The following is a 57671-nucleotide window of genomic DNA, read 5'->3' as shown; positions in this document are numbered from 1 at the left end:
GCCCGTGGCCGTCATCCGCGGTCCCTCATCCGTTAAAGCGGGCCGGCCTCTGCCAAGCGAGTTCGACGGCCTGATGTCCTACAGCCCCATTGGCCTGAAAATCGTCGATTACGTTTGGACCAATATCCAGACCAAGTACATGACGCCGGGAACCGAGACGATTACATTAAAAGTCAAAGACGAGGAAAATCATTGGTCGGACGTAGCGTCTAAACCACTAAACGTCATTCCTGACGAACCGCCGATCGATACGCTCGCCGTACCCGAGCAGGGCACGCGTCTTGGCATCGTTACGATCGTCAGCGGGGCCTACAGTCCGGATTACGACAATCTCGTTTCGCACAAGATCGAAATGAAATACGATGCGAATAACGACGGCTTCGCCAACGATGCTTGGCAGACCGTGGTGAACGGCAACGGCGACGCTGACAGCTTCACCTTTACGCCGAGTCGCATCGGCAAGTATCTATTCCAGGAAACGGTATGCGAAGATTATGGTCTGTGCGGCAATACGAGCGGGCAGCCGGAAGCAGCGCGCACGCTGGACGTGAAGAACATCGCCCCGATCGCAGACGTCAAAACCGAATCCGACGTTTCTGATCCGCCAGAATCATCCGCCATGCTGATGACCGACTTGTACAACAATGGCCGGTTTTACAACATCAGCAGCGGAGCTGTCGGAGACAAGTCAAACTGGAAGATCGACACAGGTGGGATCCTGACATCGAAATCCCGAACGCCGCTGACCAACAATACACGGCCTTACTATGGAACGTACAACAGTACGATATTGTCGACTTCGTTCGGGATTGACGGCGTTCCTCGCATGTCGGCATTTACAGGCATACAAAGTTCACCGACGCTTACACGGATTTATTATCCGGATAATCCGATTATCGTGCCGCTCGATGACGACAAGTACACGTATATCGGCGCGATGGGATCCATTTCGGCTTATACCAAATCGATGCAGCTCGTTTGGAAGCGAGATATCTTTAAAGGGTATCCTTTTCAATTGTTGTCGTACGGCAGCACGGTCGTAGCCGTTGGCGAGAGCGGTATTGGGCGCAGTATGGTCATCGGTTTTAATCGGGATACGGGCCAAGAGTTGTTCAGAAACGATACGCTCGCGGCCTATGTAGGCGGATATACGAATTTGCTTCAAATTCCGAATGGCTTTATGTACGGCAGTTTTAAATTCAATGCTTCGGGGGAAGACGCCGGGCAACTACATTATCCCTATGTTGACGGTGTGTCTCAGAAATACGGCGTCATGATGGCTACCGACAACAACAGCGGCACCAGCTATATGATGCGAACGTCCGACCAAGGCATTATAGGCTCACACAACCCCGGCATGTGGTCCCCGAGCTACCGATATTACTTGGGTTCCGACAATGCGAACAATTTGTATGCGTTGGTACAGGGGCAAGAGGGATGGACGAACACGGTGAAGATCGGCAAATTCAACTTGGGAAGCTCATCTTTTACGTATTCGCCGGCACTAGATTTAAATAGTATCATCAACTTTCTCGGCATGGACAATAAACAACGACTCTATGAGAACACAACAGTCGGCTATCCGGATCCCAAAGTTGCCGTCAATGTGCTCGATGCCTCTGGTAACTTCATTAAACAGTTAGTGTTGTTCCCCTGGGTTTCGCCGAAAGGCGGCGGATACCAAAATTATTTTACGCAAATGATTGTCGGCGCGGACGGCACGCTTAACTTTTTCGGCTATCACTTGGACACTGAGAACTACCTTGATAACTATGCAACCGTTTCGTATGCATCCTACGATACGGATCTAAATCTCATCACAAGCGGTTCGGTCGGACAAATTCTAGTTGGTAAAGATCGTATGGTGACCTTCTCTCCACGGGGCGACCAAAGCTTCCTTATCGTATCGAAAGGCGGCTACACTACTGATCCGTATTTCCTTTACACGCTGACTTCAAACGGTACGGCAACGAAGCCTAAAATCATCGACGTCGGCGAAGCCACGCCCGATCTCATCACAGGGCAGCAGGTTGCTGGCGATAAGACGCTTAAGACGAGTCTTAAAGAAGATGCACCCGACGGTAAGGGCGCCGGCATCGCCCACCGGATCCGGGACGATCGGAACTATTACAGCGTCGAGTTCGAAGCGAACGAGCTCCGCGTAAAGAAGACGGTTAACGGAACCGCGACCGTCGTCTGGAACAAGGGGTACCCGATGGTGGCGAACCAGGTGTACGACATCAAGATCGTGCCCCGCGTCAATGCGTTCGACGTTTACGTGAATCGGGTTTACCAAACAACGATTAGTGAATCAGCCTGGTTGGACGGCAAGTTCGGAATCGTCAATCGCGGACAGGCTAACGTTTCGTTCCTGGCTTCCTCGATCGAAACGACGCCGGCCGGGTATGGCAAGATCGAAGGCATCGCGCTCGTCGGCCAGCAGGTAAATTACACACTGTCTTACAGCGACGAGGAAAGCGATCCGCAGCTGACGGCGGGCAGTTCATGGGTTTACGCGCACAACCCGAACGCGCTGCTGCAACCGCAGGGGACCGCGGCGTTCAACGGCCAGACCTTGAGCTCGCCGGTCACGAGCTTCCCGTTCGCCGGAGATTACACGTTCACGTATAAGACGAAGGATGATCCGCATCCGTCGCATCGATATCCGGATTCCGCATTTAATGCATATCGCCAGGAATCGAATGTCGTGACGGGCAAGATCCGGGTGCATCGCCGGCCGATCGCCGACTTTACGGCAAGCTGGAATTCGAACGGCACGATCGGCTATACCGATGCTTCCTACGATCCGGATCGCTACAACCCGGCCAACGGCTCGTACTCGACGGAGAACACGGGCATCAACTACCAGGCGACGCGAGGCGTCCTGGAGTACCGCTACCGTTACCGTGCAGCCGGCAGTTCGACGTATATCGAGCTGAAGCCTGCCAGACTCTTCGGCGGCACATACATCATCGAGCTATCCGTCCGCGACGAGTACAACGCCTGGTCCGAGTGGGCCACGCAGACGATCGTGGCCGGCGGAACCACGCCGCTGCCGCCGAATCCGGGATTTACGATCGCGCCGACGACGCAGTACAGGTTTACGGCCTTGACGATCAACTCGACGGCCAGCGATCCGCAGGACGGGGCGCGGGAGAACGTGGAGCATGCTTACTATATTAAAAATCTGACGACCGGCGGTCCGGAGTCGCTGCAGAGCGACGCCCGGACGAGCTGGACGAAGGAATTCAGCTCGCTTGGCGTTTTTCAAGTACGCCAAGTCGTCATCAACAGCTTCGGTCTCTACGCGGAAATAGCGCATAACGTATCGATCGTGAACCGCAAGCCGGTCGCCGACATCACGGAACCGGCCAGCACGAGCGCAGCCGCGCCGACGATGTACGACACGCAGCGGCCGACGATGAAGTGGACGTACAGCGACGGGGATGACGATCCGCAGAAGCAATATCAGCTGCACTTCTATAAGTCCGACGGATCGTTTTACAGGGATTCGGGCGCGGTCGTCGGCTCAGACCTTGCATGGACGCCGTCGGCGGATTTCGCGGACAACACGACGTATTATGCGTACGTTCGCGTTTCGGACGGCACCGATTGGTCGAATTGGAGCGCGCCGCATTACTTTCGGATCGTGACGAACAAGCCGCCGACGGCGGATCTGGCTTGGACGCCCTCCCCCGTCTGGGAAGGCGATACGGTCAAGCTGCTGCCGACGATGTCGGATCCGGACGGCGACCGATTGGACGCCGTCTACGAGATCGAGTCGCCGGCCGGCGCGAAGCGCACCGTGAGCGAGCAGCGAATGCCGCCGTATGGCGGCGCGGGACCGACGTTCGTCGCGGATACGCCGGGCAACTGGAAGGTGCGGCTGACGGTCGGCGACGGCAAGGCGCCGGCGGTGTCCGTCGCCAAGACGATCGCGGTCGGCCCGCTCGGCGTGACCGGACGGGTGCTGCATACGGCGGCATGGGAGGACAACCGCCAGCGATACAACGCCGCGCATCGGGGCAAGGAACGACCGGCCAACTGGTTCTGGGCGGGCGAGCTGTTCGTGCTGGAAGCGGCGACGACGGACACCGGCGCTTCGGACACGAAGGCCGCGACCGTCACGGCCGAAGCGGGCCCCCGGCTGAAGGCCGCATTACAGGCCGTCCTGCCCGGCAAGCCTGCGGCATGGAAGGGCGAGCTCGGCAGCGAGCAATACGGGGGACCGTTGAAGGAGCTTCCCGAAGGCGACTATACATTCGTGTTCACGGCGGCGTACACGAACGGCGTCGTCAAGAAGTCGACGGTCGTCATCCGCGTGAGCGATACGGTGGACGGCTTCGCGAACGTGCATCGCGTTCAATAAAAAACAGTGAAAAACAGCTTCGGAAAGGGATGGCGCCTTTCCGGGGCTGTTTTCGCATGCCTCCGGACGATTGTCCCGCGAACCAGGCGACATGTCCGGGGCCGATCGCCCCGAATTGGCGCTTGCGGATGGATATGCGTCCACGTCCTGTCCGAGAAAGGCGCATATATTGTATCCGGGTGATGAACATGCCGTACAAGCGCGGACAAAGAGCAAGACGCATTCGCAGACGCATGCGGTACGGATCGAGCCGCATTCGCAGGCGTATGCGGTCCGGTCCGTACCACGCGGCCGGACGGAGGCAAGGTTGGCTGGAAGGGTGGAGGCTTGGCGCCTGCCGCCGGATCGCGGACGACACGCCGCCGCCCGCCGCGCGTCGCAGACCCTGGCGCGTCATGTACGTGCCCCAGGGCTTCGACGCGATCGACCGGGGCGTCGTCGCCGCGCTCGGCGAGACGACGCATCTCATCGTTGCGCCGCAGGCGGAGATGCTGTCGTACGCGGAGATCTACCGGCCCGACGCGGTGCTGGTCATGAACGGCCTTCATACGTTTCCCGCGAATCAACGGGAACAGGTCGAGGGAATTCGGCGGCTTGGCATCAAGACGGCGATCTGGTTCGTGGACGATCCTTACGTATCGGGCGACTCGGCCGAGATCGCGCCAAGCTACGATTATGTGTTCACGCACGAGCGGAGCTGCGTGCAGCGCTACGTTGAGCTCGGCTGCGCGCAGGCGTACCACTTGCCTCTCGCCGCCGATCAGGAGCTGTTCAGGCCGATGGCCGTCGACGAGGCGTACAGGACGGATATTTGCTTTATCGGCGTTGCCTTCCGGAACCGCGTCGAACTGTTCGACAGCATCGCGGGTTTTCTGAAAGACAAAAAGGTGCTCATCGCGGGCAGCCACTGGGATCGGATGAGTCACTACGGCCAGCTCGCGAAGTTCGTCCGCAGCGGCTGGATCGAGGTGCCGGAGACGGTCAAGTATTACAACGGCGCCAAGATCGTCATCAATATGCATCGGACGACGGAGCCGCTCAGCGACAACAAAAACACGCGCCACTGGGAAGGACACTCCGTTAACCCCCGCACGTTCGAGATCGCGTCCTGCGGCACGCTGCAGCTGACGGACCTGCGGCCCGAGCTACCCGAATACTATCGGGTAGGGCACGAGATGGCGTCTTTCTCCAATCCGCGCGAGCTGACGGAGATCATCGATTATTATTTGCGCAACGAAGAAGAGCGGCTGAAGGTGGCGGCCCGCGGTTACCGGCGGACGCGCGCCGAGCACACGTTCGTCGGCCGGGTGACGCGGCTGCTCGATACGATGGGGCTGGCGGATCCCGCGCAGCCGCCCGCAGGGGAGGGATGGACGGTTGGCTAAGATCGTCGGAGTAAGCAGAAATAAAGCGGTCGCGGCGCCAAAGAAAAGACGGCGGAACCGAGCGGCGGCCGGCGTCGACGGCTTCGGACTGGGCTGGCAGCACGGCTACTGGCACGGCCAATGCGAGTCGATCGTGCAGCGTACGATCGTGCCTTCCTACATCCGGGATTTGCACGTGCTCTTCATTACCTCGGGGAAAGGCTTCCCTTACAGCCCGCTGGACGAAGCGGTCGGGCAGACGCTCATGCAGCTCGTATCCCGGCTGTCCGTCATGTCGCCGAAGGACGACATCGTCGGCTTCGCTTCCCGCGAGATGCCGGCGCTCGCCATCGTGCTGGACGGACTGGATTTTCCCGTCTCCACGATCGACGCGCTTCGCTCCTTGGGCATCAGAACCGCGATTTGGTTCACGGACGATCCGTACTATACCGAGGTGACGGCGGATCTGGCGCCGCACTACGACTTCGTGTTCACGCTGGAGCGCAATTGCGTGCCGTTCTACGAGCAGCGAGGCTGCGCCCGCGTTCATTACCTGCCGCTCGGCGTGCATACGGCCGACTTCCGTCCGCGCAATCCGCGGCACGAGATCCGCGGCGACATCTGCTTCATCGGCAGCGCCTACTGGAACCGGATCCGGCTGTTCGAGGAGCTGCTCCCGCGCATGGCGAAACGCCGCTTCAGGCTGTCGGGGCTCTGGTGGGATCGGCTGTCCGACTTTCAGCGATGGCGGGACCGGATCGATCTGGGCAAATGGATGGGGCCGCTCGAGACCGCCGAGCAGTACAACGCGCACAAGATCGTCATCAACGTCCACCGGGCGCACGACGACAGTACTTTTAACCGCAATCTCTACAATATTCCGGCGGTCTCCCCGAACCCTCGCACCTTCGAGATCGCCGCCTGCGGCACGCTGTTGATGAGCGACAACCGCGAGGACCTGGCGCAGTTTTACACGCCGGGCGTCGAGATCGTCACCTACGACTCGGCGCAGGATATGGCCGAAAAGATGGATTATTATCTCGCGCACGAAGACGAGCGCCGGCAGATCGCGCTTAACGGGCTGTACCGGACGCTGCGGGACCACACGTACGTGTCCCGTCTGTCGCAGCTCCTGGACTTGGCCACGATACCGCTGGCGTAACACTTTACCAAAGGAGATGAGTGGCCGTGGGCGGAAGGCCGAAGCTGCTTCTATTCTCCCATCTCAGCGGCGTCGACGTGATGACCGGCGCGGAAAAGCTCTTCCTGCTCTTCATCCGGGAGCTCGCGGCGCACTTCGAGTGCAAGCTGGTCGTACCGCAGGAAGGCGTGCTGGCCGCGCAAGCGCGCGCCGCCGGGATCGGGACGCTCGCCATGGACCTGCCGCTCAGCCTCGCGCTGTTCAGCGCGCTGCCCCAAGTCGACGCCGAGGTCGGCGCGCTGCCGTCGCATCCCGCATGGGAGCCGCTCGTCTTCCTGCTGCTCCGCGAGTCGCCGGATTACGTGTGGACCAACACGACCGTGCATCCGATGCCCGCGATGGCCGCGACGTCTCTCGGCATTCCGTCGATCTGGTCGGTGATGGAGACGATGCGCGGCACGCCGAACCGGCCGCAGGCGGCGGCGATCGTGAGTCTCTACAGCCAGCTGATCGTCGGCATCTCCGACAGCGTGCTGGAGCCGTACCGCGAATCGGGCGCGGGGGGCAAGGCGGACGTGCTGCGTCCCTACGTCGATCCGGCCGCGCACGCGCCGGAGCGTTGGCCGGAGATCCGCGCGCGCCATCGCGGCCGTCTCGGCTTCCGGGACGAGGACTTCGTGGCCGGCTTCATCGCCGCTACGATCTATCCGAACAAGGGGCTGCTCGAATTCGTGCACGCGATGATCCCCCTCATGAAGCAGCATTCGGGCGTCCGCGCGATGATCGTCGGCAAGTCGGTCGACGAACCGTACGTCCATGCCTGCCGCGAGCTCATCTGGCGCCAGGATCTGAGCAGCCGTTTCGCCTGGATGGAGTTCCGCGAGCGGATCGAGGAGATTTACGCGCCGATGGACGCGGTCGTCGTCCCGAGCCTCGTGCCGGAAGGCTTCGGCATGACCGCGCTCGAGGGGATGATGTTCGGCAAGCCGGTCGTCGCCTTCGCGGCGGGCGGACTGCGCGAGATTCTGGAGCAGGCGGAGGCCGGGGCCTGGCTCGTGCCGACGGGGCATGCGCAAGGACTGACGGAGCGGCTGCACATGCTCATGTACAACCCGGCGCTGCGGCAGTCGCTGGGCGCGCACAATGCCAGGGTCGCGGCGGAGCGCTTCGGCGTCCGGCAATTCCGCGAGGCGCTCGGCGCCTGGCTGCGCCGCCTGCCGCCGCCGGCCTCGCAGCAGCCCGCGGCGCTGCCGCCCGAGATTCCGCAGCACGGGCTCGTGCGCGGCGCCGGCAACGGCACGGTGTACCTGATTCAGCACGGCCGCAGACGGCCCTTCGCTTCGCCGAAGGCGCTGCGGGATCACGGCTTCCGCTTCGAGGACGTCCGGGACGTCCCGGCGCTTGTCCTCGACTTCATTCCGGACGGCGAACCGCTGCTCGAAGCGCCTGCGGGCAGGCGCCGGCCCAGGCGGGGGCGCCGCCGGCTGAGAAAGCGCGGCCGCGCGAGGATTCGCGGGAAGCGACTCCGCGTACTTCGGCGAAGGGGACGCAGCCGCAGGCGCGTCGCCGCGCGAAGCGTCGGACGCAAGAGAAGAAGATCCGCATCAGCGAGGAAAAGGAAAGGAAGATGATGGCATGCGAGTCGTCACGATCCTGGGCACGCGGCCGGAGGTTATCCGGCTCAGCCTGCTCACGCGCCTTCTGGACGATCTCTCAGGTCGTCACGTCATCGTGCATACCGGGCAAAATTTCTCGCCGAGGCTGAACGACATTTTCTACGAGGAAATGGAGCTTCGGCAGCCCGACGTTCAAATTACCGCGCGCAAGGAAACGGTGGGCGCTCAGTTGTCCGCCACGTTCGCCGCGGTCGAAGAGGTGCTGCTGCGCGAGCGTCCGGACCGCGTGCTGCTGCTGGGCGACACGAACAGCGCGCTGTGCGCGGTGCTCGCCGAGCGGCTCGGATTTCCGGTCGTGCATATGGAAGCGGGCAACCGCTGCTTCGACCTGGCCGTGCCGGAGGAGAAGAACCGCCGCATTATCGACGCGGTATCGACCGCCAATCTCCCTTATACGGAGAACAGCAAGCAAAATCTGCTGCGCGAGGGCTTTCCCGTCGCGCGCATTTTCAAGACGGGCAATCCGATCTTCGAGGTGCTCGAGCACTACAAGCCGAAAATCGACGCGAGCGACGTGCTGGAACGGCTGAAGCTGCAGCCCGGCGGCTACCTGCTCGCCACGATCCACCGCGCGGAAAACGTCGACGATCCGGGACGGCTGCGAGAGATCGTGACCGGCCTCGGCATGGTGGCGGAGCAGCAGGGGATGCGGCTCATCTGCAGCCTGCACCCGCGGACGCGCTCGCGGCTCACGACCGACATGGCGGAGCTGATTCACCCGCTGCTCGAGTTTCACGAGCCGTTCGGCTTCTTCGACTTCGTCCAATTGGAGCGAAGCGCGCGCTGCGCGCTGACCGACAGCGGCACGGTTCAGGAGGAATGCTGCATCTTCCAGGTGCCTGCCGTCACGGTGCGGCGGACGACCGAGCGTCCGGAGACGGTCGATTGCGGGAGCAACATCGTGTCCGGCGTCGAGGCGCGCGCGATCGCGAGGTCCGCAGAGGCGATGATTCGTCTGGGTACGGGCTGGCAATTGCCCGAAGGTTATGGGGACCGTCAAGTATCTGCTAAGGTGGCCAAATACGTGCTTGGAGGGATTATGGATGTATGAGGGTAAACGCATCCTCGTAACCGGGGGCACCGGCTCGTGGGGACATGAGCTGGTTCGTCAGCTTTTGACGCTCGGACCGAAGGAGATCATCGTCTACTCGCGCAGCGAGTCCAGCCAGGTGGCGATGAGCCGCGAGTTCGAGGACGCGAGGCTGACCTTTTTCATCGGGGACGTGCGGGACCGCGAGGCGCTCTCCAAGGCTTGCCAGGGCGTGGACATTTTGTTCCATCTGGCGGCGCTGAAGCACGTGCCCGTGTGCGAGATCCAGCCGTACGAAGCGCTCAAGACCAACGTGCTCGGGACGCAAAACGTCATCGAAGCGGCGATCGAAAATAAAGTGGACCGCGTCATCAACATCTCGACCGACAAAGCGGCGAACCCGTCCAATTTCTACGGCATGACCAAGGCGATCGGCGAAAAGCTCATCGTGTACGCGAATCTGCTGAAGTCCGACACGAAGTTCGTCTGCGTCCGCGGCGGCAACGTGCTCGGCACGAACGGGAGCGTCATCCACCTGTTCATGGACCATATCAAAAACCGCGGCCAGGTCAACCTGACGCACCGGGACATGACGCGCTTCTTCCTCACGCTGCAGGATGCGATCACGCTGCTGTTCAAAGCCGTGGAGGTCAGCGTCGGGGGCGAGATTTTCGTCATGAAAATGCCGACCTGCCGGATCATCGACCTCGCCGAGGTGCTCATGGACGCGATGGGCAAGTCCGCCGAGATCGTGGAGACGGGCGTGCGCCCCGGCGAAAAGCTCGACGAGATTCTGCTCACCGAATACGAGAGCCAGAGCACCGTCGAGTACGACGATCAATATCTGGTCATCCTGCCGACGCTGGAGCTCGAAGGCCTTCAGGCGCATTACGACGCCTATCCGCGCGCGGAGCTTCATAGCTACAGCTCGGGGACGGGACTCATGGACCATGAAGAAATCCGGAGTATGCTGGTGCGTGGGGGGTTTCTCCAATGAAAATACTGGTGCTTGGCGGAAGCGGAATGGCGGGTCATGTCATAGCGGCTTATCTGCTGAAGCGCACCGGGCACGAGGTGACGGTCACGGTACGGACGGCCGGGGATATCCCGGTCGTGCGGAAAGCCTGCGGCGACGCCGAGCAGGCGGGGACCGCGGACGACGGCGGCCGGGCGGCGCTTGCCGTCCGCGTGCTGGACGTCCGGCGCTTCGAGCAGGTCGCGGATCTGGTCGCCGAGACGCGGCCGGATCTTATCGTCAATGCGGTAGGCGTGCTGAACCGGCAGGCCGAGGACCATCCGCTCGACGCTTACCTCGTGAACGGCCTGCTGCCGCATTGGCTCCGTCATCTGTGCAAACGCGGAGGCGGCAGATTGATTCATATCAGCTCCGACTGCGTGTTCCTTGGAGACAGGGGCGGCTACGCGGAACAGGAGCAGCCGGACGGCGTGACGGTATACGCGCGCAGCAAGGCGCTGGGCGAGATCACGGACCCCGCGTGCCTGACGCTGCGCACGTCCATCATCGGACCGGAGCTGCGCGCCAATGGGATTGGCCTGCTCAAGTGGTTCCTCGGCAGCACGGGCAGCGTGTCGGGCTACGTCAACGTCCATTGGAACGGGGTGACGACGCTCGAGCTCGCCAAAGCGGTGGAATGGGCGATCGCGCATCCGGACGTCGGCGGTCTCGTGCATCTGACGGCGCCCGAAACGGTCAACAAGCATGACCTCCTCGGCTTATTCGCCGATACGTTCGAACATACGGACGTCCGGATCGTGCCGGTAGCGGAGCCGTCGATCGACCGCACGCTGGCGCCGACGAAAAGCGGCTTCGCGTACCGGCCTCCCGGGTACGCGCAAATGCTATCCGAGCTGCGGCATTGGATGGAGGGCGACGCGGATTGACGCGGGTGCTGGTCACTGGCGCCGCGGGCTTCAGCGGCCGGCACGCTTGCGAACGGCTGGCACGGGAGGGCATGGAGGTGACGGCCGTCGTGTCTCCGCGCGCTCCCGCGGCCGGGGGACGCCCGCCAGTCGCCGGCGCGGCTGCCGAGCTGGCCTGCGATCTGACGGACCGCGCGTCCGTCCGGTCGCTGCTCGAGCAGGTTCGCCCGGACGCCGTGCTCCATCTGGCCGGTCGCAACGCGGTGGACGAATCGTGGCGTACCCCCGATGTCGTGCTGTCCGCCAACCTGCTGTCCACGGTTTACGTGCTGGAAGGCGCGCGCGCGCTCCCGGACTGCCGGACGCTTGTCGTCGGCTCGATGCTGAGCCCGCGGCCGGACGAAGATCTGACGCGCACGCTGCATCCGTACGGCTTCAGCAAGGCGCTGCAGGTGACGGCCGCGCTGGCCTGGCATCACTGGTACGGCCAGCAGGTGATCGTCGCGGAGCCGTGCAACCTGATCGGGCCCGGCGGCAGCGCGGGCATCTGCGGCAAGATCGCGCGCTGGGCCGCCGCCTGCGAGCGAGACGCGGAGACGGAGCGGGGGTCCGCGCCGTTCCGCTTGTCTTCGCTGGAGGAGCGGCGGGACTTCCTTGACGTGCGCGATGCCGCGGCGGCGTACGCGACGCTGCTTCGCGAGGGCGCGCCAGGCGTTCGCTACGCGCTGGAATCGGGCACGCTGCGCAGCCTCGGCGAGGTCAAGGACGCCTTCGACCGGGCGAGCCGCGTGCCGCTTCGTTGGGAGATCGGGTCGGCGGGCGGGCCATCGCCGCTGGCGCGGCGAGCGGACGCCATCCGCGAACTCGGCTGGCAGCCGTCCGTCCCGTTCGCGCGTTCGATCGCCGACACGCTTCAATCCGAGCGGGAGCGTCCGTCCGGACCGGCTTGAACGGAGCGAACTGACCGTAAGAGGAGGACTCGGGCATGAACAGCGCAGGCGAGGGCAAGGGCGGCAGTTCGGGCGGCGGCGGTCAAGGCGCGGGCCGGCCGAAGGTGACCGCCGTCATCCCTTTTTTTAACGATCCGTATATCGGGGAAGCCGTCGAGAGCGTGCTGGCTCAGCGCATCGACGGACTGGAAGTTATCGTCGTCGACGACGGTTCTACGCGCGAGGCGTGGCGGCTTCACCGGTTCCAGGGCCGCATTCACGTGCTCGGCAAAGCGAACGGCGGCACGGCGAGCGCGCTCAATCACGGCTTCCGCATGGCGCGGGGCGAGTACGTCGCCTGGCTCAGCTCGGACGACCGCTGGCTGCCGGGCAAGCTGGAGCGCCAAGTCGAGCATATGGAGCGGACCGGATCGTCGATCAGCCACACCGCGTTCCGCACGATCGACGCCGCGGGCGTGCCGAGCTCGAAGCCGGTGCGGCTCGCCTTCGAGAGCCGATACGACTTCTACCGGTCGCTGCTGCGCTCTAACGCGATCAACGGCTGCACGGTCATGATGCGCAAAGCGCTGTTCGAGCAGCTGGGCGGCTTCGACGAAGGCGCGGTTTTCACGCACGATTACGACTTGTGGGTCCGGGCGACGCTCGCCGGCTATCCGCCGACCTACCTGAACGAACCGTTGACGGAATACCGCAAGCATGCCGGGATGGGCACGATTCGCCATCAAGGGGAAGCGGAGGCGGAATTCATGGCGACGGCGGCCAAGTACAGAGGCAGCCTGGTCCGACTGCTCACAGCGCTGCGGCCGCCGTTAAGCAAAGCAGGTAAGCGATGATCGCATAGAAGAGCCGTCCGGCCGGGAACTCCGCGGCTGGGCGGCTTTTTCGTGCGAAAAGGTGGGCGACGCACGCTTGTGACAAAGGGGGGAGCGGTCGGCGAACGGGGGACTGGGAGACGAGGAGGATCGTACTCGAGCATTTATGCGTCGTATCCTGCAAATGTGCGCGATATACGGTACGCTTGAGCGATTTTGCGATGTAACCTGCAAATGTGCGTGATAGGTACCCACAAAAGTGCGACAACGAAGCTTCGAGAAGCTTCGTTGTCGCACTTTTGCGCGATAGTCCTGTCCGAACACTTAAAACGGCTACGCTTTCCTGTACGTTTGCAGGATAGGCGCGAGGTCCATGGGGGGAACCGCTGCATCGACCCAAACAACCGACCCGAAAACCTGCCCGAACAGCAAATAGACGCCCGGAATTCCGTTCCTCCGAGGCGTCTTTCATCGCGTATTCTTACACGTGCATTTATCCGCCAACGCGGGCGATCAGCCCGTTCAGGCTATGAACGTACCAGTTGTGCACCATGGCAAACTCCGCGTTGACCTGGTCCAAGTGGCGGGAGGTACCCGAATTGTCGTGCCAGCGGTAGGCGGTGAGCGGCGAATTGACGAAGTGAAAGTCGATGCCCGCCAAGATCACCCGCAGCCAATAATCGTAATCTTGCGTGTAGCGCAGTCCCTCATTGAACCATCCGACTTGGCCGACGACGCTGCGATGCATCATGACGGTGCAGCCGTTGATCGGACAGAAGGTATGGAGCGCGCGCAAAAAGCCCCCGGCGCTGTCGAATTTGACGGCCAGCTGCGGCTTCAGCAGCTCGCCGCCGGCGCCGATCAGGTCGAAATCCGTGCTGCTGATCAGCGCGCCGCGCGTCAGCATATGACCGAGCTGGCCGGCTACCTTGTGCGGATAAAAGATATCGTCGGAGCTGAGCCAAGCGATGTATTCGCCATTGGACATGCGGATGCCGTGGTTCAGCGCGCTGGCCGTCCCGCCGTTTGCCTTGCCGAGGTAGTGTATTCTGGACCGGTACGGATCCAGCAGATGCTGGTTCGCGGTCGATCCGTCGTCCACGACGATAATCTCGATATTCGGATAGGTCTGCGCCAGGGCGCTGGCGACCGCCTGATTGACGTAGCCGTCGTTATAAAAAGGGATGATGATGCTAACCAAGGGGCCCGACATCGCATGCCCTCCTTTCGCCGCCTTCTGCTGCTACTTAACAGTTTATGTCCAAGGAGGGGGGAAAGGCACGACGCTTGCCCGAGGGCAAGCGTCATGGATGCCGGACGGATCATCCTTCCGTCCAATATGGATCAGATCGCCCAGCGGAGCAGCAGTCCGGCCTGGGTGAGGCCGCTGCCGAACCCGTACAGCGCGACCGTCTGTCCCGCGGCGAGCCGGCCGTCCTTCACGGCGAGGTCGAGCGCCAGCGGGATCGAAGCCGCGGACGTATTGCCGAATTCGGCGGCGCTCGTCAGCGCGCGCTCGTACGGCATTCCGAGACGTTCGCAGATCGCCTCGATCATGCGAAGGTTCGCGCTGTGCGGCACGAGCCAGTCGAGCGCCTCCGCGGCGATGCCGCCGTCCTGCAGCAGCCTGCGAACGCCGTCAGGCACGGTGGACAGCGCCCACTTGTACACCTCGCGTCCGTTCTGCACGATGCGTCCGTCGCCGGCGAGCGGCTGGCCGTTCCAATCGCTCGACAGGCCCGAGGCGTACACGTGGATGCCGCCGCTGCCGTCCGTCGCGGCGTGCGACGCCAGGAAGCGGCCTTCCTCCGCGCGCTCGACGAGCACGGCGCCCGCGCCGTCGCCGAACAGGATGCAGGTGGACCGGTCCGCGTAGTCCGTGATCTTGCTCAGCGTCTCGGCGCCGATGACGAGGATCTTGCGGTACATGCCGGTCAGGATCAAGCCGTTCGCCGTCTGGAGCGCGGAAACGAATCCTGCGCAAGCGGCGTTCAAGTCGAACGCGAGCGCGGCCTTGAAGCCGAACGCGTCCTGCACGCGCGAGGCGACCGAAGGGAACGGATTGTCAGGCGTCGTCGTGGCGACGAGGACGCCGTCGATGTCGTCGGTCGCGGTCGGGTACCTGTCCAGCAGATCCCGCACGGCGGCGATCGCGAGGTGGCTCGTGAATTCGCCGTCGGCGGCGATGCGGCGCTCGCGGATGCCCGTCCGCCGCACGATCCACTCGTCGTTCGTGTCGACCAGGGCGGACAATTCCTCGTTGGTCAATCTGCGCTGCGGTACGTGGCTGCCGATGGCGGTAATGGCGGAGCGGGATTGGAGCGGCATCGAACATTCCTCCTGTTTTAATATCAAGTATTAGTACCAGGTTTTAATCGTATTTTACGCTTTTCGAGAGGCAGAGTCAATCAATCAGCTTCAAAGTTTCTTTTCCTCCTTCCCATTTCACAACAAGGGTCACCGGGATATTGGATTTCGCAGCGATGACCGGTTTCTCGTTTGGGGACGTTCGCTTCTGGCAGCGAAGATCCAAAATACCTTCGTTTCCGTATGGATATCCGGATATGCCGTGTGCATCAAGGAGTCTCACATCCCATTCAAGGGCAGCATGGGGAACATTGGGCTTCAGGCCAAAGACATATTCGAATAGAATGGCGATCGGCGTAATCCCGGACCACCCGACGAAATCCGGCATGGCAGGGTTACCGGGAGCGATGTTCTCCGGCGAATAGTTTTCCCAAACGGTTCCTGTGCGCTCATAAACCATCAGGACATGGTCCAGATGCTTTCTTGCAATCTCATGCGCCAAGTCATCGTAGCCGGCTGTATGAAGGCCTTTCAACACCATGTAGTTCGTCGGCGCCCATACGCCGCCTCTCCAGTAGCCGCCGTCCGGTTGATACGCGGGGTGATCGGCGGATAAAGTCGGTATCGGATGCGGACGGTTAAACTCGTTTTCGTTGCGTAAATGGGAAATGAACCTTTCCTTTTGTTTCTCCGGTACGATATCGGCGAGCAAAGCCCAGTAGGCCCCGATGGACTTCACATGGTTATGCTCCCCGCTTTTCCAAAGATCGTAATAAAACGCGCTCTCGTCATCCCATAGCTTGCGATTCACGAGATCCGATAATAAAGCGATCTCCTCCTCGAACGCCTGCATCTCCTGTCTTCTGCCAACGACGTCGCTCATCTGTAAGAGCAGTTTAGCGCTCAGAATCTGCTGGATGCAGGCATCCGCCCAGACCATATGCCCATGAGAAAAAGACTCATGGTATTTCATTTCCAATCGGGGCGTGTTATCCATACCGCAGCCCCACCCAGTCGACCAGTAGCTTCCGTCTGTCCATGTTCTGAACTCTTTGAGCCACAAATGGTAACCGACTAATACGGGGAACACCTTTTCTAAACGCTCCTTGTCATTGTAATTCAAATAATATTCCCACTCCGTAAGAGGCATGATATTCGGTCCCGTGCTGCTCACGTCAAAGCGGTGAAACTGGTCCATGCCGTCAATTTCCCTAATCTCCCGGCAGATAAAACCGTCTTCGTGCTGCTTGGCGTACAGGTTGTCCAAGGTCTTTTGAAATTCAAAGGCATGCTTTCCATATCTCGCGAAGATCAAGATAAAACTGGAGTCCCACATAAAGAGACAGTCGTTAAAAGCGGTGTCAATATAATTCGTTACGAATCCATTGTCAGACGTCGGTTTTCTCAAGTTTTTAAAAGCCAGCTGCCATGCCTTCCAGTAGCAGGAAATGGCCTGATCATGGCCCTCCCAAAAGGGTTCTGGCAATATTTCTTTGGCATCCTCGAAAGTCGGTAGAACCTTATTTTCCACGGCGGAATTCAAAAAAACATTTTCCTTTGCAAACCTATTATTGATGTACATATCCAAATAACGCATTTCGTTTAGACCTCCCGAATGATTGATCATGGATGTTATGATAATGTTAATTCTGGCATTTTTCTTGCGATATCATGGAGATTTATAACACCATTCTGGTATTGGAGGGTCGTATGAAAAATAATAACGGACTCCTATTCGAAGGGCCGTCGCAAACGCCTGATTTTCCGGTGAGGATATCCTTCAACGACTCCAGGAATGCAGTGAATGATTCGGACAGACTTGTGTACTGTCATTACCATGATGAAATTGAATTCAATTATGTGATAGAGGGAAGTATCGTGATGGAGATCGGTACCCAACGCATCCAGGTTCAAGCGGGTGAGGCCGTCATTATCAACGGTAATGAAATTCATAGCGGTTACTGCGAGAAGGAAGCGCATTGCCGCATGTTTGGCATTATTTTCAAGCTGGACATGCTAGGTAGTCAGGAACCCGATGTCTGCCAAAGCAAGTATCTTGAACCCTTTCTTTGCGGACAATATCAATTTCCTTCGTATATTCCGAACAAACCCGGATGGCAAGCGAAGGTAATAGCCGAAATGGAGCGCATCGTCGTGACGTACCAGCAACAGAACTTTGGATACGAATGGAGGATCAAGTCCAGTTTATTCTCTATTTTGGCTGAAATCATTGCGAACAAAGCATTTTTAACCCGGAACGAACAGTCCGTAATGCCCAGCGAAAGGCTAGAACGGTTCCAAAAGTCTATTTCGTATATTCAGGAACATTATATCGGCAAAATTACAGTAGAGGATCTTGCGAGGGCGGCGGGAATTAGCGTGGATCATTTCTATAAATTTTTCAAACAGATATCGGGGGAGACCCCGGTGACTTACGTTAACCGCCATCGGACGAGGATAGCCGCCAATTTGTTGAAGTATACCGATTTATCCGTTTTGGATGTTGCCCTTCAAAGCGGTTTCGATAATGTGAGCTATTTTATCAAAACTTATAAGAAGTACACAGGTTTAACGCCTAGCGCCTGGAGAAAACAAAAACATAAATAGAAGTCATTTTTTTATTTATCAATAACTCTTGAATCTATCGTTAGAGACATTCTGAAATATATTTACAAATTATTTATTTTTATGCAACGATTACCTGTTTTTGATTGTCATCTACAGTAGAGAACTGGCCAGTTTTCAATCCAAATACGAGAGGTGTGTATTTATGAAGAAGTTCGTCGTGTTGCTGTCCATCTGTGCGATGTTGGTTGGAGTGCCTTCTGCCTATGCCCAATATGGATATGGCGATACGGTTAGTACGGCGGTAAATGTCAGTCTCGGTTCAGGCTACGGAACGTTTCTGCAAGGCGGCGAGGCCGATATTTTCGTATTCAAAAATAACACTTCTCAATCGGTAACGACCACGGCAAATCTTCTATCCCCTGCTGACGTTAATTATAACTATTGGGTAGAAGTTCACAATCCGGGCGGCTCTGTCACCTATTTTAATCCGTGGGATAACGGGATCGGTGGCCTGGATTCTATTCAAATAACGGTCGGACCGGGTAGTAAAGCTTACTTTATCGTGTCCGACACCGGAACGTTATCCAGCGCAAGCTATAGCTTCTGGCTGAATTAAGCCATTTCATTAGAGGCCGCTAATTATCGGGGAACAAACTATCGACAGCACAAAGGAATTTGCGACTATAGAAAATGAATCGTAGGTTTAAGTGAAGAGGAGAATCAAGGATATTGAATGGTGATGTCTCTAAAGCCCTTCTAAAGTAAAAATAGCAAGCTGAAACGAAGCCTAAATAGCAAAACGGGACGAAGCAGAGGCATTTTCTGCTTCGTCCCATTAGCGTTTTTGGTCTATGGCTACCTTCTTGAGCAGATTATGAGTAAGGCAAAGCCATCCGACCTCTAGGCTTACCTTATTCAAGCCTTGAAGCATAAAGCGCCCGAATCCTCGGTTGTTTTTAATCTGTCCGAACACGCTCTCCGGCTCGATCATGCAACGTTCTGACCGTTTCCAGTTATGGCTTAATCACAGGCTTCGAAGACGGTTCCTTCTGTAACGAATAATCGAATGGGTCCTCCTGAGGGAGGGCCTTTCGATTTCTCGGACAGGGAGCGATAGTCGTGTTAAGTCGTTCTGCATCAGTAGGCAATACCAACACGCGTATTGATGTAATCGTTCGTTTTTATCAGGCTGAAAGTAAATTCTGCCGTATCCGACACGGATATTTCAACGCCGCCCTCAGGCAGAAAATGGCTTTCCGCACGATAGGCATCCTTTTTTTCTCCATCAGGCAAATACGTGGGACAGACGATGGTCCATTTTAAGTTTGATTGTTTAAGCAAATCGTAAACCTTATGATGTTCTATCGCTGCACGGACTGATCTGCGCTTGGATTCGCTTGATTGATAACGAAGTAAATCCGGGGTCGTTCTACTTTGCAGGATACCTGCTGTCCCTATCGTAATAAATCGTTGTATGCCTTGGCGTTCCATGGCTTCGATAATAAGCGGCATACTATCCGTTAGCGTAGTTGTCCCGTCCGTATTTAGTGCGCTTATTACGATATCAATCCCTTGCATGGCACGTACGATATCTTGTTTTTCTAAAACATTCCCTTGAAGGATAGATAGATTTTCATCACTCATTTGAATCTTTTCCGGCGTACGGACGAACGCAGTAACACGATGTTTGTCCTGAAGCGCATAACGAACGATTTTACTGCCTACCCGTCCAGTCGCGCCTAAAATTAAAATATTCATCAGAAAAAAACTCCTTTTGCGAATAATCAACCTTTGGGCACGCTGCGGTAGTCGGAGGGGGAGACGCCCATCAGCTTTTTGAACATGCGGGAAAAATAGTAGGGATCGCCGAAGCCGACTTCCGCGGCGACCTCTTTTATCGCCATGCCGGTCAGGCTCAGAAGCTGACCGGCTCTTTGCATCTTCAGGCGAAGGAAATAATCGATCGGCGAAAAACTCGTCTCCTGCTTAAACAGGTAGATTAAGTGCTGCTTAGACAGGCCCGTATGAAAGGCGAGCTCAGGCAGCGCAATAGAAGACTGCAGATGATCGTTCATATAACGGATCGCATGCTCGATATCTTCTTCGCGCTTGCGATGGCGGGACGTGCCGCCTGTGCCAAGACCGATCGCGCCTAGCAGCTGGGCAAGCGTCTGCGATACTTGAACCTGCGCCGGAAGCGAATAGGGCTTGTCCATGAGCAAGCTGTAGCATCGTTCGAAGCTCTCCAGGAAGTGGGTTTGCAAGCCGATCGGTACCTGGACGGGACGCCCATGTAATCCGTAGAGACGGAGATGGGCAGCGACATGATCGCCTTTTAGATGAAACCAGTAAATGCTCCATGGCGATTCGGCCGATGCGCCATAACGATGCGGGACGCCTGCCGGAATGACTGCCAGATGCCGCTCCGCGATCGGCTGGGTTTTCCCTTCCTGCTCCACCCACCCGGCGCCGTCCGTGCAATAGATAACGATATGCGAGTCGCAGCCTTCGGGACGATCGCGGTAGTGATGGCGCGCGCGGGGGAAGTAGCCGATATCGCTCGCGTAAAAATTTTTGGTCAGCTCGAATTCGGCCAACTCGACGGCAAAGTAGTCGGGCAGCACGAACAGTTTTTCTTGCGGGAAGCCTTCCGGTTTTTGAATGTCGTCCACGATGTGCCTCTCCTGTCGCGTTATCAATTGGCAATCAGAATATCCTCCATCATAAACCGAATTCAGTCAATTGGCGAGTAGGGTTAACTATCGTAAAGTGAAGGTATCTATTTGGAGGAGGGATTCATCTTGGCACAACAAGCAGCGGCAGCTCAGGCGCAGACCGTGCGGATTTGGGAAGAGGATGTTTCTATTCCGACTTACGGCATCGGCGTACCTGACCGCAACCCGATGTTTCTGGAGAAGCGCGTGTATCAGGGCAGTTCCGGACGCGTCTATCCGCATCCGGTCGTCGATAAGATCGAGGACGATAAGAAGCCGCAAAATTACCGGCTCGTCATATTAGAAAACGAATTCGTACGGATCGAAATCATGCCCGAGCTTGGCGGCCGCGTTTACCGCGCGCTGGATAAGACCAACGACTACGACTTCGTCTACTACAATCGCGTGATCAAGCCGGCGCTCGTCGGACTGGCCGGTCCTTGGATCTCCGGCGGCATTGAGTTCAACTGGCCGCAGCACCACCGTCCGAACACGTACGGGCCGGTCGAATACAAGCTCGAAGCGCGCGAGGATGGCTCCGCGACCATGTGGGTGAGCGAGATCGACCGTATGTACGGTACGAAGGTAACGGCTGGCTTTACGCTGCGTCCGGGCAAAGCGTATTTAGAAATTTCCGCCCAGTTGTACAACCGCACGCCCGAACCGCAAACGTTCCTGTGGTGGGCGAACCCGGCGGTGGCCGTCAACGACCACACGCAGTCGGTGTTTCCGCCGGACGTGACCGCTGTATTCGACCATGGCAAACGCGATGTTTCCCGGTTCCCGATCGCCACGGGCACTTACTACAAAATGGATTACTCCGCAGGCGTGGACATTTCCCGTTATAAGAACATCCCCGTTCCGACATCCTATATGGCCTACAAGTCGGACTACAACTTCGTCGGCGGTTATGACCATGGCGTCCAAGCCGGTCTGCTCCATGTCGCCAATCATCACGTATCGCCGGGGAAAAAGCAGTGGACATGGGGAAATGGACAATTCGGGCAGGCGTGGGACCGCAACCTCACGGACGAAGATGGACCGTACATTGAGCTGATGACCGGCGTTTATACGGACAACCAGCCGGATTTTACGTGGCTTGCGCCTTACGAGGAGAAGTCGTTTACCCAGTACTTCATGCCTTACAAGGACATCGGCGTCGTTAAGAATGCATCCATCGACGCGGCCGTTAATCTCGAGGTCGATGAGGTCGCGCGTCAAGCGACGGTGCTGGCGTACGCGACTTCCGTGTTCGTTGGCGCGGTCATCGAGCTGAAAGGCAGGCAACGCGCCTACTTGAAGGAGAGCGTCGTCCTCTCGCCGGTATCCACGTTCAAATCCGTCGTTACGCTGGACGAGGGAGACCGGCCGCATGACTTGACCGTAACGATCAAGAGCGCCGAGGGGCGCCTACTCATCGCGTACCGGCCTGCCGAGCCGTCCTTCGAGGATGTGCCGGAGGCCGCCAAGCCGTTGCCGGAGCCGCAGGCGTTAAGGACGAACGAGCAGCTGTACCTGGCAGGACTGCATCTGGAGCAGTACCGCCATGCCACGTTCGAGCCTGAGTCCTATTACCTTGAAGGCTTGAAGCGCGATCCGTCCGACATTCGCATCAATGTTGCCTACGGCACGCTTCTGCTGAGGCGCGGGCTATTCGCTGAAGCGGAGGGGCATTTCCGTTCGGCGGTCAAGTCGCTGACCTGGCGCAATCCGAACCCGTACGACAGCGAGGCGCTGTATCAGCTGGGCTTCGCGCTGAAGCTGCAGGGCAAGGACAAGGAAGCGTTCGCGGCGTTGTACAAGTCGACGTGGTCGGCCGCCTGGCAGGACGCCGGTTACTTCACGCTCGCTCAGATCGCGGCGTCGAAGGGGATATTCGACGAGGCGCTGGAGCTGGTCGAACGCTCGATTGTCCGCAACGCCCGCAATTACAAGGCGCGTCATTTGAAGGCCGCGCTGCTGCGCAGGCTGAGACGCATCGCGGAAGCCTTGGACTATGCGGAGGAGACACTAGCAATCGACGTGGCGGACTTCGGCGCCGCCAATGAGCGCATCCTTGCGCTCGCAGAGGCTGGCGATGCAGCTAGATCCGCTGAAGCGCGCGAAGAACTGCTGCGCCTCATGCGAGGCGACGCTCATAATTATCTAAACTTGGCCGCCGACTATGCTTCGGCTGGGCTTAACGAAGAAGCGATCGACGTGCTGCGCCGCATCGCGCCGGAGGCTTCGGCAGATGCCTATCCGATGGTCCACTATACGCTCGGCTATCTGTATGAAGCATCTGGCGACTCGGCGCAGGCTGACGCGTTCCGTGAAGCGGGACGCGCGTCGAATCCCGAATATTGCTTCCCGAACAGCCTGTTCGACTTGCTCGTTCTTGAGAGCGCGGTACGCGCGAACGGCGCGGACGATAAGGCGAATTACTACTTGGGCAACTGGCTGTACGACAAACGACGTCACCAGGACGCTATTAAGGCCTGGGAGGCTTCGCAGGACGCAAATGGCAACTTCGCGACGGTACATCGCAATCTCGCGCTCGCGTATTTCAACAAGCTTGGCGATGCGGACCGCGCGCTTGCTTCGCTCGAACGGGCGTATGCCCTTCGCGAGGACGACGCCCGGGTGCTCTACGAGCTCGACCAATTATACAAGAAGCTCGGCTACGCGCCCGAACGGCGCTTAGAGGTATTGGCCGCCCGCAAGCCGCTCGTCGACAAGCGCGACGACCTGTACCTCGAGTACGTAACCCTGCTGAACGCAATGGGCCGCCATGCGGACGCGCTGCTCGCGCTGGCCGAACGCCAGTTCCATCCGTGGGAGGGCGGCGAAGGCAAGGCGACCGGCCAGCATGTGTTGGCGCATGTCGAGTCGGCGAAGCTGGATCTCGCGGATCGCCGATACGAGGAAGCTGTAGCCCACCTGCAGGCGGCGCTCGTCTACCCGGACAATCTTGGCGAAGGCAAGCTCGAGGGCGCTCAGGAGAACAACGTTTACTACTACTTGGGTCTCGCCTACGAAGGCCTGGGTCGTGCGGATCAAGCGGAGGACAGCTTCCGGCGGGCTTCGCAAGGACTGGAGGAGCCGGCGAGCGCGATGTACTACAACGACCAACCGCCGGATATGATTTTCTACCAAGGGCTGGCCTGGCACAAGCTTGGCGTCGACAAGGAAGCGAAACGCCGCTTCAACAAACTGATCGACTATGCCGAACGGCATCTGAACGACGACGTGAAGTTCGATTACTTTGCCGTGTCGCTGCCGGATTTCCTCGTCTTCGAGGACGATTTAAACAAGCGCAACCGGACGCATTGCCGTTACATGAGAGGCCTCGGCCTACTCGGTCTCGGCCGGAAGAGAGAAGCGAAGGAAGAGTTCCGGACGGTTCTCGAGATGGAGGCGAACCATGCCGGAGCGAAGGTTCACTTGGCTTTAGCCGGCGTCTGATGTTTTGAGTTGAAATGGGATGAGTCGGGATGGGAAAAGAGCGGGAATCCGCTCTTTTTTTGTTTTTAAGTCGACGATTTTGCCGGAGAGTCGGAAGGTTCGTCGCATGAAATGCCGAATTAATAGGCAAGAACAGGGAAAGGGAGGGAATTGATTGAAACGCACGGCTATGCCGCAGCAGCGCCGGCAAGAGGCGTCGCGTCCGGCTCAAGCCTTAGAAGCCTCTCGGGACAGGGTAGCTTCGCAGACCGCCGCGTCGTCCGCGCCGCCCGGGGCCGCCTCCTTAGGATCGCAGGCGCAAGCCCTGCTGAAGCTCCAGCGAAGCGGCGGCAATCGGGCCGTCATGCAGATGCTTCGCACCCGGGGCGCGATCCCGGCGGCGTCGGATCCCCCGATTCAGCGAATGCGCATCGTCAAGGACTCGGTTTATCGAGAAGCGCAGGAGACGGATGCGGCGGGAGACGTGGTCGATACCGAGAACCTGAGCGCGCTCGAGCGTCATTCCCTGACTTTGGAGATGACCCTCGAAGGCAACGCCGAGCTTCTCCGGCGCATTCAGCAGGAATGGGGCGAGGACGAGCTTGAAGGCGAGGGCAATCTGGAGGAACTGTTCGAGCTGGGAGGCCGGATCGCCGAGCTGCAGAAGAAGAAGCCCGAGGAGCTTGTAGAGTCCGACCGCGAAACGATGAAGGAGATTGGCGCCAAGCTGGCGTCCGCGCGGAAGTTCGTCGAACAAAATACGGCGCATCCGTCCGTGCAGGCGTACAAGGATGTCGTCATCACGCTTTCGCGGGAGCTTGCTAAAGCCGAAGGCCGGAGCCCCGGTTCGAGATCCGAATCGGACGCCGGCTCGGATTTCGGATCGGCGCCGCAGCAGGCGCCCGACCATCTGGACCTGAACGTCGGTCCCGACGAACGCAGCAATTATCGCGAAGACATGAAAAAGATGGGCACCTGGGCGGGAGAAGCGGAAGCCGAAGTGCTCGCCGACCATCTTAAGGTCAGGGCGCAGGTGTACGTCGTTGTCCAGGGGCGATTCCACCGCGTCAATCAGGTCGGATCCAATCACGCTCCCGTCGGCGAACTGGCGTTGGTGCATCTGGGCAACCACTATGAGGTGGTAGACGGCGTTACGGACGGGATGGAGGTCGGCCGACAGCGCAGGTGGCTGAAGACGAGCAAGACGGGCGACTGCTTGTTCGAATCGATGCTGCTGATCCGGCACAACGGCAAACCGATCGACGAGGACAAGAAGAAGCAGGCGATCCTGAAGCTTCGCAAACGAACGGCCGACGATCTGTCGGACGACGCCATCGACGAGACGATTCACGAGATGCTCGTCTATGGCGACACGGCCGGGACCGGCGAGCATACCTCCAAGCTCGTCAAGGAGCGGCGCGACGAAGCCGCGTCGAAGCGACAGGAGGACAAGGAAAAGCGCAGGCAGGACGACGAGAAAGAGAAGCGTGTCGCAAAGGTCGACGCCAAGTTTTTGCAGGACAAGCTCGAATCGCTTCAGACGCTCGAAGGGCTGTCCGCCTTCGGGTTCGACAAGGCGATCGCGGTTTATTTGAAGGAGCGCGACCAGGATCCGAAGTCGAAGGAGACGTTTGCGGCGTTCCGCAAGCTGAACAAACTGTTCCAGGAAGCGGCTTTAGCGTTCAAAAATCAAAAGGAACGCGCGGAGTACGAATATCGTCCTTTTGAAAAAGAGGAAGAAGAAAGCTGGACCGGCGAGCTAGACCGGCCGGAGGAGGAAGGGGAGCGGCTTGAGCTGGAGCGCAAGGCGCGCGAGCGAACGCTGAACCGCCGGGACATCAAAAAGAAAGCGTCGCCCAAAAACGCGAATCAGACGCTGGTCGTACTGCCGGGCGAGGAAGGCGAGTTCGTCCTCGACAAGCTGGGCCAATTGGTTCCCCGCTACTCGCGCCGCAATATCTCGCAGGCGAACCTGGACGAGCTGAACGGCAAGCACGATGAAGTGAAGGGCATGTATCCGTCGCGGATGAGTCCGGTGAAGGACGCCGACAGAAGCCAGGTCGCGAGCGGCACCGGCGACAACAAGATCCGCGCGGAGAGCGCCGAGATGCATCATGTGCAAGGGCACAAGCCGTCCGACTTTTTGTCGGTGACGGCCCAGGACGAGGACGCGCTCAATCCGAAGGGCAAGGCGTTCGATGCGGCGGCTACCGTCATCGTCGATCTGTCTTATATCGATCCGGAGAATCTGTCGGCCCTGTACACAGCGCAGGGCATGCGCTACTTCCTGCTGGACGGGATGATCGGGGGCGACAAGGGGGAGACGATCGATCTGGCCGTCCGCGAGCAGTCCAAATCCCCGTCCGACGAATCGGACGGGAAGGAAGAACGCAGGGCCGGAGGCAAGAAGAAAAAAGAGAAAAAAGAAAAGAAAGAAGCGAAGCCGTCTTCCAATCAGCTCGCGGTCGAACACGACCAGCTGTCGGCCAAGGAGTGGCAGGCGCTTCTCGACGTCATCCGCACCAAGGAAGTGCTGATCGAAGGCATGATCCCGCCCGAAGCCGTCCGGAAGCTGTAGCGCAAGGGGGATCAAAGCGTCGGGCATGCGGCCGAGTTAGCCTGCTGATTGCCGCCCACAACCCAATTATTTCCTTTGCCTACTCGCGGCTCGAGGCGTATAATCCGTTCAGACATCGGAGCGAGAAGCGAGGAATTGGTTATGAACAACGGGTTGGTCAACGCGGTAATCGCGTATATCATGTGGGGGATTCTCCCGCTTTATTGGAAGCTGTTCAACGAGGTGCCGGCAGGCGAGATTTTGTCGCATCGGGTGGTCTGGTCGTTCGTCTTCATGGGCATTCTCGTCGCCTTCCAGCGTCGCTGGGGCGACATGAAGCGGATTGCGGCCAGCCGCGCGCTCCTGCTGCCGCTCGCCGCCAGCGGACTGCTGATCGCCGCCAACTGGCTCATCTTCATCTGGGCGGTCAACAACGGCCATGTCGTCGAGACCAGTCTCGGCTATTATTTGAACCCGCTCCTGAACGTATTGCTGGCGGTCGTCTTCCTTCGCGAAAAGCCGAACCGCGGACAATGGCTCGCGATTGCCATCGCCGGCGCCGCGGTGCTGATCATCGCCGTCGACTACGGGCGATTTCCGTGGATCGCGATCTCGCTGGCCGCGTCGTTCGGGCTGTACGGCTTCGCGAAGAAGAAGATCCGGCAAGACGCTTCAATCGGCTTGCTGTCGGAGACGGCCGTCGTCCTGCCCGTCGCGCTCGGTTATTGGATCTACTTGGCCGCCGCGGGCAAGACGACGGCATGGACGCTGCCCGCGTCCACGTTCGTCGAACTGCTTCTGTCCGGCGTGGTGACGGCGCTGCCGCTGCTCTTCTTTGCGCGGGCGGCCGCCCGGATGTCGCTGTCCACGCTCGGCTTCGTCCAATACATCGGGCCGACGATCATGCTGCTGCTGAGCGTATTCGCGTTCAAGGAATCGGTCTCGCCGGTGCTGCTCGTCGGCTTCGCGTTCATCTGGACGGCGCTCGTCGTATACGCTGCGGCTTCGGTTCGCGGCGCGAGGCTCGCGAAGGCGAGCTGACGGCAAAGGCGCTCCGGCACCGTCAAAATGGTCATTTCCGTCCGATGGGCGGAGATGGCCATTTTCCGTTTGTGCCTTTTTCATGGACATTATAGAATACAAAAAACGATACACGGGGAGGCGTCTTCTATGGATTACGATTCAGCGGACCGACAGCGATGGCTGCAATGGATGCTGCGAATAGGCAAGCCGGTCTTGGAGGCGTTGGCCGAACGCAAGCTCAAGGAGCGGATGCCTGTCCAGAAAAAGGGGGCCGACCGGGAAGCATATACTTACTTAGAAGCGCTCGGACGATTGCTGGCCGGCATGGCCCCTTGGTTGGAACTGGACGGATTAACCGGTGAGGAGGAGCGGGTTCGGGGCGCGATGGCAAAGATGGCTAGAGAAGCGATCGACGCGGCTACGGATTTCTCTTCGCCGGATTTTATGAACTTTTCGGATGGTTTTCAGCCAATCGTCGATGCCGCCTTTTTGTCCCATGCTCTCGTTCGGGCTCCGAGAGAGCTAATGAGCAAGCTTGACGCGAAAGTGAAACAAAATGTCATCAACGGCTTAAAAGCGACGCGATCGAGAAAACCAGGCTATAACAATTGGCTGTTGTTCGCGGCGATGACTGAAACCGCATTGTATTTGCTCGGCGAAGATTGGGATCCCATGCGCATCGATTTTGCGTTAAAGAAACATGAGGAATGGTATTTAGGAGACGGGGTTTACGGAGACGGTCCGGCATTCCATTGGGATTATTATAACTCCTTCGTGATTCAACCTATGTTGGTTGATATTTTGCGGACGGTTGGACCGCAGTATCCGGAATGGGAAAGCTTATACGCGGACGTCATCCGCCGATCGGCTCGGCATGCGGCGCAGCAAGAGCGGCTCATTTCCCCCGAAGGCACGTTTCCGCCGATCGGCCGATCGCTTGCATACCGATTCGGCGCGTTTCAATTGCTGTCGCAGGCTGCCCTTCAAGGCTGGCTTCCCGAAGAGGTTGCTCCGAATCAGGTCCGATGCGCCCTGACTGCCGTTATTCGTCGCATGATCGAGGCACCTGGGACATTCGACCGGGACGGCTGGCTGCGGGTCGGCTTCTGCGGAGATCAGGAGGAGATCGGGGAAGGGTACGTTTCTACAGGCAGCTTGTATCTATGCGCGACGGCGTTCCTCCCGCTTGGCTTGGATCCGGCGCATTCGTTCTGGCAGGGGCAAGCCGATTGGACCTCGAAGAAGGCATGGGCCGGCGTGCCGTTTCCGATCGACAAGGCGCTCTAATGCCATTTCAATAGTGAAAAGCTAAACAAGGCCTGCCTACCTCGGCGGGCCTTTTTCACTGTTTCCCGTTTTAGAAACGCATTTCCCAAATTTGAAGATGTGCAGAAATTGAAAATCGCATCAACCAGAAGTCTGAAAGCGCAACCAAGACAGCGTTTTCAAATATTGTTTATGGATCAAAAACTGTTTCTATACGGCCCCTCCCTAGAGCGGATATGGTGGATATGGGATCGCAAATGCAGGGTCGCGGTCATCGTCTTACGCATCAAGAACAAATGCTGCATCGGTGTCGACGATCCTTGTCTCTGATCTGATCACGCTTGAAAAGGGAGGATTTCTAATGAGAAAGGCAATACCGGCATTATTGACGATCGGCTTGGTCGCGGCGTCGCTTGCAGGGTGCAGCGGCAACAGCAAGGAGAACAACGCTTCCGCGGACCCCGCATCCGCAGGCTCGAGCGCAAGTCCGGCCGCTTCCGGAAGCAGCGTCCCGGCAGAGACGGTGAAGCTGAAGGGACTTATCGTCAAACACCCGCTCACGCAAGAATTGGCGAAGATGGATTGGCTAAAGAAGGCGGAGGAGCGTGCGGGCGTCAAGATCGAGTGGCAGGAGATCTCCGCGGATTGGGATCAGAAGAAGGGAGCGCTGCTCGCGGGCGGCGACGTTCCGGACCTGATCGTCGGACCGAACGCGATCACGGATGCGGACTTCGCGCAGTTTCCAGGCTTGTTCCAGGACCTGACCGAGCTCATCGCCAAGGATGGACCGAACGTCCAGACGATGTTCGATGAAAAGCCGGAGACGAAGGTCATTGCCACGCAGACGGACGGCAAAATTTACGGTCTCCCTAAATATCAAAGATTCTGGCCTTCGACGGTTTCAAGGCAATATATCAACCAGAAGTGGCTCGATGACCTCGGACTCCAGATGCCGACGAACTGGGACGAGTTGTACAACGTACTCGTCGCCTTCAAAGAGAAGGACGCCAACGGCGACGGAGACGCGAACGACGAGATTCCGATGGACTTCGCTCCGGTCGGTACGACGGGCTTCGGCTTCTTCCAACCGCAGGTGCTGCTCGGCAGCTTGGGCATTACGCTCACGGACGGCAGCGGGCAAGGCTATTTCGCCGAGGACGGCAAGATCAAGAACTACTTCGTCGACGACCGTTACAAGCAGCTCGTCGAATTCCTGAGCAAGTGCTGGGCGGCCGGCCTGATCAATCCGGAGACTTTCACGCAGGACTACTCCAAGTTCCAATCGGTCGCCCGCGGCAGCGGCGACAAGGCCAAGGTCGGATTTTCCTGGGGCTGGGAAGTGACGGATCGCTTCGGCAACGCGTTGGCGCCGCAGTACGCGTCGATGGCGCCGCTTAAAGCGTCCGCCGATTCGAACGTTCAAGCGTCCTACGACTACGACTTCAACACGCTGAACTACGGCGTAAACATGATCGAGATGTCGGCGAAAACCAAGAACAAGGACGCGGCCATGCGGTTCATCAATCAATTGTACGATCCGACCGTCAGCATGCAGGTGCTGTTCGGCTCGCTCGGCACGAACATCAAGGACAATGGCAACGGAAGCTACGCGGTACTGCCGCCGACCGACGCCAGCATGGATCCGGGCACTTGGAAGTGGACTTCTTCCTGGGCGGACAATGGCCCGATGTATATTTCGGATTCGCTTCAATTGACGCTCGGGACCGACATGCAATCCGTGGGCAAGCAGACGGAACCGCTCGATGCGGTCATGAACGCGATCGACAAGGAGAACGACGTACTGCCGAGCATGTTCATCAAGTACAGCAAGGATGACAACAACGCGATGAGCCTCGTGAACACGAACCTGATGAACCTGGCGATGGCGAAATTTTCGCAATGGGTCACCAAGGGCGGCGTGGACAAGGAGTGGGATTCGTACGTAAAGAATATTCAAAAAATCGGCCTGGACGGCAACTTGAGCATCATGCAGAAATATTACGACGATTACAAGAGCAAAAACTGATTGTAGATCAAGTCCACATTCGGGGAGGATGCTTCACTTTCAAAGTGGAGAGGCATCCTCCTTCCTCAGGAGGCCGATGATGTCCCCACCGACGCATAAACCCGCTAACAGAGCTTGGTCGGAGCTCCGGCGCGACTATCAGCTCTGGTTGATGGTATTACCGGCGATCGCCGTCGTCTTTATTTTCAACTACATTCCGATGTACGGCATCCAACTCGCTTTTCGCGACTTCGACTTCTCCAAGGGCTTAACGGGCGGGGAATGGCGCGGTTTGCACTATTTCTCGCAGTTCATTCATAGCTATCAATTCGGCGATTTAATGAAAAACACGTTCTTGATCAGCTTGACGACGATCGTGCTGGGTTTTCCCGCTCCAATCCTACTGGCGCTTATTTTAAATCAGGTCAAGTGGGCGAATGGGAAGAAGCTGCTACAGACCATCGTTTACATGCCGCATTTTATCTCCATCGTGGTCATGGTCGGGCTGCTGAACGTGCTGCTGTCTCCGAATACGGGCATCGTCGGGCATTTGGTATCGAGCATCGGACACACGGATTTGAACCTGCTTGCATCGACGCATTCGTTCATTCCCGTATTTGTCTTATCCGACGTCTGGCAGCATGTCGGCTGGAACAGCATCATTTACCTGGCCGCGCTTTCCACGGTAGATCCGAGCTTGTACGACGCGGCGAAGATGGACGGCGCGAACAAGTGGAAAACGATCGTGAACGTCGATGTTCCGGCGCTCATTCCGACGATCGTCATTTTGTTTATATTGAGCATGGGGAACGTCTTAGGCACGGGCTTCGAAAAGGTGTTCCTGATGCAGAATTCGCTTAATCTGCCCGTATCCGAAGTCATCTCGACCTACGTGTACAAGATCGGGATCGTTTCCAATCAATTCAGCTATTCCGCGGCGATCGGACTTTTCAATACATTCATTAATTTCGTCTTTCTTTACGCCATGAACTGGGTTGCGAAGCGCAATTCCGATATCAGTCTCTGGTAAAGCAAAGCGCCTTGGGAGGTGAGTCCTGTGCAGGCTCAAACGATACGTTCGGGAAAACGAAGCCGCGGGGAGACCGCATTTGATGTTGCGATCGTCGTCCTGTGCATCCTCATATTCGTCATTGTCTTTTATCCGCTCTACTTCGTGATCATCGCTTCGGTCAGCGATCAGACGCTGGTATCGACCGGCAAGGTCACGTTGTTTCCGCGAGGCATCAGCACGTTCGGTTATCATGAGATCTTCAAGGACAATCGGATCTGGACGGGCTATAAGAACACGGTGATCTACACGGTCGCCGGCACGCTGGTCAATCTCTTGCTAACCCTTCCGGCTGCCTATTCGCTCTCCAGGCCCGAATTCCGGGCAAGACGGATCCTGATGTTCCTGTTCGTGTTTACGTTGTTCTTTAACGGCGGCCTGATTCCGACCTATATCCTGATGAAGGATTTGCATTTGACGAACTCCATGTGGGTATTTATCGTTCCGTTCGCGGTGAACGTCTTTAATCTGATCATCGCGCGCACTTTTTTCGAAGCGTCGCTTCCCAAGGAGCTCTACGAGTCGGCTTCGATCGACGGATGCTCGCACTTTAAATTTTACGCGTTGATCGCGATGCCGCTGTCCAAAGCGGTCATATCTGTCATTGCGCTTTATTATTTAGTCGCGCATTGGAACGATTTCTTCACGGGCCTCATCTATATTCATTCCAACGAATTGCAGCCGCTGCAGATCGTTTTGCGGGATATCCTGCTCTCCAATCAAGTCTTCTCGCAAGGAGCGGGGTCCGGGGGGAATGCAGGCGGATATGCGCAGCAGTTCGCCGATCAGGTCAAGTATGGGGTCATCATCGTATCTACGCTGCCGATTCTGATCGTATACCCGTTCATTCAGAAATACTTCGAGAAGGGCGTAATGATCGGCTCGGTCAAAGGCTAGCCATTTATACTGCGAGAAGGGAGGGACGGCCGGAAGTCGTCCCTCGCGCTAATGCTTGTAATAATCGTCATAGCCTTGCTGATAGATTCGCGTCATGGTCGCCAGGCCCATCTGATCGAGCTGCTTCAGATAATCTTCCCACTCCGCATCCACGGAGGATTTGATGATCCATTCCGCGAATTTTTGATCGACCAGCTTCAAGATATCCGTCTTGGCTAACGACATCTCGTCGATCTGCTCCGCCGAGAACTTGACGATCGGATAAATATCCTTCGGATCCGAAGGTTGATAATCGCGATAGACGTCGTCGAGCGCTTGCCTGGCGTTGACGGAAGGCGGCGCGATCGTCTTGCGTCCCAACGCGTCGGAAGCGTACAGGGGGCCGTCGTCTACGAGCGCGTTCGTCCATTGCTGGGTGTCTTGATCGCCATCCGGAGCAGGGACGATCTCGTAGCGGCCGTCTTCGCGTTTGGTCACGAACGTCGGCATCGATCCATTGTAGCCCTGGATGGAATTATCCTCGCTATAGAAGCTGTCGATCCATTTCATCGTCTCGATCGGATGCGCATTGCTCTTCGTCATCGTAAAAAGGTTCGTTTGAAGCTGTACGCGGGCAGGGTTCGTCGGCCATACGGGCTTAATGTCGTCGCTGCTCTTGAGAGGCGCGAGCGGTTCGTATTCGGAGGCCCATTTGCCCACCCGGTCGGTCAACGACCAGCCAAAAGTGACGCCTACCGTAGCGACATCATCCTGCTGCGCTTTTGCCTTCATGGCGGTGTAGTCCTGCGTGAATACTTCCGGGTTAACGAGCTTCTCCTGCCAGAGCCCGGCGAGGTACTCGATTAATCTTTTGTATTCGTCTCCAGCGAACAGGAAGCGAATCTTGCGATCGTTGACGCCGATCATCTCCTCGGCGAAATGATCCGAGATGCCGTAAGCCCCAAGCAGGCTCGTGACGCTGAACAGACCGCGGCTGCCCAAGCCGCCTCCGGCGCCGGCCCACCAATCCAAGCCGATCTCATCCGGCTTGCCGTTGCCGTTAGGATCCTTGTCGCGAAATGCGATCAGAACCTCCCGAAGCTCGTCCAACGTCGTCGGTTTTTGCAGGCCGAGCTCGCTTAACCACTTCTTGTTGATCATCATGACGTTAAAGCTGTTCGTACGGATCGGCCTCACGGCGGGAAGCGAATAAATCTTGCCGTCCGGAAACATGCTGATTCGTTTCGCGTCCGGCTCCTCCGCGAACATTTTCTTGATGTTCGGCGCATATTTGTCGATGTACGGGCTCAGGTCGACGAAATGATCCTGGTTCGCAATGATGTCTTGATCGGTTAATCCTGCAAGAAAGGCATCCGGCAAGTCGCCGCTCGTTAATACGACGCTCTTCCGTTCGTCCCAGCCGGTGCGGGATTGGGTCCATTCTACGTTAACGCCAGCGTTCTGCGCGATTTGCGATAAATAGGGAATATCCTTCAGGTCCTTCGTAAGCTGGTGCGTGACGGCCATCACTTTGAGGGTCACCGGCTGTTGGCGAGTCGTGCCGGGGGCCGTATTCATTCCCGCCTTGTCGTTGCTGCAAGCCGTGATTACCGTTAATAGGAGCGCGACAGGAAGTCCGATCCGACTGCGATTATATTTGACCATGGGTACCTCCTCATTTGAATTCGGCCGCGAGTTAACGGTTGAACTCCCGGAATTGGCCGGGGGTAACGCCGACGTTCTTCTTGAACGCCCGAATGAAGCTGGAGGTGTTGGTGTAGCCGGTTTGTCCCGCGACTTGTTCAAGCGGCAGCCGCGTCTGGGTCAGCAGTTGCTTGGACTTCTGAACGCGTCGGCCGTCCACGTATTCTTTAAAGTTTTGTCCCGCCGCTTTTTTAAAATAATGACTAAAATTCGATACGGACATCCCGTATCTGTCGGCGACCGTCTGCAGGGAAAAGGTCGGCTCGAATTCATTTTCTTCAATAAAATGAAGGACGTCGTCCAACGTAGCCGTCTTGACGGAAGCGGTCGCATTCGACATTAAGCCGCACAGCAATGCCGTACTTTCCTTCAGAATGGCTGTCATCTCGTCGACGGAGATGCGATTGTGGAACGTCGCCGCGCCTAATCGGTCGATCCCTTCATCATGCCTGAGCCGGTGAAGCGCGCTGATGATCGTATGGATGACGTTCAAGTAAACCGCGCGGATCATGAAAGGTGGCGTCCGGTCCTGTCTCAAAAACGCCGTTAAATGGGCTACGGTGCGTTCGACCTCAGGCACGTCGTTGGTCAAAATAAACAGCTCGAGGGATTGGATCGCCTCGGAAGGATAGGGAACGGACTCGTTTCTTTGTTCCGCGAGCGATTCGAACGCGACGATCGAAGTCTCGTTTTTGATGCGCAAATGTTCGACCGCCCGAAGCGCATTCATGTAGGAGCCATGAAATCCTTCGGGGCCGTCCGCCGAATTTCCGATCCCGATGCAGAGAATTTCTCCGCAGGCGCTTGCGATCTCTTCTTTCAGCTCGCGCAGCATATCCGCCAAGCTAGCTTCGGGAAGATGCGTCGAGACGAACAAAATATCTTCGTGATGGATGCTCTTGAGAAAATAACCGTCTATGCCGGCGGCCAGCGTCGTCTCTCGTCGCTTCAGCTCGCGGAGCACGGTCTCGGTGTCGCCTTCTGCGACGATGACGGCTACCGAGCATTTCGGATAACCGAAGCGTAAGCCGTAAGCCTGCGCCTCCTGAGCGAATTGCGCAAGCGAGGCATACCGGCCGCTCACCAATTCCCCGAGCAAGGTGTCTCTCACCTTGGGGACGGTTCGTTTCACGCTCTCGTCCAACTTGTTGTTCTCGGCAGTCAGATTGCGGAGGGCTGAATGGATGATGTCCAGTTCGTTGCCGCGTTTTTCTTCGTCGCCGCCAAACGCCGTTTTCGCCAGCTGGACGAGCGCTTTTATCGGGTTGTAATTTTTTCGAATGGAGACATAGATGACCAGCATCTCGATCAGCAGGATGACGCCGACGAGCGCGAACGTATTCCGCTGCGTTTCCTTCGTCTGATGAAGGGCTACCGCCAGCGGATTGATGCTTACATACTTCCAGCCGTTCTGCTGGGATACGGTCTGTGAGGCGATGTAGGAGGTGCCGTCATAGCCGTAGACGCCCGAATTCCCGGGTTGAAGCCGGTTCATGAATCGCCTGAACCCCGCCGACTCAAAATCGTCTCGTTCGTTAAGTGTAAAGATCGGGTTATCGTTCTGATCCAAGATGATAAAGTCGCCCGAATAAACGTTGGAGACGGACTTCATCAACCGGGCGATCGTATCGTGCTTGATCATAAAAATGACGCTTCCTTCTTTGCTGTTGCCGAGCGGAAGAGGAAGAATAATCGTGATCATCTTCACGCGCCCTTCGCCGACGATCGTAACGTCTTCGGAAGGGCGTACTTGAATGGCGGACAGTCGGGCCAGATCGCGCGCGAACTGATCCGGGCTCCAATCGGCGTATACGAATCCGGATTTGGGATTCATGAACGCTTCGAGCTTATAGCTGAATCCGGTGCGAGAGAATAAGTAGCCGTCTTTTTTTACATAGAGGAAGGTGTTGTAAAATAGGGCGTCCAGCGAATTGTACTTTTTCATTTCGTTCGTCACGACCAAGCGTTGATAATCGTCGGTTCCGATGAGCGAGAATTTGATCTCTTGGTTATCCACGATGGAAGCGGGAAGCGTATAAACGGACTTCATGAAAATATCCATGCTATTCGCTACCTGTTCCGTCACGTGTTCGTTCCAAGCCATTTCCTTTTGCTTCACGATGGAGGTCGAGTACGGATAGTAGTAGAAGAGAATGACGGATAACGGCAGCAGAAGTACGACGATATAGGAGAGCGTAAACTTCCATAGCAATTTCATCCGCTTTTTTTTCATGATAGCGCCTCCATTAAATTAAAAAGAAAGCAGCCCTAAGCTTTTTACGTCTCTAGGCGCTTCCGGTGAATAGAGTTAGCTATGAAGTCATGTAAGCCCTTTCTTCAGTATAATAGAGAAAAGAAGTGCGAACTAGCCGATTTGTTACGACATATTCAACCAATATTACGATGAGGAGGCGAGGGAGAAGTGGAGAAGGACCTGTTCGAACATACCGATATTCCGGACAGAACGTTTCCGATCAACGTTTTCCACGTCGCTTATCCAATTCAGGTTTCTATCCCTCTTCACTGGCACGATCATCTGGAGTGGGTGCTCGTTCGGAGAGGCGCTTTCCGCGTGCACATCGGTTCGGATACGGCCGTGCTCCGCGAAGGGGACATTTTGTTCGTTAACGCGAGACAGATGCATGCCGCGTTTCCCATCGGCGAAGATACGGATCTGATCGCGGTCGTATTTAACGATGCCTTGCTCCGTAATTCCGCGCTCGACAGGACGGAGAGAACCTTTGTCATTCCGATCATCAACCAAGAGATATCCGTTCCTAGCGTTATTAAGGCGAGCCATCCGCTCGCGAGCGAAATCGGCGATTGCCTGGCACGCATCGATAGGGAATATCGGGAGAAGCGCAAGGGCTACGAATTGTTCATCAAGTCCGATTTGATTCGATCGTTCGCCCTCATCCTGAGCGCTTCCGAAGATGAGCCTCCAGTCACTCGGGCCGCGAAAGGCGAACATTCGATTCAGAATATTTTGCACTACATAAGCAGTCGGTACCAAGAGCCGATCACGATCAACGAGGCCGCAGCGGTTTGCAACTTCACCCCGACTTATTTTTGTTCCCTGTTCAAGAAGTCGACCGGGAAGACGTTCACCGAGTACCTGAATATGCTCAGAGTCCATGAAGCCGAGCTATTGCTGCGGACAGGCAAAGTCACGGTCAGCGAGGCGGCGCAATTGTCGGGATTTTCGAATTTAACGTATTTCGGCAGAGTGTTCAAGCAGTTAAAGGGCGTTCGACCCAGCGAAATCGTTAGGCATGCGAAACTCCTGAAGTAGATATCGTTATTGAGATTAAGCAGCCGATGCAAGCTGCTTAACCTTTTGGCGCGCGGGGACTTTCTTTTGAGTTTCTCGTTTATTGTTAAAATCAGTACTTTAAGAAACCGCCTCAAGCCGATCATTATAGAGAGATGATATTCATAAGAGGGGTTCTTGAACACGATGGCGAAAAAAACGATCATGCGCAAAACGTACCTCCGGGCGTTTGTCACGTCGGCTATTTTAATAACGGTCCTAGTAAGCGCGTTTTCTCTCTACTTGGTGCAACGGTTTTCTCAATCCGCGCGGGACGAGGTTCTCGCGACCATTCAGAACCAGCTGAAGCAAGTACAAAAAAGCACTGAATTTACGCTGTACAAGCTTCGTTTATACGGCATGCGGATGTTCGCCGACGAATTGGTCCGGGAATGGTTTTCAAGCCCGAACGACCCGCAGCTTCTCGTGCGCCTGTCGAACAGCATGAAGGAATATGCCGCCTCGGAGCCTTTCATACATAATATTTACTTGATCAGCGCAAGAGAAAACAGGGTATGGACGTTGCGCGAGTCGATGTTCGACAATATCGATTTTTTCGATCAGCCGCTGCTTCAGAAGGTAAGGAACGATAGGAGTCCTTATTTTCGTTTTCATGGGCATAGCGACGGGAACCGGTCTTATATTTATTTGGCGATTCGAGATAACTCGATGAAAAATTCGGACGGATATCTGGTCATGATGGTCGATAAAGGCAATTTTGACGAAAATGTATTGCAGTCCGAGATTTACAGCCAGATGCAGCTGATCGTAACGGATGATGCGGGAAACTTCATACTGGGAAACGATAACGAGCCATTGCTGACGGCCATCAAAAAGTTCGGTCAGATGCCAAGCAGCAGATTCAATTGGAAGGAAGACGGTCGCAAATGGTTCGTCCATACCGCGCAAATCGAACCTGAAGGCTGGCACGTATACCAGTTTACGCCGTGGGATGTCTGGCAGCTTAAGCTGAACGAGCTTCGCAACGCCATTTTGTTATCGGCAGGGGTCATGCTGAGTTTGACGCTTCTGTTTCTGTTTTGGGTTTCCCGCCGGCATTATATGCCGTTCAGCGAGCTGATCGGATTGATTCAGCGCAATGGGGCAGATTCGGACGGGGCCGGACGCCTTCAACCCGAACATCAAATCCTCCGCAGCGGGATCGGCAAGCTGGTGACGCAGGTCGAGCAGATGAATCAATCGGTCAAATCCAATCAGCAGATGATTCGAGAGGATATGCTGAGGCTGTGGATCCGAAACGGGACGCTGCCGGCCGCGTCGCGGCAGTCGCTGATCGAACTGGCCCCGGTCGCGAAAGCGAAGCAGGCGGGACTCGCGGTCGTCAGAATCGAATATTATACCTCCTTCGAGGAAAAGTACAATTATTATTCCAGAAAGTTATTGAAATACGCTATGGGCAACATTGCGCAGGAAACCTTTCGTTATCACTATGCGGAATGCGAAGCCGTAGATTTTGACGATGACCATATCGTATTGTTATGGGCCAATTCGATGTCCGGGGATGCCATCCGCCGGATGCTGGCGGAAATGAAGGGAAATATCAACCGCTGCTTGAATTTGGCTACGGTTGGTTCTTATCATTTGACTAATGACCAGAACTTTAACCTTCAATCCGTTTACCGTCAGGCAATGGAGTTTTCCATGCTGAAATTTTTGAACGGCGATGACAAGGTTTACGAGGAGTCGGACTGGAGCAGGTTTCAAACGCAAACGTTGGAGCCGTTCTCCGACAAGCTGATTCAACAGCTTCTTCAATCCGTCAGCAAAGGCGAGGAACACGAGGCGTTCCTTGTCATGGAGCAGTTGTTTGCGCGCTTGCGGCACTTGTCCTTTGAAGAATGCAGGTTTCAGTTGATTCGGCTGGTCTATGGCATGAAAAAGATATTTTTGCGGGCGGGAGCGCTTCAGGACTTCGAAGGCGTTTCGCGTCAATTGGATCGGTTCGCCAACCTGAACGAAGTTTATGCCTGGCTGAAGAAGGAAATGATCGCCTTCAAGGAACGAAACCAGAAGCCGAGCCGCGAGACGCGCAAGGAGGATGTCGTCGCCTCCGTCGTCGATTACGTGAGCCAGCATTTGCAGGAAACGGTGTTAACCATAGAAGAGATTGCCGAACATATCGGTCTATCTCCGAACTATGTGCGAACGATATTCAAGGATATTTTGCAGATCTCGCTCTCGGACTTTATACTCGGCTTGCGGATCGAGAAGGCTAAAAAACTGCTGCACTCGACGGAATGGCCGATCACGCAAATCATGGATTCCGCGGGCTTCCAGACGAAGAGTCACTTCTTCACGGTGTTCAAGAAGGCGACAGGGATGACTCCCATGCAATTCAGATTCGAAGCGGACGAACTCCGATGATAGAAAATGCAAGGAAGAACCTCGATTTCATGAACCGATGAAATGGGGGTTCTTTTTTGCGTTTCGTTATAACGAGAACCTGAAAAACCGCATAAGAACGGCGTTTTGGTAGAACCAGAACTATCCAGAACCGCGCGCCTTCCGATACGATGAGGACATCGAAAGGAGAGGGCACAATTGAGTTTGTTGCGAGAGCTTCACAAAAACAAAAGTATTTATGCGATGGCGTTGCCCGGTCTTCTATTCCTGCTCGTGTTCGCCTACCTGCCCATGGTGGGCCACGTGATCGCCTTTAAGAAGTTTTCCGTCTCGAAGGGCATATGGGGGAGCGAATGGAACGGCTTCAATAACTTCAAGTTTTTTTTCGGCAGCGACGATTGGATCCATGTAACGCTTAATACGATTGGACTTAATGCGCTGTTCCTCGTCTTCGGTCTCGGTCTTGCCGTGATTCTTTCCATCTCGCTGAACGAGATTCGAGCCCGGTTCTACAAGAAGCTGGCGCAATCCGTTATTTTTCTGCCTTACTTCGTATCCTGGCTGGTGGTCAGCCTGATGGTGTTCGGCTTGCTCAATTCGACCAACGGGATGGTCAATCACGAGCTGAAGTCGCTCCAGCTCGGCGCGATCGATTGGTACAGTTCCCCTTCGTATTGGCCGATCATCCTGACCGTCATCTCCATCTGGAAGTTTGCCGGGTACAACTCGATTATCTTTTTGGCAGCCATATCGGGCATCTCGGACGAACTCTATGAGAGCGCGCGAATCGACGGGGCCAATCGGCTTCAACAAATCTTTTACATCACGTTTCCCCTGCTGAGACCCACCTTGGTCATTTTGACGCTGCTTGCGGTCGGACGGATCTTCTATGGGGACTTCGGCATGATCTACGGCATTGTCGGCGAAAATTCGCTGCTTTATCCGACGACCGACGTGATCGATACCTTCACGTTCCGCGCGCTTCGCGGGTTGGGCGACTTTGGCATGGCTTCTTCGGTGGCACTCTACCAATCCGTCATGGGTCTGATTACCATTCTGTTGTTTAACGGACTCGTGAAAAAATACGATCCTGATTCCAGGCTTTTCTAAAGGAGATCCAGCAAATGCAACGACGTTCGAAAAAGAGTATCGGCGATTGGCTCGTCAACGGTTCCGCTTACCTGATCGCGACGCTTTTTGCGCTCTTTTGCTTCATCCCGTTCTGGATGGTCATTATCGGGTCCTTTACGGACGAGAGCAGTCTTAGAGCGGAAGGATTCAAGTTGATCCCCAGCAAGCTTAGCCTGTACGCTTATGAATTTCTGCTGCGCGGCGGGCAAGTGTACCGAAGCTATCTCGTGACGATCGAGACGACCGTCATCGGCACGCTTGCGGCGGTCCTGATCAGCGCCATGTTCGCCTATGTGCTCGCCCACCGCAAGATCAAATACAAAAACGCGTTGTCGTTTCTCACTTATTTTACGATGCTGTTCGGTTCGGGGCTTGTCGGCTTTTACATTTTGGTCGTTAACTGGCTGCATCTGAAGGATACGCTGTGGGCTTTAATCCTGCCGTATCTCTTGAACCCGTTCAATACGTTCGTTCTGGTTTCCTTTTTTCGTACGGTGCCGTACGAGCTGAATGAAGCCGCGACGGTCGACGGCTCGGGCGAATGGCGAACGTTTTTCCGCATCATATTGCCGATCACCACGCCGGTCCTCGCCACGACGACGCTCCTGTACGCCTTGCAGTATTGGAACGACTGGTGGCTCGCGCTTTTGTTTGTCGACGACTATACGCTGCACCCGCTTCAGATCATGATTCGTCAGCTGATCTCCAATATGAACGCCGCAGCTTACATTCAAGGCGCGTCGACAAGCCAGCTTCAGCAGATTCCGTCTTATGGCGTGCAGCTGGCGACCGTCTGCGTGACCATCGGGCCGATCGTATTGTTGTATCCTTTCCTGCAGCGTTACTTCGTCAAAGGGCTGACGATCGGCTCCGTCAAGGGCTAATTCGGGCTATAACCGGTACACGGTTGAGCATATAAAGAAAGATTCCAGGGAGGCAATCGAAATGAAAAGAAAATGGATGCTGCTGGCTTGCTTGACGACGCTGACCGCTTCGGGCGCGCTGGCCGGCTGCAGCAGCGGCAACGACACCAAAGAGGCGGCGGGCTCGAGCGCGGCAGGGACTCAGAAAGCGGAACAAGATAAGGCGCTCAGCCCCGCTACATTAAAGATTTATATTCCCGGAGACCGTCCCAAAGATATGGATGCCGTCATCGCCGAAGCGGAAAAGCGGATGGCCGGAACGCTCAACGTCAAGCTTAATATCACATTCATTCCGTGGTCGGATCTGGACAACAAAACCTCGCTCGCGCTTGCTTCCGGGGAAGCCGTCGACCTGATCTTCGATGCGCCCTGGCTCCATATGAACAAGATGGTCGCATCCGATACGTACGAGGATCTGGAGCCGCTGCTGCAGCAGTACGGGCCAACGATACTGAAAACCCGGCCGCAGGAAATGTGGGACGCGAACAAGTTTAACGGCCATATTTACGGCATCCCGCTCGGCGTCTCTCAATATCAGATCAAAGGCTTCTATATTCGCAAAGACCTGAGAGAGAAATACGGCATGCAGCCGCTGAAAACGTTCGACGATCTCTCGCAATACTTGTACAAGGTAAAAGAGAACGAGCAGGGGATGAGTCCCCTGACGACGCTCGTGTCGACGGACCGCATCACGAACGCGTATCCCTTCTATTTCGATTCGGCCTACGACGTCAAGCAGGAAATTCCCGAGATGTACCCCTTCTTCTATAAGAAAAACAATGACGGAAAAATCTACACGCTGTTCGAAAATAAGGACGAGGGCATCTGGTCGGGCATTCAGGGCATGCGCAAATGGTATCAGGACGGCATCGTCAACAAGGATAACCTGGCGGTGCAGAACGAGCGGGATTTGTTCACGGCGGGAAAAACGGCGGCGATCACCTCCGCGGACGTCGGCATCCCGTCATCGATCCAGGACGCCGTAGGCAAGCTCGGCGGGTCGGCCGAATGGGTCACCTTTATGGATCCGTCCCAAAAGTACCAGACCGACTTCAAGCAGTGGAATTTCATCAGCGTGCCGAAGAGCAGCAAAAATAAAGAGCGCGCCATTATGTTCCTGAACTGGGCGAACGAAAAAGAAAATTACGATTTGCTCAGCTACGGCCTGGAGGGGAAGAACTGGGAGGCTGTCGGCGAAGACGGGTTCAAAGCATTAAACGGCGATTATCCGAACTTCGGCTTCGACTGGATCTGGAATCCGACGTACGAACGTTATGACGCTTCCTTGTCGCCGGATGAGCTGAAATGGTGGAACTGGGCGAAGGATGCGGCCAACTTTACGAAGTCGAAGGACTCGGGCTTTACCTTTAATCCGGAGCCGGTGCTGCAAGAGATGGCAAGGCTGAAGGCGAACTCGTACGTCTATCCGATTCTCCTCGGCTCGCTCGATCCGGACAAATCCTTTGCCGACTTCGAAGCCAAGTACGGCGCGGACCTGAAAAAGATACAAGCGGAATATCAAAAGCAGCTGGATGCTTATCTGGCGGCGCAGAAATAAGGAGATTCGAAAATGGCCTTGAGCAGGTTTGCGCACAATCCGATCGTAGCAACGAACGACGTAAAGCCGATCCATCCCGATTTTCAGGTCGTCGGCGTTTTTAACGCAGGGGTGGCGACCTTTGGAGACGAGATTATCTTATTGCTGCGGGTCGCGGAGATGCCGGTTCAATCCGACGACGATCAGGTGCTGGTCCCCGTGCTGAGCGAGACAAACGGCGAGCTGGAGATCGTCCGCATCGCCAAGTCGGACGACCGGTACGATCTGACGGACTCCCGGGTCGTTAAGCAAGGGGGAAAGTACGCGTATTTAACCTCCCTATCCTATTTGCGCATTGCCAGAAGCACGGACGGCATCCGCTTCAAAGTGGATGCCGGTCCGGCGATGCTGCCGAACGGCCCGCTGGAGGCCTGGGGCATCGAAGATCCGCGGATTACGCAGATCGGCCGTCAATATTACATTACGTACAGCGCGATCTCGTCAAAGGGCGTGAGCGTCGGCGTCGCCGTGACGGAGGACTTCGTTACTTTTGCGCGGACCGGCACGATGCTTCCTCCCGAGAATAAAGACGTTGCGATTTTTCCCGAGAAAATCGGCGGCAGCTATTATGCGCTTCATCGTCCCGTGCCGAAGGCGATCGGCTCCCCCGAGATGTGGCTCGCCCAATCACCCGATCTCGTTCACTGGGGACGGCATCGGTTCCTAATCGGTCTGCGGGAGGGGCAATGGGACGGAGGGCGAATCGGCGGCGGAGCCGTTCCGATCAAAATGCCCGAAGGCTGGCTTGTCCTGTATCACGGAGCGGACGCGACGGACCGTTATTGCATGGGCGCGCTGCTGCTGGACCTGGAAGATCCGGCTAAGGTCATCGCAAGAGCCCGCGTGCCGATCTTAGAGCCGGAAGCGGAATACGAGGTGAACGGATTTTTCGGCCGGGTCGTCTTTTCGTGCGGAGCCCTGCTGCTGGATCGAACGATCCGCATGTATTATGGGGCCGCGGATGAAGTGATGGCCGGCGTAGACATCCCGTTGGAGGATATATACAACACGCTTTTTTAAAAGGTCGGGGGGCAGTGCGAGCTGCCTTCTTCCTTCTCTGATTTGGAAGGCGCTTTCAATCGCGATTCGTTTAACAAAGGAGGGCTTGTGCATGACTGACCACATGCAAAGGTTTGTGAGAAAGTGGATTTGTCTTGTCCTTGTCGGTTCGATGCTATCGTCCGTCTGGCTAACCTCGTCCGCATCGGCTAGCATGCCAGAGCAGACGAACGCCGCGCAAGAGATTGCCGATATGAAATTGATGAAAGAGCGGATGGTCGAGTTTTACGTTTCCAAGGATATCATCAACGACGGAACGAACGGCCGGGTCGAATGGACGTTCAAATCGCAGGCTACCGCTTACTTATCCAGCCAGCAAGCGGATGGAAGCTGGGCGGACGTGGATTACGCGAGCAAGCAATCCGCCGCCAACGGACGAGGCTGGCCGTCCTACCTCGCATTGGATCGGATGCAGTCGATGGCCGCTGCGTTCGCCGATCCGAAGGGTCCGAACTATCATAGCGAAGCGCTGCTGGACGGCATCAAGCGGGCGCTGGATCATTGGTTCACGGTCAAGCCGACTTCGACCAATTGGTGGGAGAACACGATCGGAACCCAATTAAGATTGGAGAAGATCGGGCTATTATGCGAGGGCTACTTAACGGCAACGCAAGCCTCCAATATCGTAGGCACGCTGGACAGCAGCCCGAACACCGTCGATGGCGCCAATTCGTCCTGGTACAACCAAAACTATATGTACCGGGGCTTATTGCTGGAGGATGCCCAGAACGTCCGGAGCGCCGTCGATGCGTTTAACGTGCTGTCGGCCGTGACGACGACGGTGACCGGAATCCAGTCGGACATGTCCTTTTTCCAGCACGGCAAAACCAACTATACGACGGGCTATGGCAGAAGCTTCGCCAGAGACATGTCGTTTTGGGCCTACATTACTTCGGGCACGCTCTTCTCCTACAGCGAGGCGGCGATCGATTCGTTATCGTCCTACCTGCTGGACGGCACCAGGTATCAAGTGAGAGGCGACGTCGCCGACCTGGGCATGGGGATGAACGGACCGGATTGGCCGGACTATACAAGCGCGGCCTTGACCTTCTATGAAGATCCGATGCAGTGGATGGAGGCGGCCAATCCGAAGCGCGCTTCGGAGTTTGCAAGCTTTCTGAACAATATTCGCCAGATCGGCACGAGCACGAGCAACGGACTGAACGACAACAATATGACGCAATGGCAGACGCTCGTCTCGTCCCATATGCGAGCCGGCTACGGCATTACGGTCAAGATGTCCTCCAGCACGGTGAAGGGCGGCGAATGGAGAACGATTAATCCGAGCGGATACAACCTGCTGTACTGGACGCCGCAAGGAGCCACCGCCATTCAGCGGACCGGCGAAGAATACAAGCCAGTCTACCCATTGATGGACTGGGCCCATGTTCCCGGCACGACGGCCCCATACGTATTCACGAAGGACGGGAATTTCAACAATCCCAAGACGTTTGTGGGCGGCGTGACCAATGAGCGTTATGGAGCCACCGCATTCGACTTCAACAAGCTGAGCACCAGCGGCAAAAAAGGCTACTTCTTCTTCGATGACGAAATGGTGGCGCTTGGCGCAGGGATCGCTTCGACGAATGCCGCCGCGATCCACACGACATTGAACCAAAGTATGGCGGCAGGCGACGCGAGCGTGGACGGCCAGCCGATGACGGACGGAACGAAGCAGACGAACGGGAAATGGGCCTATAACGATCGCATCGGCTATGTATTCCCGAACCCGACGGATTTTCAAGTGAAGCTGGAGACGAAGACGGGCAAATGGAGCGACGTCGTCACGGGCAGCGCGACGGAGCCGATCACCAAGCCGATCTTCTCGATCTGGCTCGATCATGGCGTGAAGCCCACCGGCGCTTCCTACCAATACATCTTGCTGCCGGACAAATCCGCCGAAGAGGTCGGCAGCTACGCGAACGACAATCCGATTCGAATCCTTTCGAATACGCCGTCGGTTCAGGCCGTTCGGCACGAAACGCTGGGCCTGTCGGAAATGCTGTTCTATCAGCCGGGAACGGTGACGGTAAGAGACGGGCTTACGGTTGCGGTGGATAAGCCCGCCATGGTGATCGTCGACGAGTCCAAGGCGCCTGCCCGCATCTCGGTCGCCAATCCCGAAACCCCAGGAGTTACGGTGAACGTGACGCTGAATCGGGACGGGGAAAAGACGACGACAACGTATCGGCTCGGCAAAGACATCTTCGCCGGCCGAAGCGTGACTTTAAACGAGGGAGCCGCCCTCGACGACAGCGGATTTGACCTTGCCTACAGCAAAGGCGCGGCTGCTTCCTCCAGTCAAGGCAAGCAATTCGCCTCGAACGCGACGGATTTGTACAGAACGTCCTTCTGGCATTCGAACGCTTCGGACGACGAGTGGCTTTACGTGGATTTGCAGGACCAGTATACGATCAATAAAGTCCGATTGAAGTGGGAGTCGGCCTACGGGAAAAGCTACAAAATTCAAGTTTCGAACGATACCGTCGCCTGGACGGACGTCTACGCCACCTCGCTGGGAGACGGCGGCATCGACGACATTTCCTTCGGCAAGGTAAACGCCAGGTACGTCCGCATGCAGGGCGTCCGGCAGGGGAACGCGGCCGGCTATTCGCTGGCCGAATTCAACGTCTACGAGGCAGTCGCGCCCAATCTCGCGGAAGGCAAGAATGTGGTAGCGAGCTCGATCAAGGCGGCCGACGTACCGGCGAGCAATGCGGTCGACGGCTCGCTGACGACCCGCTGGGGGTCCAACTACACGGATCAGCAGTCGATTTACGTCGATCTGGGCGCAAGCCGGACGATCGCGAAGGTCGTGCTGCAGTGGGAGGCCGCGTACGGCAAGGAGTATCAGATCCAGGTATCCGACAATGCGGCGGATTGGACGACCGTGTACAGCACCGCGAACGGGGACGGCGATATCGACGAGATCGGCTTCGAACCGGTGAATGCACGATACGTCAAGATGAACGGCTTAAAAAGAGGGAGCACCTACGGCTATTCGCTCTGGGAATTTAAAGTGTACGGGGCCGAGACTGCGGAGCGGATACCCGCCCGGGTCGAGCTGAAGGCGACGCCGTCTTCCGCGACGGTCGGCGAAGACGTGTCCGTCTCGGGCGTCGTATATGACGGCGACGGGCTTCCGATATCCGGCACGGTCGTCGAAATTTCGGCAGCGCCGGGAAGCGCGGACACCGTTCGCGCGATCACGGACGAAAACGGCCTGTTCAGCCATATTTATGCGGCGCCGGGGATTGCCGGCGACATGACGATCTCGGTCGTCCTGCCTTCGAGTCCGTCCGTGACGGGAACGATCGTCGTGCCGGTAAAGCAGGCTCAGCAGGTGCCCGTTGGCATCAAGCTGAAGGCGACGCCGTCTTCCGTGGCGGTAGGCGGCGCCATATCCGTGACGGGAACCGTCTACGACGGCGACGATCTGCCCGTTCCGGGCGCAGAGGTCGAGCTCGCGGCTTCGGCGGGCATCTTCCAACCGGCTACAGCGGTAACGGACGCGAACGGCGAGTTCAGCGCGATCTTTAAGGCACCGTCCGTCGCCGGAGAGGTGACGATTACGGCCGCTTCGGCCGCGAATCCGTCCGTGGCGAATACGATTTCCGTTTCGATCCATGAGGACGTGCAAGCGCCCGTTCGCATAGAGCTGCAGGCGATGCCGTCTGCCGTGACGGCGGGAGGCGAATCGTCCGTCTCGGGCATTGTCTATGACGGCGACGATCTGCCTGTCCCCGGCGTAGAGGTCGAAGTCTCGGCTTCGCCTGGCAGCGTCAAGACTGCCAGGCTGGTAACGGATGCGAACGGACGGTTCGGCACGGTGTATACGGCACCGTCCGCAGCCGGAGAAGCGACGGTCACGGCCGCCTTGACTGCTTATCCGTCCGTGACGAGCGCGATTAAGGTGTCCGTCGGCCAAGCCGAGCAAGTGCCTGTCCGAATCGACATGCAGGCTGCGCCATCCGCCGTGTGGACCGGAGACGAAGCGACCGTGACGGGCATCGTAACGGATCGCGACCGTCTGCCGGTGCAAGGCGCAGCGGTTGAGCTCGCGGCTTCGGCAGGCAGCATTCAGGCGTCCAAAGCGACAACGGATGCGAACGGCCGGTTCAGCGTACGCTTCACGGCGCCTTCCGCAGCCGGTGAGGCGACGATCACGGCAGTGTTATCCGCCGCGCCTTCCGTGACCGGCAAAATAAGCATTTCTGTCCACGAGCGTCCGAACGGCGGCAATCCGGACGGAGGAACGACCGTGACGCCGCCGGCCAAGCCCGACGAGCCAAGCGATCGTCCGGACACGCCGGACGTTCCCGGCCGCGAGTTCTCGGACATCGCCGGTCACTGGGCGCAAGCGAGTATTATGGAAGCTGCAAAAAAAGGGATTATTACAGGTTATCCGGACGGCTCGTTCCGTCCCTACCGTACGGTGACGCGCGCCGAATTCGCGGTCATGCTGGTCAAGGCGCTGAAGCTTCAGAACGAAGCGTCGGTCCTGTCCTTCAAGGACGCGGACCGAATCGGCCAGTGGGCCCGGACGGCCGTTGCGCAAGCCGTAAGCATGGGGCTGATCCAGGGCGATGCGAACGATAGTTTCCGCCCGGACGCGCCGATGACGAGATCCGAAATGGCCGTCATGCTCGCGAGAGCGTTGAATCTGGCTCCTGATGCATCCTCTGCCGGCTTCGCGGACGATCGCGACATTCCTGTCTGGGCCGTCGGCGCGGCCGCCGAGATGAAGAAGCTGGGCATCATGCAGGGGAAGGGCGGCAACGGCTTCTTCCCGAAGGATGTCGCGACGAGAGCGGAGACGGTCACGGTTCTGTTCCGGATGCTGGCAGCCAAGGATCAGGCGTAAGAGACGAATTAAATAAGCGATGTTCGCCAAAACCCCTTCTCCGGATTTTTAACGGAGAAGGGGTTTTTAGCGATTTTCTTACTTAACCTTAACCCTGCGGCCTTTGTTCGGCCGCCGGGCAATCAAAAGGATCAATTCGACCAGAAGAACGGGCAGCGATACGCGCGCGGGATAGGCGAGGTATCGCGGCTCCCAGGCCGGACGAAATTTTTCTTTGTATTTGCGCAGCCCCTTAAAGCCGTACCAATACCCGCCGTATTCATAGAGCCGGTTCGCCAGCTTCTCCTCGCGCATGGCGGCGCGCGCTTCGCCGACGCTGGCCAAGGGAGCCATACCCAGATTAAAGACGGAATACCCTTGATCCCGGGACCACTCGATCAGGCGAATAAACAAAAAGTCCATGGTCCCGTTCGGCGTATCCGCCAGATGGCGCATGAGGTCGATGGACGTCGTCCGCCCGCCGTCGTAGCTTGGCGCGAGCGTCGCAAAGGCGATCTCCTGCCCGTCCGGCGCCAACAGCACCGCGATCGGCGCCTTCTGCAAATAGGCGGGATCGAACCAGCCCAGCGAGAAGCCTTTTTCCCGCCGGCCTTTAAGCCAGGCGTCCGAGATCCGGCGAAGTCGCTCCAACGCTTGCGGATCATGCGGAGGCTGAATGACCTCGAACCGGTATCCCTCGCGGTCAAAGCGATTGATCACGGTGCGAAGGTTGGTATTGGCTTTTCCGGCTAGCGAAAACGTCGTTAGGTTCACGAGCGCTTCTTCGCCCAATTTGAAAAACCGATACCCGTTTTCGTGATAAATCGGCAGATAGGCGGGGGAGACCTGGTAAAAAACGACTTCCAGATCGTATAGATCGGCATGCCGTTGGCATTCCTGAATGCCGCCGCTGATCAGCGCCGGGTCGCCGAGCGGGTCTCCAAGCACCACGAACTTGTTGCGAATGATCGAATAAGGAATGAGGACGCGGCCGTCGCATGCCCAGAAAAAGCGCTTGTCCCCTGCGAAAAGCATATGGGTGAGCAGGTTGCCGTTCGCGCCGTTCAAAAAGCCGCGCACCCGGTCCAGTTCCTCTGCGGAAGCGCTGCTTGCCGTTATCTTGTTCGGTCGCAGCAGGAGCGCGAGCGACAGGAGCAGCCATGTCACGCCGAGACCCGTGACGACGGCGATCGTATGTTGGGTCGGGTTCAGGATCAAGTGAAGATAGCGATTGTCAGGGAGCCGATGCATAAATTCGGGCACGGTGCCCGCGGCGACGATATCGTAGACATAGGCGATGAGAAGGGTGGTCGCGGCCCAGACAGCCAAGCGCTCCCGAGGGATCGGCGCGCCGATTCTGTAGAAGCGCGCCCGCGATAAATAAAGCAAAAGCGCGACAAAAAGCAAAAAGATCGCTTCTTCGAAGTCGAACGCTTTGGTGAAGGTAAACAAGGCGCCGGCGCACAGCAGGCCGAGCGTCCATGGGTAGGCGCGTTGGATTCTGCGGGAGATGCCCCACGACAGAACGATCAGCATCAATCCGACGGTAAGGCTCAATTGGTGAGACAGGCGCATGAGCGGCGCGGATAGCAGCTCCTCGGCAAACTCGAGCCGACCGAGCAAGCCCGGCGTCGCGGCCGACAGGAGCAGAACGGCTCCGCTCAGGAACACCAGCTTGCCAAGCGCCCATGCGCCGAATTCGGCGATCCAGGCGTGCTGGCCGGGAAATTCCCACAGTCGTTGCCAGCCGTTCAGCGAGTCCTCGACCGTGCGCGAATCGGTCTCCGCCGGCTTCTGCCGGTTCTGGGCAAACTCCAAGACGCCCAGGACGAGCCCGATGAGCCATGGGATCAGATAGTAGAGGATGCGATAGAGGACAAGCGCGGCGGCCGTATTCTCAGGCGCATAGCCGAGCGTTTGCAGGCCGAACAGCGCGATCAGATCGAAGCCGCCGATGCCGCCGGGCGCCAAGCTCACGAGTCCGGCCGCGGCGGCGACGGTATAGATGCCGAGCGTCGTACGGAATGGGAGATCCGGAAGCAGAGTCGAGGCGATCAACCAAAACGCCGCGCCGGCTAAAGCCCATTCCGCCACGGAGACGATCACGGATGCGGCGATCGTGGACGGATTCATCCGCGGCAGGTCGCGGTTCAGCCATTTGGCGTAAAAAGAGGTGCGTTGGAACAGCAAGTAGCCAGGCAAATAAAGCGCAATCGCCCAGACGGCATAGAGGGTCCAGCGATGCGTCCGAATCACGGCATCGATCGGAAAAAGCCCGCCGAGGCCGCCCCAAGCCAGCAGCGATATCCCCGTAATGGTAATGGTCGACAGGAAGGCGATGCAAGCCGTTATCGTCGGAACGGAAAGGCCGCGGTTGCGGTACAAGTAGGTCCGCAGCGCGGCGCCGGCGACGCCGGCGAATCCGATGACGCTATTCGTGCTATTGGCGATCCAGGCGATGCGAAAAGTCGTCCATCGCCTGATAGAAAGCCGAAAGTGCCGGCGCAGCACGAATTCATAGCCGCCGACCGACGCGACCGCGACCAGGGACGATGCGATGAGCAGAAGCAGTCTGGACGGCTCGATGTGCCGCAGAATATGCAGCGTGGCCGCCCAGTCGATCCGTCGGAACTCGGCTTGGCCTTCCCATATTATCAGCCCGATAATAGCGAGCGGAATCAAAATTTGTATGATTTTTAAACGGTAAAGCGTTGATAGGAGCTTTAGCGCCTTTAGGCGAGGGAGCTCCTTTTTGTTTTTGGCCATCCTCGTTCTCCTCGTCCGGTGATCGTATACCAAGTATACCCTTACCGATCGTCTAGAAAAAAATATTTTTCGCGACGAACAACCTCCTATATTTCGAAGTCATTTGTTAGGTAAGGGAGACAAAGTGTTAAAAGCCGGCGTAAGTAGGAATGATACCAACAAGCTCGCCGCGCATGCGCATCCGGGAGGCGATTATCATTGGACATGCTGACAAACTTGCTTGCGCATTATGGATATGGTCTTATCTTCTTGTTCCTATGTCTGGAGATGCTCGCGCTGCCGCTTCCCGGCGAGATGATGATGAGCTAAATCGGGCTCTTCGTTTATGAACAAAAACTAAGCTGGCCGTTCAGCATCGTATCGGCCGGCTCGGGCGTCTTGACGGGCGTGACGCTCTCCTATTGGATCGGATATCGGCTAGGCAGGCCGTTTATCGTTCGGTACGGGCATCGCGTCCATCTGACGGAAGCGCGCATCGACAAGCTGACCCTTTGGTTTGAAAAATATGGAGCCAAGCTGCTATTCGTCGCTTATTTTATTCCCGGCGTCCGGCATATTACCGGTTATTTTTGCGGCGTTACCCGCATGCCTTTCCGGCGTTACGCGCTTTTTGCGTATACCGGCGCGATCTTCTGGGTGGGGTTGTTCATCTCCCTGGGCAAAGTGCTGGGGCCCAAGTGGGAACTGTACCACGCGACGGTCAACCGTTACATGATTATTTTCGGCATCGCCTCGGCACTTGTAACAGGCTTGATTTACGTGTACGGGAAGTACAAGCGGCAAGTTGTCGAAGCGCTTATGCAATTGCTAACGCATGGGGTGCGCCGTTTTCATTCGTTCGGCAAGGTTCGGTTGCTGCTGTTGGCTTCTTTTGCCGTGTTCGTCCTCTTTTTCTCGCTGATGCTGGGCGTGATTCAGGACTTTTTGGCGCAGGAATTCGGACAATTCGACGAGATCGCATCGTTTTTGGTCACGGCGTCCTTCGGTCCAAGTTGGAGCGGTTGGATGCATGCCTTCGAGAAGCTCGGCACGCTTTATTTATATGGCCCCGTGCTAGTGCTCTCCGCGCTTTGGATCATGCTTCACAGCAAGGAGCGAAGGCTCGACCTGACTTTACTGGTATGGGTCGTCGTCGGAGCGGAGCTCCTTGACGAGATTTTGCGCGCGGTCTTCCATCGCCCCGGCCCCGTAGCGGCAGGCGTGCAGCTTTTCAATACGTTTCCCAGCGAGGAGACGCTGATCTCCTTGACGGTTTGCGGATTTTCGGCTTTTCTGCTTCTGCGCTATTACCACTTTCGTTATATCCGGGTTCCCCTTGTTCTGGGCGCGATTCTGATCTGTCTGGCGGTGGGCGTCAGCCGGATATATTTCGGGGTGCAGTACCCCAGCGACGTCTTCGCCGGATATGTGTTCGGCGGCGCGTGGGTCAGTCTCCACGTGATGCTGCTCGAGGTTCTCCGGAAATTGCGAGCCATAGGGGATTAATGCGTTCACGAAGGCAATCGGCAATCTTATATAATAGGCAATTCGACCAATGGGGCAGCCGACTTGCACGCGCATTAAAAACACCAACCCGGTGACCCGGATCGGTGTCGGTCAGCTTCAGACGAGGCCGTCTAGAAGCCGATATTGTCCAGCAAGTGGATAATGCCGTTCTTGAACGTCGTGTTGGCGCCCTTGTCGTTGATCAGCGTATTGCCCGTAAAGTAAATGTCCTTGATTTGACCGTCGCCCCATACGCCGATTCCGCGATGCGCGGCGTTTTGGATCGTGTTTCCCGTGAAGGTGACGTTGTCGATCATGCCTTGCGAAGAGTAGACGAGCACGTTCGGGTGGTTCTCGGGCTCATGGATGCCCGTATGGTCGACCGTATTGCCCTTAACCGTCACGTTGTTGACGTCGGTCGTATTGTAGGAGCCTTCGCTGGCGATATAAATGCCCGCCATTTGCGTATCCTTGACGGAATTGCCTTCGATCAATACGTCGCTGCCGCCGACGACGGAGATGCCGCGCGCCAGGGAGCCGTATCCGACATCGTTGTTGCGGATCGTGATGTTCTTGACGGCCGGCAAGTCGTAGCTGACGACCGCGATCGTGTCGTCGCCGACGCCCTTCACAAGGTTGCCTTCGACCGTGATATCGCTGCTGCCGTTCGTCATATGAATGCCGTCGGCGCCGGTCGAATCGACGATATTATTGGCAATCCGGCCGCCCTTGGCTTGATAGGTAACCAAGATTCCGGCCGTGCTGGACTTATAGACATAAACATGGTCGATGACGAAATTCGTAGCGCTGCGGACGGTGATGTTGTTCTTCTCGTTGGCGCCGTTGCCCCGCGCGACCGTCGTGGCGTACGCATGCTTGATGCCGCTCAGCGTGACGCCGTCGCCCTTGATGTCGATGGAGCCGTTCTGCGGGTCGGTCGAGGTCAGCGTCGTCTTGTCCATGCCCGCGCCGCTCAGGCTCACGCCGTCAAGCGTCAGAATCTTGCCGAGCGTGAAGCTGCCCGCCGGCACGGTCACGAGCTTGCCTAGCGTCTTGGCCTTGGTCACGCAGGCAGCGAAGGCGGCATAGTCGTCCTTGCCGTCGTCGGCCGCAGCGCCGCAGCTTGTCACGTCGATGCCGGCGGGAGCAGGCGTAGCGATTTGCGTCGGCGCAGCCGTTGCGGCCGGATTGACCGGAGGCGTTGGCGTAGCTGTAGGCGTCGGCGTAGCTGTAGGCGTTGGCGATGCGGTCGGTTTTACTGTAGGTGTAGGAGTAGGTGTAGGTGTAGGTGTAGGTGTAGGTGTAGGTGTAGGTGTAGGTGTAGGTGTAGGTGTCGACGTAGCGGTTGCGGCCGGCGTTGCGGAGACGACAGGCTCAGCGGACGTGAACGCGATGGTCGGACTCCAAAGCGCGTTATCGCCGACTGTGGTGTTTTTGCGATTCACGATAAAGTAGATGGCCGATCCTTTTTCGACGGGGACGCTGCCGACGCTCTTCGGCGCGTAGCCTTTCACGTACGTCAACGTATTTTTCCACAGCATCTTGCTGTCCTTCAAGACCGTGACCACGATGCCGTCTCCGAGTTCGGAGCTTCTGGATACTTCTCCGGTAATCGCGATCGTCCCCTTGCCCGGCGACACCCACTTCAGGACGGCGTCGGCGTTCTCGTCCGGATGCAGCTGATCCTTGGATACCCAGGGATAATCGCCGTTCGTCGGCTGCCAGCGCTCGTTCTCGGCGTTATAGACGAGATCCGAATAAACGGAGCCTACGAGCTTTTGATAGTACCATTGATGCTCGCCTTGCACATTATTGAAGTCGGCGGCGGCGGTGAAGACCTGCGAGATATTGCCGGAGAGCGCATAGGCCGTCTTGTCGGCATTGGACGAGAGACCATAAATGACACTGAGAGCCACAACAAGCGCCAAAGCCACCGAATTAAACTTTTTCAAGAAAAAACCTCCATCGCATGTTTGAAAGATTGGCAGAGCGGGTAATGACGGAGTGACAGGTCTGTAAAATGAATATCGACCCGATAAAGTGCGGCATGAAGACATTGGCAGCAATTCGCGAACTGCCAATTATTTCCGCTCCTTTTTGCGTTGTGGGAAGAAACGCGTTTGCCGGTCTTTCGGCCAATTCATTTGCAAAAAAAACAGCGACAGGTCCAGGACTTTTAATTGCGTCCATGGCTGTTGCTGTTTGTTTGCGTCAAGATATGTTTATGTAGCGGGCGTCATTGTTCGGCGAGCCTTTTCTAAAACAAACAGACGTACTGGGTCGCGCGCTCTATCAAAATGGATCGTTGATCCGCGCGGATAGGCCTTGGCATGTCTATCGGCTGCTGCAGCGCAGCGAGTGCCAAGCGCGAATAAACGCTGTTTTCAAGGCATTGCCGCTTCAACCCGTGCGCGTCGTACGGTTCCTTGGCATTCAGCATCTTTCGGAAGCCATACGACCAGGTTACCCAGTCGGACGGCTTATCGCAGGCTTCGAGCGTCAATTCGCTCGCAAGCGGTCCGGCATTCGTGGATAAAAGCAAATGGACGCGATAGCGGCAGCGGTTCTTCTCGGCGAGGGGCACGATGAAGATCTCCAGCTTCGCGATCTGAACGGCCTGCAATCGGTTGGCCAGCTTCGGCAACGATTCAGCGACTTGCACGGACATGTTGCGGTATCTCTCCCTTCGAGCCGCGACGGCTTGCCATATAAAATAGTTTTTTTGCGATAAATCTCGTCGAATCTTGCGTTTGCAGGGATCATGCTATTCGCGAGAGCGAAACCGATATCCGACTCCCGGCTCCGTTAATATATACTGAGGCTGCGTGGAATCCGCCTCCAGTTTTTTGCGCAGATGGCCGATGTATACTCGCAGGTAGTGGCTGTCGGACTCGCCGTGCTGGTCGCCCCACACCTGCTGCAGCAGCTGCCGCTGCGTGACGACCTTGCCGGCGCTCACGGCCAGAAGCTTAAGCAGGTCGTACTCGGTCGGAGTCAGCTTCACTCGCTCGCCGTTCAACTCGACGACGCGGCGAACGAGATCGATCGTCAGCGCGCCGAACGATAGGACAGGCTCGTTAACCGAATGGGCCGCCGCATGCCGCAGCGCCACCCGGATGCGGGCGACCAGCTCGCCCATGCTGAACGGCTTGGTCACGTAGTCGTCCGCGCCGCCGTCCAGCGCCACGATCTTGTCTTCCTCCCTGTCCTTGGCCGTCAGCACGATGATCGGCGCAAGCGACCATTCCCGGATGCGGCTCAGCACCTCCAGGCCGGACAGATCAGGCAGCCCGAGGTCGAGCAGGATCAAATCCGGACAAACCAAGGCCGCTTGCTCCAGCCCTTCCTCGCCTGTCGCCGCTTCGTGAATGACGAATCGATAGGCCTGCAGCGTCACGCGAAGCAGCTTGCGGATTTGCGGCTCGTCGTCCACGATCAGGATCCGTGCGCCTTGCTCA

40 protein-coding genes (3 of these 40 cut by a window edge) are annotated in these 57671 nt (G+C 57.1%); 27 read left to right on the top strand and 13 right to left on the bottom strand.

Annotated features, from left to right (window positions below; translation table 11 throughout):
- From BM235_RS05650 to BM235_RS05610, 9 genes are all read left to right on the top strand, one after another.
- Positions 1-4369 carry the 3' portion of a glycoside hydrolase family 78 protein gene (locus tag BM235_RS05650; protein WP_090110384.1) on the top strand. Its footprint begins 845 nt before the window's first position, so only the last 4369 of its 5214 coding nucleotides appear in the window; the start codon falls outside the window, past its left edge; it ends in the stop codon at positions 4367-4369.
- A gap of 188 nt (positions 4370-4557) precedes the next feature.
- The gene (locus tag BM235_RS05645) at positions 4558-5754 is read left to right on the top strand and encodes a CgeB family protein (RefSeq protein WP_255374077.1); all 1197 of its coding nucleotides are present in this window, start codon (positions 4558-4560) and stop codon (positions 5752-5754) included.
- The gene (locus BM235_RS05640) at positions 5747-6895 is read left to right on the top strand and encodes a CgeB family protein (protein ID WP_255374076.1); all 1149 of its coding nucleotides are present in this window, start codon (positions 5747-5749) and stop codon (positions 6893-6895) included. Before BM235_RS05645 ends, BM235_RS05640 begins: the two co-directional genes overlap by 8 nt.
- Before the next feature lie 26 nt (positions 6896-6921).
- Positions 6922-8505 (top strand): glycosyltransferase family 4 protein, encoded by a 1584-nt coding sequence (locus BM235_RS05635; protein WP_090110382.1) that lies wholly within the window; start codon positions 6922-6924, stop codon positions 8503-8505.
- Between the two features lie 4 nt (positions 8506-8509).
- Positions 8510-9601 (top strand): non-hydrolyzing UDP-N-acetylglucosamine 2-epimerase, encoded by a 1092-nt coding sequence (gene wecB, locus BM235_RS05630; protein WP_090110380.1) that lies wholly within the window; start codon positions 8510-8512, stop codon positions 9599-9601.
- Positions 9594-10577, top strand: coding sequence for an SDR family NAD(P)-dependent oxidoreductase (locus tag BM235_RS05625; RefSeq protein ID WP_090110378.1), 984 nt, complete (start codon positions 9594-9596; stop codon positions 10575-10577). The genes wecB and BM235_RS05625 overlap by 8 nt, the downstream gene beginning before the upstream one ends.
- Complete coding sequence (locus BM235_RS05620) at positions 10574-11482, top strand: dTDP-4-dehydrorhamnose reductase family protein (protein ID WP_090110376.1); 909 nt, start codon at positions 10574-10576, stop codon at positions 11480-11482. Before BM235_RS05625 ends, BM235_RS05620 begins: the two co-directional genes overlap by 4 nt.
- Positions 11483-11487: 5 nt before the next feature.
- Positions 11488-12411, top strand: a complete 924-nt coding sequence (locus BM235_RS05615; RefSeq protein WP_255374127.1) for an NAD-dependent epimerase/dehydratase family protein — start codon at positions 11488-11490, stop codon at positions 12409-12411.
- A 35-nt stretch (positions 12412-12446) separates the two neighbouring features.
- Positions 12447-13244 (top strand): glycosyltransferase family 2 protein, encoded by a 798-nt coding sequence (locus tag BM235_RS05610; protein WP_090110372.1) that lies wholly within the window; start codon positions 12447-12449, stop codon positions 13242-13244.
- A 472-nt stretch (positions 13245-13716) separates the two neighbouring features.
- Here BM235_RS05610 and BM235_RS05605 read toward each other — a convergent pair whose 3' ends face one another.
- From BM235_RS05605 to BM235_RS05595, 3 genes are all read right to left on the bottom strand, one after another.
- On the bottom strand, positions 13717-14436 hold the full coding sequence (locus tag BM235_RS05605) for a glycosyltransferase (RefSeq protein ID WP_090110370.1): 720 nt from the start codon (positions 14434-14436) through the stop codon (positions 13717-13719).
- A gap of 131 nt (positions 14437-14567) precedes the next feature.
- Positions 14568-15551 (bottom strand): ketoacyl-ACP synthase III, encoded by a 984-nt coding sequence (locus BM235_RS05600; protein ID WP_090110368.1) that lies wholly within the window; start codon positions 15549-15551, stop codon positions 14568-14570.
- Between the two features lie 76 nt (positions 15552-15627).
- Positions 15628-17127 carry an MGH1-like glycoside hydrolase domain-containing protein gene (locus tag BM235_RS05595; RefSeq protein WP_158543900.1) on the bottom strand — a complete coding sequence of 500 codons (1500 nt, stop codon included), beginning with the start codon at positions 17125-17127 and terminating at the stop codon, positions 15628-15630.
- Between the two features lie 113 nt (positions 17128-17240).
- On the opposite strand from BM235_RS05595, the gene BM235_RS05590 reads away from it, so the two are divergent.
- Both BM235_RS05590 and BM235_RS05585 read left to right on the top strand, forming a co-directional pair.
- Positions 17241-18137, top strand: a complete 897-nt coding sequence (locus BM235_RS05590; RefSeq protein WP_158543901.1) for an AraC family transcriptional regulator — start codon at positions 17241-17243, stop codon at positions 18135-18137.
- A 163-nt stretch (positions 18138-18300) separates the two neighbouring features.
- Complete coding sequence (locus tag BM235_RS05585) at positions 18301-18714, top strand: hypothetical protein (protein ID WP_090110362.1); 414 nt, start codon at positions 18301-18303, stop codon at positions 18712-18714.
- Positions 18715-18933: 219 nt separating this feature from the next.
- Here the strand turns inward: BM235_RS05585 and BM235_RS05580 are convergent, their stop codons facing one another.
- The 3 genes from BM235_RS05580 to BM235_RS05570 all read right to left on the bottom strand — a co-directional run bounded on the left by BM235_RS05580 (position 18934) and on the right by BM235_RS05570 (position 20770).
- The gene (locus BM235_RS05580; protein WP_255374075.1) at positions 18934-19089 is read right to left on the bottom strand and encodes a transposase; all 156 of its coding nucleotides are present in this window, start codon (positions 19087-19089) and stop codon (positions 18934-18936) included.
- Positions 19090-19235: 146 nt separating this feature from the next.
- Positions 19236-19856: an NAD(P)-dependent oxidoreductase gene (locus tag BM235_RS05575; protein ID WP_090110360.1), complete on the bottom strand. Its 621-nt coding sequence runs from the start codon at positions 19854-19856 to the stop codon at positions 19236-19238.
- 26 nt (positions 19857-19882) lie between these two features.
- Positions 19883-20770: an AraC family transcriptional regulator gene (locus BM235_RS05570; RefSeq protein ID WP_090110358.1), complete on the bottom strand. Its 888-nt coding sequence runs from the start codon at positions 20768-20770 to the stop codon at positions 19883-19885.
- Positions 20771-20896: 126 nt separating this feature from the next.
- On the opposite strand from BM235_RS05570, the gene BM235_RS05565 reads away from it, so the two are divergent.
- The 7 genes from BM235_RS05565 to BM235_RS05535 all read left to right on the top strand — a co-directional run bounded on the left by BM235_RS05565 (position 20897) and on the right by BM235_RS05535 (position 33052).
- A complete protein-coding gene (locus BM235_RS05565; protein ID WP_369803482.1) occupies positions 20897-24256 on the top strand; it encodes a DUF5107 domain-containing protein in 3360 nt (1119 codons plus the stop codon).
- 154 nt (positions 24257-24410) lie between these two features.
- Positions 24411-26813, top strand: a complete 2403-nt coding sequence (locus tag BM235_RS05560; protein WP_090110356.1) for an OTU domain-containing protein — start codon at positions 24411-24413, stop codon at positions 26811-26813.
- Positions 26814-26954: 141 nt separating this feature from the next.
- Positions 26955-27833, top strand: a complete 879-nt coding sequence (rarD, locus tag BM235_RS05555; RefSeq protein ID WP_090110354.1) for an EamA family transporter RarD — start codon at positions 26955-26957, stop codon at positions 27831-27833.
- Between the two features lie 129 nt (positions 27834-27962).
- Positions 27963-29102: a DUF2264 domain-containing protein gene (locus BM235_RS05550; protein WP_090110352.1), complete on the top strand. Its 1140-nt coding sequence runs from the start codon at positions 27963-27965 to the stop codon at positions 29100-29102.
- Between the two features lie 340 nt (positions 29103-29442).
- The gene (locus BM235_RS05545; protein ID WP_090110350.1) at positions 29443-31107 is read left to right on the top strand and encodes a type 2 periplasmic-binding domain-containing protein; all 1665 of its coding nucleotides are present in this window, start codon (positions 29443-29445) and stop codon (positions 31105-31107) included.
- A gap of 79 nt (positions 31108-31186) precedes the next feature.
- Entirely contained in the window at positions 31187-32116 is a 930-nt protein-coding gene (locus tag BM235_RS05540) for an ABC transporter permease (protein WP_090110348.1), read from the top strand.
- 18 nt (positions 32117-32134) lie between these two features.
- The gene (locus tag BM235_RS05535; protein WP_369803475.1) at positions 32135-33052 is read left to right on the top strand and encodes a carbohydrate ABC transporter permease; all 918 of its coding nucleotides are present in this window, start codon (positions 32135-32137) and stop codon (positions 33050-33052) included.
- 48 nt (positions 33053-33100) lie between these two features.
- Here the strand turns inward: BM235_RS05535 and BM235_RS05530 are convergent, their stop codons facing one another.
- Complete coding sequence (locus BM235_RS05530; RefSeq protein ID WP_090110346.1) at positions 33101-34696, bottom strand: extracellular solute-binding protein; 1596 nt, start codon at positions 34694-34696, stop codon at positions 33101-33103.
- A 31-nt stretch (positions 34697-34727) separates the two neighbouring features.
- Positions 34728-36968, bottom strand: a complete 2241-nt coding sequence (locus BM235_RS05525; protein ID WP_090110344.1) for a helix-turn-helix domain-containing protein — start codon at positions 36966-36968, stop codon at positions 34728-34730.
- Positions 36969-37157: 189 nt separating this feature from the next.
- Between BM235_RS05525 and BM235_RS05520 the strand changes: the two genes are divergently transcribed.
- The 7 genes from BM235_RS05520 (at position 37158) to BM235_RS05490 (ending at position 49983) form a co-directional block, all read left to right on the top strand.
- Positions 37158-38027: a helix-turn-helix transcriptional regulator gene (locus BM235_RS05520; protein WP_090110342.1), complete on the top strand. Its 870-nt coding sequence runs from the start codon at positions 37158-37160 to the stop codon at positions 38025-38027.
- 165 nt (positions 38028-38192) lie between these two features.
- Positions 38193-40430: a helix-turn-helix domain-containing protein gene (locus tag BM235_RS05515; protein WP_090110340.1), complete on the top strand. Its 2238-nt coding sequence runs from the start codon at positions 38193-38195 to the stop codon at positions 40428-40430.
- A 177-nt stretch (positions 40431-40607) separates the two neighbouring features.
- Positions 40608-41519 (top strand): ABC transporter permease, encoded by a 912-nt coding sequence (locus BM235_RS05510; RefSeq protein WP_255374071.1) that lies wholly within the window; start codon positions 40608-40610, stop codon positions 41517-41519.
- 14 nt (positions 41520-41533) lie between these two features.
- Positions 41534-42424, top strand: a complete 891-nt coding sequence (locus BM235_RS05505; protein WP_090110338.1) for a carbohydrate ABC transporter permease — start codon at positions 41534-41536, stop codon at positions 42422-42424.
- A 61-nt stretch (positions 42425-42485) separates the two neighbouring features.
- The gene (locus BM235_RS05500) at positions 42486-44021 is read left to right on the top strand and encodes an extracellular solute-binding protein (RefSeq protein ID WP_090110336.1); all 1536 of its coding nucleotides are present in this window, start codon (positions 42486-42488) and stop codon (positions 44019-44021) included.
- A gap of 12 nt (positions 44022-44033) precedes the next feature.
- Complete coding sequence (locus tag BM235_RS05495) at positions 44034-45080, top strand: glycoside hydrolase family 130 protein (protein WP_090110333.1); 1047 nt, start codon at positions 44034-44036, stop codon at positions 45078-45080.
- A gap of 232 nt (positions 45081-45312) precedes the next feature.
- Positions 45313-49983: a polysaccharide lyase family 8 super-sandwich domain-containing protein gene (locus BM235_RS05490; protein ID WP_158543902.1), complete on the top strand. Its 4671-nt coding sequence runs from the start codon at positions 45313-45315 to the stop codon at positions 49981-49983.
- A gap of 78 nt (positions 49984-50061) precedes the next feature.
- On the opposite strand, the gene mprF is transcribed toward BM235_RS05490, so the two are convergent.
- Complete coding sequence (mprF, locus tag BM235_RS05485) at positions 50062-52728, bottom strand: bifunctional lysylphosphatidylglycerol flippase/synthetase MprF (RefSeq protein WP_090110329.1); 2667 nt, start codon at positions 52726-52728, stop codon at positions 50062-50064.
- A 309-nt stretch (positions 52729-53037) separates the two neighbouring features.
- Here mprF and BM235_RS05480 point away from each other — a divergent pair, with 309 nt between their 5' ends.
- Positions 53038-54213 (top strand): bifunctional DedA family/phosphatase PAP2 family protein, encoded by a 1176-nt coding sequence (locus tag BM235_RS05480; protein WP_110468947.1) that lies wholly within the window; start codon positions 53038-53040, stop codon positions 54211-54213.
- A 131-nt stretch (positions 54214-54344) separates the two neighbouring features.
- Here the strand turns inward: BM235_RS05480 and BM235_RS05475 are convergent, their stop codons facing one another.
- On the bottom strand, positions 54345-56165 hold the full coding sequence (locus BM235_RS05475) for a right-handed parallel beta-helix repeat-containing protein (RefSeq protein WP_255374070.1): 1821 nt from the start codon (positions 56163-56165) through the stop codon (positions 54345-54347).
- Between the two features lie 68 nt (positions 56166-56233).
- Between BM235_RS05475 and BM235_RS31590 the strand changes: the two genes are divergently transcribed.
- On the top strand, positions 56234-56443 hold the full coding sequence (locus tag BM235_RS31590; protein ID WP_143106633.1) for a hypothetical protein: 210 nt from the start codon (positions 56234-56236) through the stop codon (positions 56441-56443).
- Between the two features lie 27 nt (positions 56444-56470).
- Here BM235_RS31590 and BM235_RS05470 read toward each other — a convergent pair whose 3' ends face one another.
- Entirely contained in the window at positions 56471-56881 is a 411-nt protein-coding gene (locus tag BM235_RS05470; protein ID WP_090110324.1) for a hypothetical protein, read from the bottom strand.
- 96 nt (positions 56882-56977) lie between these two features.
- Positions 56978-57671, bottom strand: the 3' portion of a protein-coding gene (locus BM235_RS05465; protein WP_090110322.1) for a response regulator. 5 nt of this gene lie beyond the right edge of the window; only the last 694 of its 699 coding nucleotides appear in the window; its start codon lies off the right edge, out of view — the gene reads right to left on this strand; it ends in the stop codon at positions 56978-56980.
- Positions 57669-57671, bottom strand: the 3' end of a protein-coding gene (locus BM235_RS05460; protein ID WP_090111045.1) for an ATP-binding protein. The gene runs 1563 nt beyond the window's last position; 3 of the gene's 1566 nt are visible here — the last part of the coding sequence; its start codon lies beyond the right edge, outside the window; it ends in the stop codon at positions 57669-57671. The genes BM235_RS05465 and BM235_RS05460 overlap by 8 nt, the downstream gene beginning before the upstream one ends.

It is taken from the genome of Cohnella sp. OV330, assembly GCF_900112065.1.
Taxonomy (GTDB): domain Bacteria; phylum Bacillota; class Bacilli; order Paenibacillales; family Paenibacillaceae; genus Cohnella.
The sequence above is the reverse complement of the archived record's forward strand: the minus strand, read 5'-3'. Positions and strand labels throughout refer to the sequence as shown.

Bases quoted from the DNA above. Each gene is read 5' to 3' on its own strand.
- BM235_RS05645 (WP_255374077.1), top strand. From the start codon at position 4,558: ATGCCGTACAAGCGCGGACAAAGAGCAAGACGCATTCGCAGACGCATG.
- wecB (WP_090110380.1), top strand. From the start codon at position 8,510: ATGCGAGTCGTCACGATCCTGGGCACGCGGCCGGAGGTTATCCGGCTC.
- BM235_RS05625 (WP_090110378.1), top strand. From the start codon at position 9,594: ATGTATGAGGGTAAACGCATCCTCGTAACCGGGGGCACCGGCTCGTGG.
- BM235_RS05620 (WP_090110376.1), top strand. From the start codon at position 10,574: ATGAAAATACTGGTGCTTGGCGGAAGCGGAATGGCGGGTCATGTCATA.
- BM235_RS05610 (WP_090110372.1), top strand. From the start codon at position 12,447: ATGAACAGCGCAGGCGAGGGCAAGGGCGGCAGTTCGGGCGGCGGCGGT.
- BM235_RS05605 (WP_090110370.1), bottom strand. From the start codon at position 14,436: ATGTCGGGCCCCTTGGTTAGCATCATCATCCCTTTTTATAACGACGGC.
- BM235_RS05600 (WP_090110368.1), bottom strand. From the start codon at position 15,551: ATGCCGCTCCAATCCCGCTCCGCCATTACCGCCATCGGCAGCCACGTA.
- BM235_RS05595 (WP_158543900.1), bottom strand. From the start codon at position 17,127: ATGCGTTATTTGGATATGTACATCAATAATAGGTTTGCAAAGGAAAAT.
- BM235_RS05590 (WP_158543901.1), top strand. From the start codon at position 17,241: ATGAAAAATAATAACGGACTCCTATTCGAAGGGCCGTCGCAAACGCCT.
- BM235_RS05585 (WP_090110362.1), top strand. From the start codon at position 18,301: ATGAAGAAGTTCGTCGTGTTGCTGTCCATCTGTGCGATGTTGGTTGGA.
- BM235_RS05580 (WP_255374075.1), bottom strand. From the start codon at position 19,089: ATGATCGAGCCGGAGAGCGTGTTCGGACAGATTAAAAACAACCGAGGA.
- BM235_RS05575 (WP_090110360.1), bottom strand. From the start codon at position 19,856: ATGAATATTTTAATTTTAGGCGCGACTGGACGGGTAGGCAGTAAAATC.
- rarD (WP_090110354.1), top strand. From the start codon at position 26,955: ATGAACAACGGGTTGGTCAACGCGGTAATCGCGTATATCATGTGGGGG.
- BM235_RS05550 (WP_090110352.1), top strand. From the start codon at position 27,963: ATGGATTACGATTCAGCGGACCGACAGCGATGGCTGCAATGGATGCTG.
- BM235_RS05545 (WP_090110350.1), top strand. From the start codon at position 29,443: ATGAGAAAGGCAATACCGGCATTATTGACGATCGGCTTGGTCGCGGCG.
- BM235_RS05540 (WP_090110348.1), top strand. From the start codon at position 31,187: ATGTCCCCACCGACGCATAAACCCGCTAACAGAGCTTGGTCGGAGCTC.
- BM235_RS05530 (WP_090110346.1), bottom strand. From the start codon at position 34,696: ATGGTCAAATATAATCGCAGTCGGATCGGACTTCCTGTCGCGCTCCTA.
- BM235_RS05525 (WP_090110344.1), bottom strand. From the start codon at position 36,968: ATGAAAAAAAAGCGGATGAAATTGCTATGGAAGTTTACGCTCTCCTAT.
- BM235_RS05515 (WP_090110340.1), top strand. From the start codon at position 38,193: ATGGCGAAAAAAACGATCATGCGCAAAACGTACCTCCGGGCGTTTGTC.
- BM235_RS05505 (WP_090110338.1), top strand. From the start codon at position 41,534: ATGCAACGACGTTCGAAAAAGAGTATCGGCGATTGGCTCGTCAACGGT.
- BM235_RS05500 (WP_090110336.1), top strand. From the start codon at position 42,486: ATGAAAAGAAAATGGATGCTGCTGGCTTGCTTGACGACGCTGACCGCT.
- BM235_RS05495 (WP_090110333.1), top strand. From the start codon at position 44,034: ATGGCCTTGAGCAGGTTTGCGCACAATCCGATCGTAGCAACGAACGAC.
- BM235_RS05490 (WP_158543902.1), top strand. From the start codon at position 45,313: ATGAAATTGATGAAAGAGCGGATGGTCGAGTTTTACGTTTCCAAGGAT.
- mprF (WP_090110329.1), bottom strand. From the start codon at position 52,728: ATGGCCAAAAACAAAAAGGAGCTCCCTCGCCTAAAGGCGCTAAAGCTC.
- BM235_RS31590 (WP_143106633.1), top strand. From the start codon at position 56,234: ATGAATATCGACCCGATAAAGTGCGGCATGAAGACATTGGCAGCAATT.
- BM235_RS05470 (WP_090110324.1), bottom strand. From the start codon at position 56,881: ATGTCCGTGCAAGTCGCTGAATCGTTGCCGAAGCTGGCCAACCGATTG.